This is a genomic window from Mesonia hippocampi (genome assembly GCF_014197445.1).
Classification (GTDB): Bacteria; Bacteroidota; Bacteroidia; order Flavobacteriales; family Flavobacteriaceae; genus Mesonia; species Mesonia hippocampi.
The window spans coordinates 1-57497 of sequence record NZ_JACIFO010000010.1; the positions used below are offsets into that span (position 1 = coordinate 1).

Here is a 57497-nt window from a genome sequence, read left to right on the forward strand (position 1 = left end):
TATTGTTTCTTGCCTTGCATACAACAAGTTACGAAAATTAATCACAGAAAAATACCTTAGCTATGGATTTTTTGCTAAATTGTGCAACAGGCACAAGGTATATAACAAATAGCTAAGTCTGTTCTAAACCGAAAATTTTGGTATATTTGGTAAACCGCCAAATCTTTTGATTTGGCATTTTGAAAAGAAAAGATAAAAGCAAAATACAAAAGATTTGGCTTGTTGCGAGATTGAAAAGTAACTCATAATTGCACGCTACTTGTCATATACAAACACGTTATGCACAATATAAAAATAAATTCATCAATGAAAAATAATTTCCCAATAGAATTTGAAAATGAGGATTATATATATGATTATATGGACATAATTCAGTATGATTTGAATACTATGCAAGAAAATTTTTCTGCCGTTATTGAAAGTAATCAACTTGAATGGTTACCTCAAACAATTCATATTACTAGAAAGAAATCAAAATTCATAATAACGGTTTCTGAATTTCTCTACCCAGAAGATTTTTGGGAACAAAAATATTCATTATTAGAGTTTATAGAATCTATGAATAAAAGCTTTAATTCCAACAATGAAAACGATATTAAAGATTTCAATTATGTTGATGAAGGTTCTGACAACGGAATATACATTGATTGGAAAATAGTTTTAACGAAACCTATTGAAATAGACAAATTATGTGAAATAATTAAAGAATATAAAAAAAATCTATATAACCGAGCATTATATAACCTAGAAGTTCCAGTTTCAGTTCTTATTCTAGGAAAAGATACAGGAGAACATATGCAAAAACTTGAAAAAATAGCTAAAATACTAGAAGAAAATAATTTAAGTCCTATTATCATAAAGAAAAAAGAAGATTTTAAAGAAGAGAAACCTAATCAAAAAATATTGAGACACGCTCTTCAGTCTAAATTTATAATAATTGAAAATACAGAACCTTCAGGACATCTAATAGAATTTGAAAAAATTAAAATAACAGAAAAAATTACAGCTGTTATTCAGAAAGAAAATAACGGTGCTACTTGGTTAACAGAAGATTCTTTCATTGGCAGGACAGACATAAAAAAGTTTACTTACTCAAATAGTAAAAAAGATTTTGAAAAAAATGTAATATGTGCAATTAAATGGGGAAATGAGAAATTTGAAGAACAAATGGATATTTTAGTACAGACATATCCTTGGTTAAAATGAGAAAAATACTGTGCATAACAGCGGTAACCGTTGCACAAGCCTATAATTTTGGAGTGAATATGAGAGAATAATTAAAGATAATGTTTCGGTCGCCTAGTCTTTTTGTTATACTTTTAAACTAAACTCTCTTAGTGCTTTACACACTCTCTTGTTTTAACATAAAAAGTTGTATATATTTGAGGATATCACTTTAATGCAAATCGTGATATTCTTCAGGGCGTTGGCGGTAATTAAAACCGGAATTAACCTATGATTAAAATTGATTTAGATGATACTTTTGATGCTAATTCAGCAAGTGAAGATTTAACTGGGTTTACTTTTAATTCTGAATTGAGGGATGATAATGTAGTAGAGTTGCACGTTTTAATTAGTGAACATCCTGATCCATTATTACCTGGAGTATATAATTTAGCATTTGGTCCTTTAGGAGAAGATAATGAAATAGATGATAAAATTATTCTTCGTCATAAAAATGTAAATAAAGTGTTTTCTACAGTACTTTTATTTGCAATTACATTTTTAGAAAATTATAGCGATGAAAATTATTCTATTGGAATAGATGGTTCTAATGAAACTAGAGCAAATTTATATCATAGAATGTTTAGATATAATTATGACCATCTATCAGATATAATTGTAACAGTTGGAGTTGATTGGTATGTGAAACTTTTAAGAAATGGCACAGATATTGAAAGAGATAGTGATGGAATACCTTTGTTTAAACCAAGACCTGAACCTTTTGACTTAAATAGAAGTCCAAAAGATTTATATAGATATTATATATTCTCTTTAAATAATTAAAATATATTATTACCTTTGTACTATGAGACAAACTGTTCAAAATAAGATTACTAACCTTAAAGCTTTAGCTAAAGATAGTGTTTCTAATTCTGTTGCAAAAAGTTCTTCCCGAATAGTTAATGATAATTTATCTAAAGCTATTCGTAGTGAAAGAGACGCAAAAGTATTTAGAAAGGAACTTACTATTGCTTTTAAATTAGCAAAAGAATAAAGTTAAAAACGATTATATATAATACAGTAAAGCCTACTTTCTTAAAGTGGGTTTTTTTATTAAAAAAAACTGTGCACAACAAAGAACTAAGTTAAAAACCAAATATTTTCAGACTAATTTTGATACATAATTTTCATTGTAAGGAATCCCTGATTTAGCAATTGCAAAAGCTTGTTTTAATAGTTGAGTTTCTTAAAAAAAATGGAGTTATACGTTTTTCTTTGTTCATTTTATCTTTACACCAAACGAACCAAAAAGCCAATTCAAAATAGAATGATAAACTTTAAACTAAGCGATTAGCAGAGTTAATTTACGTATTTATTTAAAGTATGCTAACAAAACTATTATAATATTTAAAAACAAAGTTTATTTGTTTAATGCTTGTTTATAGGCTTTTAAACAACGATTACGTGCTATTTTATGGTCTATTATTGGAGTAGGGTAGGTTAAGCTGTCAAATTCTGGAACCCATTTTTTTACGTAGGTTAATTGCTTATCGAATTTTTGAAGTTGGGTAATGGGATTAAAAATTCTAAAGTAAGGTGCAGCATCAACCCCACATCCTGCAGCCCATTGCCAGTTGCCTACGTTAGATGCCATTTCGTAATCCAATAATTTTTTGGCAAAATAGGCTTCGCCCCAGCGCCAATCTATAAGCAAATGTTTACATAAAAAGCTGCTTACAAGCATGCGCACACGGTTGTGCATTAAACCTGTATTGTTAAGCTCTCGCATGCCAGCATCTACCAATGGATAGCCTGTTTGGCCGTTTTTCCAAGCTTCAAAATCTTGAGGGTTATTTCGCCAAACTATATTGTCATAAATGGGTTTAAAAGCTTGTGTTACCGTGTTTGGAAAGTGATATAGAATTTGCATAAAAAACTCCCTCCAAATAAGTTCGTTTAAAAAAGTTTTTGCTTGTAACTGGTAAGCTTTTTGTACTAAAAAACGGATGCCTACTGTGCCAAATCGCAAGTGGGTGCTTAGTAGAGAAGTGGCGTTTTTGGAAGGGAAATCTCGGTTAGATGCATAATTTATCAATATTTCTTCTGTAATATTATAAGGAGGAACATTTATGCCGGAAGAAATAAAACCCATATCGTTAAGTTGTATGCTTTCCCATTTTGCTGCTTGGAAGTAATTGCTATGCTTGCTTACATCGGGTTTTGGGAGGTGGTCTTTGGGGTTAAAATTTAGTTTCCACTTTTTCATGTAAGGCGTATATACCAAATACGGAGTTCCGTCTTTTTTGGTGATTTCGTCTCTTTCAAAAATTACTTGATCTTTATAACTTAACAATTGAATGTTTTTATCTTCTAAATAGTTTTTTATTGCTAAATCACGTTGTATTGCATAGGGTTCATAATCGTGATTGGTGTAAACTTGTTGTATTTGGTATTGTTGAGTGAGTTTTTTAAAAACACGTAAAGGATTTCCATAAAAAACAGAAATGTTGGTGTTGTTTTTTTCTTGAAGAATTTTTTTTAATATCCCTAGTTGTTTAAAAATAAAACTTAGCCTTGCATCATTTTTTGGTAGGTTTTCTATAATTTCAGGATCAAAAATAAAAATAGGCAGTATCGGGTTACTGCTGTTTAAGGCGTTATAAAGTCCTACATTATCTACTAATCTTAAGTCTCTTCGAAACCAAAATATATTTATTTTAGCCATGCTTTTGCGGAATGATGATTTTTAATACCTTATTTAAGGTACTAATTTATTGTTAAATTAAAAATATTTTCAGCAATAATAGTTAATAAAATAGACCTTTGTTTAATGCAAAATTTAGACCAACGAAACAAAAAAACAGAACAAATTATTTTATTGGTTCTAGGAACGCTTATTGCCTTAGGACCCTTTTCTATAGATATGTATTTACCGGCTTTTAGCAGTATAGCAGAAGATTTTTCGGTAAGTAAAGTAGAGGTAAATTACTCTTTAACCAGTTATTTTGTGGGGATTGCCTTAGGGCAGCTTTCTTATGGTCCTGTAATGGATAGGTTTGGACGTAAAAAACCACTATTGATAGGTATCTTTATTTATATTTTGGCAGCCATAGGTTGTTACTTTTCTACCAATTTATGGATGTTGGTTATTTTTAGATTTTTCTTAGCCATAGGTGCTGCAGCTGGAATGGTAGCTGCAAAGGCGGTAGTGCGTGATGTTTTTCCTGTAGACGAAGTAGCTAGAGCCATCTCTTTTTTAATGTTAATAATGGGCGGAGCACCAATTATAGCACCAACTGTAGGCGGTTTGGTGATGACTAACTTCTCGTGGAATACCATTTTCTTGTTGCTGGCTGTTTTTGCGTTATTAATGTTTATTAGCGTGGCTAAGTTTTTACCCGAGAGCGGTGTTCCTGATAAAAGTGTAGATTTAAAACTAAAAGATATTACCTACCGGTATATAGATATTTTTAAAAATAAGGTTTTTCTTACATTTTCTATGGCGGGCAGCCTAACCATAGGCGCTATGTTTGCTTATATTTCTAGTGCCAATATCTTGTTTACAAGCGAATTTAATATGACAGAACAGGAATTTGGTATTTTTTTCGGGGTAAATGCCGCAGGATTAATATTGGGTTCTCAGCTTAATAGGTTGGCTTTAAAAAGACTTTCTACCTTTAGGGTGAGCATAAAAATTAGCGTATTTCTTGTTGGGCTAGCAGGAATATTATTGTTTAATATTTTTACTTGGAATAATTTTTATATTACCGTAGGCATATTGTTTTTTATCTTATTTTTATTAGGTTTTCAAAACCCAAACACAACAGCTTTATCGCTTTATCCTTTTGAAAAAGAAGCAGGAAGAGCATCAGCGTTAGTTGGTTCTTTAAAAATGATGCTTGGGGCAGTAGCCTCGTTTGTAATTAGTAAGTTTGAAGGAAAAACAATTTACGTCATGGCAATTACCATTTTTGTATGCTTGGTTTTTAGTGCTTTTTTATTGTTTAGGTTTCAGGCAAAAGAAAAACGAAGCCTAATACAAATAGGACGATGAAAATTACTAGTTGTAAAAAAAACCATTACTTATTAAAGAGTTAGGGCGTTGCTTTATCTACAATAATTCGCTCTTTTCGGTTAGCCAGTTCCCAAGCGGTGTAAAAAATAAGCTGTGTGCGTTTACTTAGTAAATTGTAATTTATTTTATCAGGAGTATCCGATGGTTGGTGGTAATCATCATGCACTCCATTAAAGTAAAAAATAACAGGAATATTATGTTTTGCAAAATTATAATGGTCGCTTCTGTAATAAAAGCGGTTAGGGTCATCGTCTGCATTATAGCGGTAGTCAAGTTCTAAAGCAGTAAAGCTATCGTTTATATTTTCTGAGATGTTGTGTAATTCAGAACTTAATTTATCACTTCCTATTAGGTAGATATAATTAGGATTATTTTGGTGCGCATCATCTACACGTCCAATCATATCCGAATTTAAATTAGCAACAGTATTCTCTAATGGAAATATTGGGTTTTCACTATAATATTTAGATCCTAAAAGTCCTTTTTCTTCAGCAGTTACATGTAGAAATAAAATAGAGCGCTTAGGTCCATTGCCGCTGTTGGTAGCCATTTTAAAAGCTTCTGCAATTTCTAAAATAGCAACAGTTCCAGAGCCATTATCATCGGCGCCGTTATTAATATCACCATTAGCAGTTACACCAATATGATCGTAATGAGCCGAGATAACAATAACTTCTTCGGGTTTTTCACTTCCTTTAATATAGGCTAAAACATTTTCTGAAGGTTTATATTTATTTTGAAAATAACTACTAGGTATCTCTTGGTAGTAATCACCTTCGTTAATAGGAGAGGGGATTGCTAAATTCTTATAAAAATCTCTAAGGTAATGAGCCGCTAATTTTTGACCAAATTCTCCGGTATCTCGTCCAGCAAATTCGTCTGAAGAAAACAAGTATAAATGTGTTTTGAGATCATCAGGGGTAATGGTTTCTGCATAAATCTTAGCATTTGTTTTTTGTGCAACATTATGCTCATGAACAGAGCAAGCGGTAATGCTTATAAGAAGTATTGTGAGGAAGAGAAACTTTTTCATTTAACGGATTGATTTATAGACATCAGGCAATATAAGGCTTTTCCTTGTTTTTTGAGAAATAAAAAATATTATTTTTTTTACAAGAAAAATTTTCAGGTAAGATAAAAATAATATATATTTGCATCCGCATTCGGGGCATACCGAATGTTGTCCTGGAGAAATGGCAGAGTGGTCGAATGCACCGGTCTTGAAAACCGGCGAGGGTCACACCTCCGGGGGTTCGAATCCCTCTTTCTCCGCAACAATAAACCGTAATTACTTATAAATTAAGTTATTACGGTTTTTTATTTATCTTTTTAGTCAGTAATTAGTCAACATTTGGAAAAATAATAAAATTTCTATCTCATTCTAATCTTACTAAACACAAACCAAAAGACAATTCAAATTACCAACGTTTATCTCTTTATTTAACTGGATTTAGAGCAGTTTTCTTTTTAGGTTATTGCATAATAAACAACATTTTACTATACAAACAAAAAGCTGTTAAGGTTGTACCCCAACAGCTCTAATACTCTTCTTTATTACAAAGTTCAAAAATTCTAGCCCGAATTATAAATCAGCTACCCTACCCCCTAAAAGTAAATTCAATTCCCTTTTGAGATAAGGGTGGGTTATTTTTTATATAGACCGTAATCCCTCGTCTTTTCTAAAATTTTCTGATAGCTCTTACAGCAGAGTTATTCATTTTAGGTCTGTTATCTTCAAAAATACCAGTACTTGAAATTACATAGCCTTTTGAGTGAGTGCTACTATGTTCTGTTGAACTTGTATAGCCGCCAATAACGAATCCTCCAATAGTGTTTCTTTCATTGATTATCATTAATTGCAATTCGTCTATACTTGGTAAATACCAATCGTTAAATCCATTCTGAGTATAATTATTACAAAGTTTAGCTGCTGATGTCTCATCATCACAATTATTAACGATTAAAGTTGTATTGCTATCTCCCTCTCCCAAACCTGTATAGTTAGCATTCATCAGTGCATTATTACACCCCCAAACAGGAGAGCCTAAGTTTTCTGTAGTAGACTCTAAATACCGCCAACCATCACTATAGCTTCCTTTGTCATAAAAAACTATTCCTCCTGCTTCTCCTATATCTCCAATTTGATAATCAGATAAGGTTGTGATAGTAATTTGATTACTATACCCAACTCCAAACTCATTTTCTGCATAGGCTCTGACAAAATAACTTATTCCTCGTTCCATTCCTGTAACGGTAATAACACTTATACCCGTACCATTATTAACTATACTAATAGGGGTTACATTATCTTGTTTTGTCGGACTAGAGCTTGTACTACTCCATACAATACCTCTTTCAGTTACGGAACTGCTTCCCTCATCAGTAATATTGCTTGAAAATGTTGCACTGGTACTGCTTACTCCTGTAGCTTCTAGTCCTTGAATGGTAGGTATTTGGTTTTCTGAAAACACTTCATCATCACTGCTAGAGCAATTTGTAAATAATGATAGGAATAAGGCTATTAGAGTTAATTTTAAGATTTTCATATTGTATTATTTTGAAATTGGAATCAAATATATTTAAAAATAATGACCGTACGGTAATTGTAGTAAATAAAATTCTCAATGACCTTACGGTTATGAAATTTGATGATAAAAAAGAGCTTTTAAAACTAGCTCATAGAGTAAAAAAACTAAGGACTGAAAAAGGGGTTACTCAAGAGGAAGCCTATAATGATACTGGCATTCATTTTGGTAGAATTGAACAAGGCAAAAGAGACGCTTCTTATACTACTCTTTTAAAAATAAGTAGCTATTTTGGTTTAAGTTTAAATAATTTTTTTGATAAAGGTTTTTAATTACTCTTCCCATACCATACTTAATACTGTATTGCAAGAAGATGTAATAATACAGTATTCAAAAAAATTATAATCTCTATCATCTTCCCAATCATTTAATTTAAACCAAGTAGATTTCCATATTGGTTGTTTAGAATGCTCTTTGTGGTAGATTTTACCTTTTTCAAAATACTCCAAAGCAACTGAATCATCAGGTAATTTTGATTTTGTTCTATCAATTATAAAATGAGGGTAGTCATCAGGTCTTTTCCAATAAGACACTTTAGAATTATGACTATGAATAAGGCATAATGGACAATCTCCTAATTCAAAATACTTAAACGCTACAGAAGTAATACTAACATTAAAAAAAGATGATAGATTTCTAATAAGTTCTGGAGAGAATTTTTTGCCTTTTTGTTTTTTATAAAATAAATCTGAAGGCATTAATAATTCAGAAGCAAAGTCATTAGCTTCCCATTCTTGAACCCCTCTTTTCATTTGCTCTATTGAAGATTTAAACCAATTTAGTGTCAAATCATTATCGCTATGCTCTTCTAATTCCAATTTATTATGGAGTAGTAAATGACCTAGCTCGTGAGCAATTGTAAATCTTTTTTTTCCTTTATATGGAATTTCAGAATTAATTTTAATAATGTTCTTTTTATTTCCTCTGATAATTTTGCCATCTGAATTGCTAAGTGGTTCTTCTACAAGAAATGCTCCTAAACCTGATACAAGAATATCCATAGGAATATCAACAATGCTATCACAACCTATTTCTTTTAAAAGTGCTTTTGCTCTTATAGCTCCTCTTTTATTCTTCTTCATCTAAATTTTCAATAATTTCAAGTAGGTTTTGGTCTTTTATTATATCTACAATTTCTTCAACACTTAAATTCTCTAAATTTCTAAACTGTACCTGAAATTTATTATTCTTAAGAATTTCTAATAAATAATTTACAGGCTTATCAATGTTATTATTTATTGCATCTTTAAACATTTTAGCTTTTTCATATAACCTTTCATCTCTTAACTTCTTTATTTTTCCTTTTAGTAAAAAGGTTTCTTTTTTATAGTTATTTGAAGCAATAGTATTAATTTCTGAAACATTATACTCAAAACCTTCTAAATAACAGTCAAGAGTGGAATCATCTTCATTTAGAATTGAAGAAATAATTTTCTTATCTATAAATTTATCTAGGTTGTTCATTTTCTTTGTTCTTTTAGATGTTTTTGAATAATAGGTATTTTTCTATCCAAGCGTTTTTTGATATTTGTCAATTCTTTGGCTGATATACCAAAATGCTGTTCTAAATCACTTCTCTTCATTCCATTAATTATATAAGGTTCAAAAAGTAATAATTCTTCATCCGATGCATTTAATGATTCCAAAATATGCTCACATTCTTTTAGTAAATCTTCATACTCCGAATCTTTTTCTTCATATTTATCATTATCTAAAATTTGCCAAGTAAGATTGGATTTTTGTAATTCTTTTTTAATAATCTTATGAATTATACTATCTAAGGCACTTATAAATTGTTTTCTAAAATCTGGAAAATCATCTTTATACCACTTTCTTCCATCACTTTTCAAGAATGAAGCAATTGTTTCAGAAATGAAATCTTCAACCTTAAATCCTCTCAATCCATTTTGGACATCAAATTTAATATTGAATTTTGATGAAAGGCGAAATATTGTGTATTTAAACATTCGTTGATAAAAAGCCTCAGTTAAAATCTTCTGAAGCTCATCAACAGTTTCTTTATATGAGGCTATATCTCTTTCTTGACTTGTCATCTATATAGTAATGCTATATTTTTTTAAAAAAATTCCTTTCGATGGAAATTTATTGAATTTTTTTAGCATAACCATATATAAATCAATTAAAAACCTTATGGCAACAAATCCACCAAAAGATAACAGCAGAAAAGGAGCAGTAAAAAAACGTTCCCAAGTTTTTAACCCCAAAACAAAAAGATGGGTTAAGCGAAATAAAGATAACGGGCAGTTTATGGATGTAAAACAGTCAGATAACAAACCATTTAAAGGTGTCCGTAAAGAAAAATAAATTTTAATTAAAACTCTTAGTATGAAACAAAATTACACATTTAATGACCATTTTGGTATTGACCAATCAACTGAGTATTTAAACATTCCTCTTGACCAAGATTTAAAGGCTTTTATATGCCCTTTTAATATTGTTAATACAAGGCACGATTCTATATCTGGCAGTGTTTATTATAGGAACAAGTCTTTTTTAGAAAAGCTTAATAGAGAATATATTAAACCGAATAAAGTTAAGGATGGGCTTGTTCTATTGTCTAACTTACACGAATCAAATGAATATCATCTTGGTTATTCAGGAGTTAATAAAGGTAAAGGTATTGGAAGTGATAAAGCTACGCACATATTCGCTTCTTTAAGAAATAATAAGTTTGTAAGTCAAGGAATATCTGTAACTAATGAATCTCAAAATGTTCTGCTTTTGGTAAAAGGAATTGGTCAAGATAATATGTCAGACATAATTTCTAATGTTTGTAGAGATATTTTTGCTGATTTCACATACAGCCAATGTTTAAAACATAATATTCCAACCTCAGAATTTGAAATTAATTATTACAATTCAGATGTAGGATATTGGGATTCTAAAAAGAAGAACTTACCTACTTACAACAGTAAACCAATAATCCTTATTCCAAAAAATATTGCTACAGGAGAACGAGAATTTACAAGTAGGTATAATTGGTTTATAGCTAAAAACAATATATCATTTGATATAATAAACGGCACTCTAAAGGTTTCTGATTTTGGTAAATATGTTAAAACCTTATCGAATGGAGATAGAAAAGCTATGGTAAAATATGTTTTTGAAGATTTCAAAAAACCAAAAGAGGAATTAATTGAGTTTGTTATTCAATACGGAGATATGACGTTAGTTGATTTCCAAGATTACATTAAAGAAAATTTCCCTGATTCATTTGAATAAAAAGTAGAGTATTATGGAGTTTTTTAAGCTATTATTTTTACTGTTTGCTCTTGCCGTTTTTTTAGGTGTTTTTTTAAATATTTTGTTAAAGTTCATTTCTGCAATTGCATATTTCACGTATGCAAGTATTCATTATATGGAATCTTTTTCTCCGTTTGAAAATCATTTCTTAAAACTAATTGTACCTGAAAAAGGTATGAAGAGAATTTGGATGGATTTTTTAGCATCCTTATTTATGCTGTTTTCAGTGTCATCTCTGTTCGAAATAATAAAGTATATGAATCAAAAGGTTCATTCTAGGGCTATAAGAAGCCAAGAACAAGATGTTCATGAAATGTTAGAATTGATACCTGACGCAATAGTATTTCCTTCTTTATTCTGTATTGGAGTTGTTTATATAATATCTTATTTTCATAAAAGGAAGATGGATAAAGAAGAATTGGACGAACAATTAAAAATGGATGGAATTGAAAAAATACGAGAGTTGAAATTACCAAAGTTTTTTAAGTTGCCTTTCTAAAAGGAGTACTAAGAGCCATTTTAAATTTCTGACCAAGAAAACCAACGTAGAACAGCTAAAACCTCCTACAAGAAGCCCTAAGACACTCAAAATAGAGTGTCATAGTAGCTTTACCAATCCTCTTTCCCAACCTCCACATTTACCCCAAAATAATCAGTCAATAACACCTGATATTTGGAGTGCAAAACATCAAAATTATCAACGGTTGTAGAAAGGCTATCGTGTCTGCTGATTAGAGGTAGTTTAGGGTACTTCTCTGCTATCTTCTTTGAGCAATGAAGCAATACCGCTTTTGATTCTATTTGTTGCATTAGAACTGCTAAATCAGAATAATTATGCTTTTTCAAAGCATCTAACCATTTGGTAACAATAGGGAATAGTTTTCTAAACTCATTAACTGCTCTTACCGCCTTGGTTTTAGGACTGCAATAAATAGCATTCAAAGTAATGGTTTTTGCACATTTCCGTAATGTTTCAAAATCTTTGATTTCTTGACTATCGGAATCCTTTTTTAGCAGTTTAGTATAGTACACACCATCTTCAAACCAAATAGCTCCAGACCGAAACAATTCTTTACCAACTTGCTCATAAATATCTCCACTTCTAATTAAAAAAACGAATTGTTTAATTTGTTTAATATCAGTGGTTTGAATATCAATTAACACATTAGAAGTAATATAATAACACATAATATAAACATCTATAACATTATCTATTGTATCATCTAAATATTTATACAACATCCTAGTAATTCTTTTAGTAAAATGTGTTACTGTTATATAACCTTTCTTATTGATTTGTTTACAATACTCTTTAATAATCAACTCTAAAACTATGGTTAATATAAATGGTTGAGAACTCTTTATATCTGCTTCTTTTAATGGGCTGTCATCAAATGTTACAAACTGTTTTAAATCTGATGGTAAAGCAGTAAAACAAGAATGTAATCTATTGTCTCGACCCTCCATTGAATAAATTTGTAATGTTGACTCAAAATTTTTGATATGGAACATTCTTTTCTCATTTCTTCTTTTAATCTTTTCACTTTGATGTTTTGGGTACTTTGAATCAACAAACTCAATGGCTGCTACTTTATCAAAATTAAATTTATCACTGGTAAGCCATTTTGTTAAATGACCAACTTTTAGATTGGCTGTTTGCTTTCTTTGTTGAATGCGTTTTAAACATTTCTTTTTGATTCCTGATTCAGTAATTGGAATAATGACAAATGCCATATCAAATAAAGTTATTTCTGATTCTTTGATGTTAAAATAACTTTGATTGATTCTATAAGCCCTGCTTCGACTGTTTTTTCCACTTGGGTCATGATAATGGGATTGCATTTCTATAATATCATTCTCAACTAAAATTTCTAAATGTTTACTACTTTTATATAGTGTGGTATCGTAATTCTCTCTTAGTATTTTAGCACTTAAACGAATCCATTTTTTACCTTCCTTATAGTCTTTATCAGCATATTTATTGGTTAAAATAAGATGAACCAACAAAGCTGATAAATCAAAACTGATACTGTCGTCTTTCTTGCATACTGCTTTCAAATCTGAATACAGTAAGCTAGGGAGATTAATAAAATAATCTCCCTGCTTGGTAGATGTTTTCATAACAATGACTATTTAAGTTGAACCATTGCTTTGTCAATATCTGACCGTCTGTAATAAACTCTATTTCCTACACCATAAGGAATTAATATTCCCTTCTTTTTCCAGTGCCATAAAGTACTGAGGTCAATATTTAATAATTTGGCTGTTTGCTCTCTTGTTAAATACTCATCAGACTGTTGCGGAATGAAGTTTCTTTTTAGCTCTTCTAATTGAGCTTTAAGACCATTAATAAGGTCTTCTTGAAATTGCTGTGGGCTTACCCCTAAGATTTGTAATGCTTCCATTATCTAAAATTTTAAATTAATAATGGTTGCAAAAAGGTGTAGGTTAGTTAGTTAACTCAATAATAGAGTTAAAAACAGGGTGTGTTTAATTTCTTTGTTTTCAGTGTATTACAATGCTATTCAATACTATCTGTAGGATAGTCGTAGGATGAAGTTAAAATTTCTACTATTTTATGGGTTGAAGTCCTTTTTTCTGGAAATCTAGTGCCTTTTTTGATGAACGAAATAGCATTAGAAATACTCTTTGGAGGCTTTTCTTTTGAGTTAAATGTAAATCGTTCAGACCACCACATAGCGTAATATTTTCCTACACCTATCTTATCTATAAAAAAGGGTCTAATTTTTAGCATCAAATAACCAAAATCATTCAAGTTGCCATTGCATAAATCAATCTTATTATTAGGAGGGGTTGATTTTATAACAAAGTGTTCTTTAAATTCGTCTATTGATACATATGGATTTAAAAAATCTGAAAATTCAGTATAGATTTTGTTTAGTACTTCAAAATTATCATCTCCAAAAACAGTTACTTCATTGATAGACAATAATTTTTCTGATTTAGTAAACTTGTATTCTTCAATTAGGTAATCAAAGAGGTTTAAAAGTTCTTTTTGATGATATTTGAGGTTGGAATGGTTGATTATACAAGATTGGTAGCATTCGGTATAATGTTGTTTCAAACTTGTTTCAATCGAAACGTCATTACTGTAAGACTGTTCAAAAGAAGTATCTTCATTGGTCTGATTTACTTTTTTCTCATAGTAACTAATTTGTTTTGAAACTGCTAAAATATCTAATTCCCTGTTACTTATCTTGATTCTTAAATCACTTAAAAGGTTTATCAGCTTATGTTTGCCAAACTCAAATTTTTCAGGCACAATAAATAATTCAGCATAAAACGTTTTTAACTCTTCAATAGCATTGCTTAATCTAGTTTTATTAATGTATTCAGGAAAAGGAACAGGTTCATCAGAATAAAACCCATCTATAATACTATGAGCAAGTGTTTTGTCTTTTTTTAACTCTTGATTCCTGATTTTTTTCAGTTCTGTAGATTCTTTTAAAGAGGTAGCGTAGTTTTCAATCAAATAGTTTGAAAAATGGTTAAACTCGTTTATAAGAGCTTGTAATTTCTTTCTTTTGGGGTAGGTACTTCTACTTTTTCCTGTTTTACCTAACTCGTCTTTTAAATGGCTTATTTTAGAAATTACACTTGGTAAAACATCTTTTGTTAGATAGGTAGAAAATTTGATACCATCAATATTGTAAAACAAGTCGTCTAATTGTTCTAATAGTTCATTTAAGTTATTGACTTCATAAATGCTTTTAGTAATGTAGGTAGTAAATACTTTTCTGAATGTTTGAATATCCATATCTAACTATTTGATACAGGTTTTAAATAGGTTAGTTTTAATGAACCCTCTTGAATACTCTCTTTTTTGGCTTTTTTTGCCCAAATTCTAGCTAATTGCATTGCGTAATCTATTGGTTTTTTACCAATATAGTTTAAAAACATTGTTTCAGTTTTATGTCCTGTGACACTCATTAATAGAGGTGTTGGATATTCTCTTTGTGCATAAAAATTGGTGGCAAAACTTCTTCTGCAATCGTGTGAAGATGCTAACATCCATTTAGGGTACATTCCTGTTTCGTATCTATTTGTTTCAGGGTTGTTTAAATTACCTTCTACAACCTCATCAATTTCAGCAATCTTGCATACTTGTTTGATGTATCTGTTGTACATTGTGGTACAACTATCAATATTTATAGCAAACTTGGGAGGAAATTCTCCATCTCTTTTATCTAAAATCTGCTGAACCTCTTCATGTATAGGTATTTGTACTAATTCTCCTGTTTTGACTTGGGTTAAAACAATGAAATTAAGGTCATCAATATTTTCAATCATTTTTTGGTTCATTCTAAACAAGTCAGATGCTCGTTGCCCTACAAAACAGCCAATAACAAACCAATCTCTCGCTATATTATAATTGTCATTTTCAAATTCAGTATTTTTTATTTTTTCTATTTCTTCAAAAGAAAAAGTTACTTTCGGTGGTTCTACTGTAAATCCTGTAAAATCGTTTATTTGCACACTCACTTCTATGCCATTTTTACGAGCATCAAGAATAATTGTTTTAACAAAGCTGATGTATCGCCCTGCGGTGTTATCATTAATCTTTTCTATTTGTATTAGATATTCTAAAAACTCGCTTCTGAAATTTAAGTCCACCTCTTTAATAAGAAATCGTTTCTCTTTATGAGCTTGAAACCCTTTGAGCTTTTTAACAATGGTTGTGTATTTAGTAATGGTGTCTTTGCTTACTCCCTTTTTTCCAGACTTTGTAATTCGGAACGGTAATCGTTGTACAAAATGTTCTCCATATTCTATTAAGTATTCTAATTCGTTGGGTTCTTCTCTGCCGTGAAATTTATCAATCATTAATTGCAACCAATTACCATCAATAAGCACACCTTTAGAATTATCTTTATTGAACTGGTCAATAACAAATGATTCCAATTTCATAAGGTTAGATTTAAGTTCTTTGTGAGAAGTGTCTTTGGTTTTTGGAAAGCCTGTCGCATCACTCCAAACTCTAGCATCACATACAGCACCTGTTTTACGTTTAATGGATTTATTTCTATTTAAAGATAACCTTAAATATATAGGGGCGGTAGAACTCTTGCTTTGCAATAAATACTTAATTGTTGCCATTTGAATACGATTTAGTGTATTCAAAGGTAAGCATTAAAAATAATTTAGTCAGCATTTAGTCAGCATATTTTCAATTTGATTCAATATTAGCATTTTTGCTAAGTCAATAAAAAAATCTTTATTAATAATACTTTGCAGCGTTTTAAAGGGGTTGGGGTGTGATTTGAATTGTATCAAAATGAATGAAATTTTATTGTTTAAGTCCCTCTTTCTCCGCTTTGAGATTAGCAAATCTCACCAAAACCCTTTGAAACGTATGTTTTAAAGGGTTTTTTAGTTTCTATAAAATAGCAAAAAGTGTTGTATTATAGGGGATCATTCCCAAAAGTTGTGTTTAAGCAAAAATTGTAGTTAATCTATAAAGGAAGAATTCTACATTTTTCACTCCTCTAAATTGTGCTCTGAACGCTTTTATTTTAGCATTGAAAGATTCAGTTCTACTTCCTTTACAAGGTATTTTGAAGATGCTTTTAACTTGTTCCAATGTTTTTGTAAAAAATATTGGAGGTACATTGGACTCACCTTGTACTTGCCTAAGCTTTTGTAAAGACACTAAGACCTAGAAAATATTCTTGAGCTTGTTTTATTTTAGAGAATAAAAAAAGGCAAATTTTAATATTAAAATTTGCCTTAAAAAGTGATCTGGCTGGGGCTCGAACCCAGGACCCTCTCCTTAAAAGGGAGATGCTCTACCAACTGAGCTACCAGATCTAATTTTTTATATAAAAGAACAATTTTTTTAAGTGATCTGGCTGGGGCTCGAACCCAGGACCCTCTCCTTAAAAGGGAGATGCTCTACCAACTGAGCTACCAGATCATCGCTAACGTTTTTATTAATTGCGCCAACGCGGGTGCAAATATATAACCTATATTTAATTTTACAAGGCAAAAAACAGATATTTTTTAAATTATCTTTCATAAATTCGTTTGTTAGAAAAAAGAAAGTATATGAAAACAATATTGTGTGGATATATGGGTGCAGGTAAATCTACTCTAGGCGAGCAACTTGCAAAATTTTCTGGGGTTAAGTTTTACGATTTAGATCATGAAATAGAAAAGCAAGAGGGCAAAAAAATTTCTGAAATTTTTTCAAAAAAAGGCGAAATTTATTTTAGAAAAGTAGAAAACGAGGTGCTAAAAGTTTTTTTAAACAGAAAAGAAAACTATGTTTTGGCGCTAGGAGGAGGAACTCCTTGCTATGCAAATAACCTTTCTTTGATAAAAGAAAACCCAAACACACAACTAATTTATTTAAAACTAAGCATAGCAGAACTTACCGAAAGGTTGTTTTTAGACAGTTATAGGCGTCCGTTGATACAACACCTTACTAATAGAGAGAATTTAGAAGATTTTATAAGAAAACACCTGTTTGAAAGGCAACAATATTACATGCAAAGCCACAAGATTATTGCGGTTGCACAGAAAACAATTCCAGATTTAATCGAAGAGATCTTAGAATAATAAAACCTTACTGTCTGTATCGGTAAAATTTACTTGCACTGTTTCATTTAATGAGGTAGAGAGCGAAATTCCTTTAAAATCGGCATTGATGGGGAATTTTTTATGACTTCGGTCTACCAAAACTGCGGTTTGAAGTTTTTTTACAGGAACTTCTAGAAAATGCTTGCAACCATACATAAGCGTAGCACCAGAGTTCAAAACATCATCGATAATAACAATACTTTTATCTTGGTATTGCGTAGGGGTGAGCGATGTTTTTATTTGGTCGGAAAGAGGAGCGGTTTTGTTTATTTCTACCTTACATAATAAGGTTTGTAAAGACGATATTTCTTGCAGCATAGCGTTTAGTTTTTGTGCTAGTTTATAACCACTTTTGGTAATGCCAGCCAAAATTATTTCCTTTTCCGCTATATTGTTTTCGTAGATTTGGTAGGCTATACGACGTGTTTTTTGCTCTATTTGTTTGTGATTTAATATAAGTATACCTGTGGTTGCAGCCATGTTTTAATCAAATTTAGTAAAGGGTAAATATATATAAATTGTTCTGCTTAATCTTTATCTTCTTCAGGATTATTTATCCAATCATCAATATCTCTTCGGTCTTTTTTAGTAGGGCGTCCCGTCCCTTTTTTACGGTAATAGTCTTGAGAATATTTGAGTAAATCGAGTTTCTCTAGGTTTTCTTTTGGGGTAATATCGTGCATATAGATACTTACTAGCTTTGCCCCAACCCGAGAAGGAGGTAAATCTAGAATTTCTATTTTATAATTAATTTGGTTTTTTCTTACCTCAAGCACATCGCTTGGGTATACTTCTCGTGAAGGCTTTACAGCTTCTTTATTAATTTTTACTTGTCCGTTTTTACATGCTTTAGTGGCAATGCTTCGGGTTTTGAAGTAACGGACGCACCATAAGTATTTATCTACACGCATAATCTTTATAAAACTTTAAGAAGAATAAACAAAAATAGAAGAAAATTGTATCTTGCACCACAAAAACAAGGCAAATGAAAGTATTAAAATTTTTATTACCCATTCTATGTATAGGAATTTTATCATGTAATAACGATGATGATGATAAAGGGAGTTCACCAAAACCAAGAGATGTACAAGAAGTTTATGAAGAAGATTTAGCTACAATCGAAGCTTATTTGGCAACACATTCTTTTCGTATAGAAAACAGTAATGACACAGGGAATTACAACCAAATTGTATTTGATACCATTGCAGGCGATAATGCCAACGGAACTCCAATTAAAGAATCTGATTTCTTGAAAAGCAAAATGGTAGAATCTGGGAAATATAGCTTTAAATTATATTACTTATCTTTTCGTGAAGGGGCAGAAAGTGAATATAAGCCTACTATCGGAGACGATGCGGTAATAAGCTATAAAGGACAATTGACTAACGGTACGGCTTTTGACCAATTACAAAGTCCTAGCCGAGTAGACTTACCTGGCTTTATTGTAGGTTTTAGACAAGCTTTGATTGAATTTAGTGGGGCAACGGGATATCAAATAGAAAATGATGGTAGAATTAGCTTTAATGACGATTATGGTGTTGGAGCGGTATTTGTTCCTTCTGTTTTGGGGTACTTTAATTCAACATCGGCAACTATTCCTGCGTATGCGCCTTTAATTTTTAGCTTTCAGATGTATAAAGCATACCAAATGGATCACGATAATGACGGCATACCTTCTTACCTAGAAGATATTAACGGAAACGGTATTTTACTTAAAGACTATGAAGATGATACCGATAAAAACGGTTACTTAAATTATCAAGATGCAGATGATGATGGAGATGGAACACCTACCAAAGATGAGATTGTTGTTGAAGATACCAACGGAAACGGAATTATAGAACCAGAAGAAATAAGTATGCCAGATACAAACGGGAATGGAACTCCAGATTATTTAGACCCTACTGTTTTTTAAATCATCAAAATAAAACAATGAAAAAAGCCTTGTTTTAGGACAAGGCTTTTTTAGTAAAATAAAATGAAATAAATTACGTTTTTACTTCGTAAGAACACGAGAATAAGAATGCCGAAAGTAAGTATATTAAGTATTTTTTTATATTTCTTTACCTGTTACGCCTTTGCTCAAATAGGAGGGAAGCACACTTACCAGTTTTTAAATTTGGTAACCTCACCTAGACAGGCAGCTTTGGGCGGAAAAAACATAACCATTTACGATTATGATCCTACGGCAGGGATGTTTAACCCTGCAAACATCAATTACCAGATGGATAATCAGCTATCGGTAAATTATGCAGATTATTTAGGAGATGTAAATTACGGAACAGCTTCTTATGCCTATTTATTAGATCGGCGTACACAAGTATTACACACTGGCGTAACCTACCTAAATTACGGGAGTTTTGATGGTTATGATGAATTTGGAAATGCCACAGGAAGTTTTAGTGGAGGAGAAGCAGCAATATCTTTTGGATATGCCTACAATATTCCGTGGTCTAATTTTTATATTGGGGCTAATCTAAAGTTTATTTCTTCAAAGTTAGAATCTTATTCCTCTATTGGGATAGCTACAGATTTGGGAATTACTTATTATTATGAAGATTGGGATTTGGTTATCTCGGCAGTGGTTCGTAATGCAGGAACACAGCTAACCCCTTACCATGAAACCTACGAGAAGTTACCTCTCGATGTAATGTTTGGTATTTCGCAGCAGCTACGCGATGTACCTTTACGTTGGCACCTTACGTTAGATAATCTTCAGCATTGGAATATAGCCTTTAGAAACACAAATCGAGATGAAACCTCGTTGGATGGAGAAGTAACCGCAGATAACCCTGGGTTTTTTAATAACATTCTAAGACATGCCATTGTTGGCGTAGAAATATTTCCCGAAAGCATTATCAACCTCAGGTTGGGTTATAATTTTAGGAGAGGAGAAGAATTGCGTATTTTAGAGCAACGCTCTTTTGCAGGATTAAGTGGTGGTTTTGCCATTAAACTTAATAAGCTACGGCTTAGTTATAGTTATGTGAAATATAACGGCGCTGCAAGTGCAAATTATTTCGGGCTTAATATAGCTTTATAATTTCTCCGAAATTTCTTCTAAAAGCCTTCTATTTACTACGTGTTTTCCTTCAAAAGGAATTATTTCTAAACGCTTCCCAAATAAATTTTCAGCTTGTTTTTGTTGTCCTTTTATACGTTCTGGGGTTAGGTACTCATCTTGTAAGCCGTACAGTAGCTTTACCTTTGTATCTTGAGCTAAGTAGGCAAAGTCTTCGGCGGTTAACTCTGTAGGAATTCCACCAGAATGAATAATTAATGCATTACAGCTTATTTTTCTAGAGGCCATCCAGCGGGTAATTACCGATACGCCTTGAGAATAGCCCATAAAAATTACTTTTTTGGGATTGGCGTGATTAACTTCTGTTTTATAGACTTCATCCAAGTACGCCAATACATTTTGTATTTCGGTTTTAGTATTTTCTTTTGTAAGCCAAGAAGCTCCTACGTGTTTAAAGTCGGTTTTTTGATAATATTTTGCGGGAGCTTGCGGAGCAATAATGTAGTTTTTTTCTTTGTTTAATCCTACAAAATACCTTAAAAAATAACGACTTAAGTATCCGAGTCCGTGGCATACAAACCAAATGTTTTCTTGTGGAGAGTGTAAATTATTTAAGGTAGAATAGCTATTGGTAGTTGTGTAAGAAACCTGTTTCTCGGTAGAATTCATTCTGTGCAATTTTGTATCTTTACAAAGATAAATTAAAAATTCTACAAGCGGTTTATCACGTTAAAGAATAACCATAAATATAAAATGTAATGAAATATACACCAGCGGAAATTCTAACGCGTTTTGCTAAAATGCGTAAAAACACTTTAATGGAAACTTTAGATATAGAATATGTAGAAGTGGGAGAGAATTACCTAATAGGAAAAATGCCCGTAACCCCAAAAGTTCATCAACCCGATGGTGTTTTACATGGAGGAGCGATGGTTGCTTTAGCAGAAAGTGTAGGAAGCGCCGCAAGTTATGTTTTTTTAGATGCAGAAAATCATTTTATTAGGGGGTTAGAAATTTCGGCAAACCATGTAAGAAGTGTCAAAGAAGGTTATGTGTATGCACGTGCCGAATTTTTGCATAAAGGCAGAACTACTCAAGTTTGGGATATAAAACTTACCGATGAAGACCAAAAACTTATTTCTGCCGTAAAATTAACCACCATTACACTACCTAAAAAATAAGTTTATGGAGTTTACCAACTTATTACAAAGCTTAAAATCACAATATCAACAAAAGTTACCTTTTGTAGTTTTTAGATTACCCGATAAGCATACGCATAGCGCTTATTTACAAAAAGATGATACTTTACATAAACTAACAGATTTTAAGTCAAAAGGCTTTGTTTTTTCACCCTTTGACGCCCATGAAGACACTTTAATCTTCCCTATAACCGAGTCTGTTTGTTTAGAAGCAGAAGCCGAAAAAAATGTGGCTGCAGAAAAATTAATAAAAACAACGCAGCCTATAGTTTTTGATGGAGAAGAAAAAAAGTTTCATAACGAGCTCGTAAAAAAAGCTATTGCGTATATGAAAGAAGGAACTAGCGAAAAAATTGTATTAGCACGTGTACAGGAGGTTACAAGTAAAAAATCTGTGTTTGAAATATACCAAAACTTAACCGAACGCTACCCAACAGCATTTGTTTATTGTTGGTATCACCCTCAGGTAGGTTTATGGATGGGAGCAACCCCAGAAACACTAATACATACACAACGAACCAGCTTTAAAACAATGGCATTGGCAGGAACACAAGTTTATAAACCTACCAATCATTACTATTGGGGCGATAAAGAAAAAGAAGAACAAGCCATTGTAACCAGAAGCATTTTAAATGATTTAAAACAAACCGAAAATGTAACCTCTGTGATGACTTCGGCAACTTATACCCACAGGGCAGGAAACGTAGTACACTTAAAAACAGATATAGAAGGTTTTTACAATGGGAAAGCAGAAACTTTACAAAATATAGTAGATAAATTACATCCTACACCAGCCGTATGTGGGCTTCCTAAAACAGTTGCAAAACAGTTTATATTGAAGAATGAAAAAAAGTCAAGAAAATTCTATTCAGGCTATTTAGGCGAATTAAATAAAGAGAGAGAAATTTCTAGAAACATAAAAAGTGTAGAACAACAAGCCTATAGAGCAAATCGTTTTAGTACCGATTTTTATGTGAATTTACGTTGTATGGAATGTTTTCCTTCCGAACAAAAATATAACCTATATGTAGGAGGAGGCATAACAACCGCTTCTAATCCAGAAGCAGAATGGACAGAGACCTTAAATAAAGCAAAAACATTAGCTAGTGTTATGTAGTTCTGCTACGTATAAAAATAACCATAAACAGGGGTTTTTTAATAAGTGTTTAATTATAATTTTGTAATTATACTGAAAATTTATACCAAACTATTTTATGAATACCACAGTAAAAGAATACCTAGACGGACTTAAAGATGCTTATTTAAAACACAACGGAAAAGAAGAATGGGAATATTTCGAAAAAAATAGGCAAGGAGCTAAAAAAGAATATATCGATGAGTTAACGCAAATTTTTCCCGATATACCAAAATCCTTAATAAGCCTTTTACAACATGTAGACGGAACCTATGGTCGAGAATATGCTGGAGAAACCATTTTGTTTTACATTTTTGGATCCGATGTTTTTCAGTACCCTTATTACCTCTTATCTTCTGAAGAAATAATACAAGGCAAAAATGCAGCTGATGATTATTCAGAATATATAGAAAGAGTGTATGAAGGTGTTGAAATTGATGATAAAATAACAAATAAAGTAAATGCCAATACTAAATGGCTTCACTTTTCCGACTGTATGAATAGTGGAGGAACCTCTCAGTTATTTATAGATTTTAGCCCTTCTTCAACAGGGAAAAAAGGACAAGTAGTACGCTTTTTACACGATCCAGATGAATTGAAAGTAATTGCTAATAGTTTTGATGATTACCTAAAAATGTTAATGAATAACGAGTATAATTTTATTAACGAGCATAGCGTAGAGTACTAATTAATTTATACTATTCATCTTTAAAAAAATGAACAAAAATATATACTGGGGTAGTCTTGCGTTTTTATTTTTTATGCTACTGGTTTCCTGTAAAAAAGATAAAAAAGAAGAAAATGGAGTGACTGTTACAGCGATAAAAACTTTAAAAGATTCATTACATACATCTGCTCCTAACTCTGAAAACAAAAAGCCAGAAAGGTCGTCTAAAGCGTTTGTAACCACCTGGTCTGTTGACTATGATGGTTCTGTTACCATACCACATGGTCTGCACAATGGGAGTTATAACATAGATTGGGGTGATGGTACTAAAAATGAAAACGTTAAAGAAGATATAATTCATTCTTATGAAGAAACAGGGAGCTATACGATAACCATTACAGGGGAATTTATTGATTTTCATGTAGTTGATGCGGATAAAGACAAGCTTCAATCGGTTGATCAGTGGGGTGTGCAAAAGTGGAAGGATATGAAAAGTGCTTTTTCCGGTTGCAGGTATTTGCGTATTGAGGCAACAGATTCACCAGATTTGTCCGATGTAACCAGTATTTCATCTATGTTTTTGGGCTGTGAAAACCTGTATGGAAATTTTAGTAATTGGGATACATCTACTATTACAGATATGAGTTATATGTTTGGCGGAGCTTATCATTTTGATGAAGATATCAGTAATTGGGACACCTCTAAGGTTACTAATATGGAGTATATGTTTGATGGGGCAGAATCGTTTAATCAGCCTATCGGAAATTGGAACACTTCAAACGTAACGAGTATGGAAAAAATGTTCAGGGGGGCAATTTTATTTAATCAGAACTTAGATAATTGGGATACTTCTAAAGTTAGCAGTATAGCAGGAATGTTTACAGGTGCGACATCATTTAATAAACCTATTGGTAATTGGGATACTGCTAATGTGATTAAGATGAATCGTGTTTTTGATGGGGCCAAATCATTTAATCAGCCTATTGGTGACTGGAATACTTCAAATGTAATAAGTATGGCGGGAATGTTTGCAGATGCAGGGTCATTCAATCAAGATCTTCATAATTGGAATACCTCTAATGTTACAGAAATGGGAGCAATGTTTTCGAAGGCAAAATCATTTAACAAGAATATCGGTAGTTGGGATACCTCAAAAGTTACAGATATGCAAGAAATGTTTTATAGAGCCAGGTTATTTAATCAGCCTATAGGTAATTGGGACACCTCTAATGTTACTGATATGGGAAGTATGTTTCATTATGCAAATTCTTTTAACCAGCCTATTGGAGATTGGAATACCTCAAAAGTAATCAGCATGAAGGAGATGTTTTATGAAGCTTCTGATTTTAATCAGCTTATCGGCCATTGGGATACCTCGAATGTTACTGATATGGAGGGTGTTTTTTATCATGCAAAATCATTTAACCAACCTATAGGGAATTGGGATATATCGAAAGTGACTACTTTAAAAGAGGCATTTTCAGGAGCCAGATTATTTAATCAGGATTTAGACAATTGGAATACTTCTAATGTTACAGATATGGAGCGTATATTTTCGGGAGCAACTTCGTTTAACGGGGCTATAGGAAATTGGGATGTATCGAAACTGACTAGTTTTAAAGAGATGTTTTTTGAAGCAGAATCATTTAATCGACCTATCGGGAACTGGAATACTTCAAATGTAATTATAATGGATAGCATGTTTGAGGGAGCAAGAGCATTTAATCGGGATATAAATGGCTGGGATGTTTCGAAAGTGACTTCTATGGAGGATTTATTCGTTTATGCAGCGTCATTTGATCAACCACTAAACAAATGGGATATTTCTCGTGTAAGAAGTTTTTTCAGAATGTTTGCGGGGGCTACATTATTTAATCAAGATATCAGTAATTGGGATATGTCAAAGGCAATCAATATAGCTGCTATGTTTGAAGGATCAGAATCGTTTAATCAGCCTATAGGAAAATGGGATATATCCAATGTAAATTGGATGGTTTCTATTTTCGAGGGTGCAAAGTCATTTAACCAGTCTTTAACCAATTGGAATGTTTCAAGGGTAGCATCTATGTCCGGGTTGTTTCGTAATGCCGAATCATTTAATCAGGATATAAGCAATTGGGATGTATCTAATGTTACAGAGATGAAAGCGATGTTCAATGGGGCCAAATCATATAACCGACCTATCGGGAACTGGAATACCTCAAGGGTAAAAGGAATGTCAGAAATGTTTAAAGGGGCCTTTTCATTTAATCAGAATATCGGTAATTGGGATGTTTCGAATGTTACGGATATGAGAGGGATGTTCAGTGAAGCCAGATCATTTAACCAGGCTATAGGTAAATGGAATACATCAAGGGTCAGGTATATGTCAGCAATGTTTAAGGGGGCAGCTTCGTTTAATCAAGCTATCGGGAATTGGGATACTTCAAGGGTACGGAACATGGATCAAATGTTTTATAAAGCAAAAAGATTCAATCAAGACTTAAGTAAATGGAATATTTCTAATTTGAATTCTGCTATAGGGATGTTTAGGGAATCAAATCTTTCAACGGAAAATTATGATGCTTTATTAATTGGCTGGGGAGATAAAGAACACAATAATAATGTTACTTTGGGAGTAGGAAATACGATATATACAGTAAAGGATGCCAGAGAAAAGTTAATGAGTGCTGGTTGGGAAATACATGATGGAGGATTTAAGAAATAAAAAAATGAAAACACCAGCAGCAGTATCACAAAAAAAAAAATCAATTTCAAATTATAAGCAATTTGGTATTGATATAGAAACACTAGAAGATAATAAGGTTAAAATAACTCAATCACGTTTGATAAATGGATTTATTTTCAACCAATAAATTAAATAATAACTTTAGGGAGCATTTAAATTCTTAATTATTTTACTTTCCCCTGTTGTTTCCCTAGTTTTATATTACATTGTATTTACTAGGATTTTAATCGTTTTTAGTGCCCAGAGCGGGAGTCGAACCCGCACGCCCTAATGGACACATGGCCCTCAACCATGCCTGTCTACCAATTCCAGCACCTGGGCTTTAAAGTTACTCTTAATAAAAAAGAAGTAATTTTTAAAGAGGTGCAAATATATTCTATTTTTACTTAGCTTAAAAGCTTATTGCTCATTTTTTATTGGCTACTAATAGTGAGTTTATTTTATTAATTTTTACTACTTGTGTATCTTTAAACTTTAAAGAATCATTAAAAAAACTGAAAACTTCATCTACTTGTATGCTTTTATCGATATCAATACCTAAATTAAATAGCAAAAAAGCATTGTTATTTAATGCTTTAGATAGGTTTTTACAGAAAGTTTTTGAGTAGAACTTAGGAGGAACTTCGGTATCGATAAATAAATCAACAATGACTAAATCATATTGGGTAGTATTTTTTTCTATAAAGGTAAAAGCGTCGGTGTTTTCAATAGTTAAAAGTTCAGAATTGTCAATATTAAACTCGTTTTTAGCTATCGTAATTACATCATTATCTATTTCAATAGCGTGTATATGCTTTTTATAATTAAACTTCTCTCGTAGGGATTTTATAACCGAGCCTCCTCCTAAACCTAATAGCAGTATAGTGTTTACGTTTGTTAACGAAGTTAATTTGATTCCTTTTTCTAATACACGTTGTAAGGAACCATAGGAGTAATTTGCGTTTTCGCTATCTAAAATCTTTTTCCCGTTAATCCATGAAATTTCTAACATGCCATTGTGGCTAGAGGCTGTTTTTTTAGTTACAGGGTAGATATAACTAAGTAGTTTTTTCATAAATTATAAGGGTTTAATAGGAATTTTAATTTCTTCTAGCTTAAGGTATTTATTTCTGCCAAAAGTAAAATAGTAAATAAAATAAGATACAATAATTATCATTATAAGTAGAAAAAAGCCTTTGGCAAATACATTTATACGGTCATTAAAAAAAGCGAAAAGTATACTTAAAATAAGAGCTGTAGAAATTAGCATTTTTCCTTGTTTAAGCCCCGAGAGTTTAAAGGCATAGTTATCGTTTTCTTTTAAAGTAATTGTTGTTGTATTACTTCCAAGCCATTTAGTTTTCAATTTTAATGTATAAGTGCCAGCTTTAACCTCAAAAACCTTTGTTTCTCCATCGGTAATAACGCCTATAAGCTTTTGGTTAGCATAGACTTTTACTTTTCCTAAACGGTTTTGAAATTCTGAAACTCTTTTAATGATAATTTTTGCCATAATTTAGGAAGAATATGTTTTTGATAGCTTTACTTTTTAACGAATATACTAAACATTTTCGCTACATAAATTATTATATAAATATAAACAGGCTCTAAGTTTTAAATTGTAATTTTGTGGTTTAAATCAACTTTATATGCAGTATTCTAGCATTCCCTTAGCACAATCTATTGTTAAATTGTGTATCTCTAAAGGAATTACCGATGTAGTCATATCGCCAGGTTCGAGAAACGCTCCGTTAACCATTACTTTTTCTAATCATCCAACCATAAATGCGTACAGCATTGTAGATGAAAGAAGTGCGGCATTTTTTGCCTTAGGAATGGCACAACAACAAGCAAAACCTGTAGCTTTGGTATGTACCTCGGGAAGTGCATTGCTAAATTATTATCCCGCCATTGCAGAGGCATATTATAGCGATATTCCTTTGGTTGTTATTTCTGCCGATAGGCCTGCAGAACGTATTGATATTGGCGACGGACAAACCATTAGGCAAAAAAATGTTTACCAAAATCATATTCTGTATTCGGCAAATTTGTATTCTGAATTAGCAGATTCCTTAGGTTTAGATGAGAAAATAAAACAAAAATCTTTCGAGGTAAGTAAACTTAATGAACGTGAGATAAACCTAGCATTAAACACCGCTATCGAGAAAAACGGGCCTGTGCATATCAATGTTCCTTTTTACGAGCCTTTATATAATTTAACCGATGGGCTAGAGGTTTCTCCTATAGAAATAAAACCTATTACAGAAGAAAAAGAAATTAATGATGCCAGCTTAAAAGCTTATTCCGAAATATGGTCTAAGGCCAAACGCAAATTGGTATTAGTAGGGGTAAATCAGCCCGATAGCATAACCCAAGAGTATTTAGATTGGTTGGCAGAAGACCCTTCGGTATTAGTGTTTACAGAAACTACTTCCAATTTACATCACTCAGATTTTATCACAAGAATAGATAAGCTAATTGCTCCGCTAGAACAAAAAGAAAACAGCGATGAGTGGTTTAAAAAGTTACAGCCAGATATCTTATTAACCATTGGCGGACACGTAATTTCGAAAAAAATAAAAGCCTTTTTACGAAAGTATCAACCTAAACATCATTGGCATATTGATGCTAAAAAAGCTTTAAACACTTATTTTTGCCTAGATAGGCATTTTGAGGTAAGCCCAAATGTATTTTTAAATAAATTAAAACAACAGGCTTCTTATCCTAAAAATGCTGTTTATAAGGATTTTTGGTGTTCTCAAGCACAAGAACGAGATAAACACCATGATAAGTTTATGGAGAGTTTAGCCTATTCTGACTTAAAAGTATTTTATTACCTCAATAAGCACTTTCCTGCTCAGCAAGTACTACAACTTTCTAACAGCAGTATAATTCGCTATGCACAATTGTTTAAATTCTCGCCAGAAGTAGCTATTTATTGCAACAGAGGAACTAGCGGAATAGACGGAAGTACCTCAACGGCAGTAGGATCAGCACATAAAGCAAGTTTACCCACAACTTTTATTACAGGCGATTTAAGCTTTTTTTACGACAGTAATGCGCTTTGGAATGCTTATATTCCTAATAATTTTAAAATGATTGTAATTAATAATCAAGGAGGTGGAATATTTAGAATTTTACCAGGAGCCAAGGAGGTAACTAATTTTGATACTTACTTAGAAACAACACACCAATTAACCGCCGAGCATATAGCCAAAATGCATCGTATAGCTTATTTTAGGCAAGAAGGAGAACAAGGTTTAGAAGATACCATACAACGTTTTTTAAACGAAGAAACAGGCCAGCCTAAACTGTTAGAAATATTTACACCAAGAACAGAAAACGACCAATATTTACGTAATTATTTCAAGACAATTTTCCCATAAAAAATAGTTTACTAAAAGTTAATCTTAAAAAACTAGTAATAAATACATTGATTTTTTATATTTACAAGAAGTATTATTTAACAAAAAAAACCATTTTATTATGAGTAAATTAGATGAGTTGATAGTGTCTTACGAAAAACATCTTCAAGAAATTGAAACTACACCAGATGTGGCATTTTTGCGTAAAGTAGCAAAGGGGCTAGGGCCTGCAATCTATAATAAAGATGCATCTATGGTATCGGGTACCGATGAGAAAGAATTAGAAACTGTAAAAAACAATTTTTTAATAAAAAAACTAGGTCTTGAGGATTCTCCTGCATTAGATAAAGCTATTGCAGATGTAATTGAAAAATACGGAAAATCTAAGCCTAATAAATATAGAGCTGTAGTATATTATTTACTGGCAAAACACTTTGGTAAAGAAGCTGTTTATAACTAATAAACAATACATTTTCTTATAAAAAACGCCTGTGAAAAACAGGCGTTTTTTGTACAATAAACAAATAAAGTAAATAATTACTGCTTCAATAACCCTGGCACAATAATTCCGTCGGTATCAGTAACATTTATGTTTAATAATTTTAAGGCGGTTGGCATGATATCTTCTAGGTTTATTAACGGTAACTGCTTTCTTGCTTTAAAACCAGCACCATAACCTATAAATCCGGTGTATATTTTATGGTTGTCTGGAAAATAACCATGTTTTCCTCCTATTTTTTGTGTATAAACAGCTCCTTTTTCGGTATTTGTAAAGCTATATCCATCAGCAGCAGAGATGGCTAAGTTTACATTAGGGTCAGCTTTAAATGCTCTTAGCTGTTTCTCTGTAATAATTTTAAAGCGTTGCTTTTCAGCAATAGGAAGTTCAGCTAATACCTGTTTTACTTTTTTTAGTGTTTTTTTATCGTTTTTATTACGGATGTGTAAAAAAGCTGAGCCTCCTGTAGAAAAGAAAAAAGCTTTATTATACAAGCCTGCATTTTTAAGCCATACATTTGGAGCAATGGCAGTATGTGTGCTTATAAAGCCATGATCTCCGGTAATAATAATACTCGTGTTTTCTAGTATTTTTGCACGTTTTAAGGCATCGTAAATTTTTCCAACTACATTATCGGCATTAGCAATTGCCCTGTTTACCAAATCACCATTTCGACCTACTTTATGTTGAGCCCCATCGGTATTGGGCAGGTGTATAGTAAGCAGGTTGGGTTTGTAGGTTTCTAATAGGTAAGCTGCCATTCTACCAAGGTTCTGATCCATTTGAAACGAACTGAGGTTATACTCATTAATGGCTAGAGTTCCTGTAGCGTTTTTTTCTACTTCTTCAAATAAGCCCTTAGGTGTTGCATAAGTTGCTGTAGCTCCTCGTCGATCCATAGGGTTTTCAAAAGACCAAATTTCAGGTAAATTATAATCTATAAACGGATTATTGATGGTTATAGGCCAAGAAACAGAGGCTGTGGTAAGCCCCTTTTCTTTAGCATATTCCCAAATACTTTTTGCTTTTACCTGCTCATGCTTATAATACCAATTTCCAGGTTTGCCTGCAGGACTAATCTCTGTATTGTACAATATTCCGTGGTTTTCGGGTAACATCCCTGTAGAAATTGTTGTATGAGAAGGGTAGGTTACCGAAGGGAAAATGGTTCTTACATCGTCTGCAATGGTTCCGTTTTTAGCCAAAAACTTTAAATTGGCAGTAGCCCATTTTTCATTTTTATAAAAATCAGACCTAAACCCATCTATACTGATGATAACAAGATGTTTGGTTTCTTGTGCAGATAGGCTTGCAATGGCTATAAACAATAAACTTAAACTGATTATTTTTTTCATAATTCTATTTTAGAAGAAAGGAACAATCGTGTTATCCGTTTTGTTTTCTACAATTATTTTATTCATATCTACGCTAATGCTGATGTTTCCATTTTCATCGGTAGAGAAATCGTCTAAGGCTTTATCGGCAACAAAAGCAGGAATTTGTGCTATGGTGTACTCATCAGCTACATTAGGGTTATTATCTTGTTCTACTTGAGAGATTGGGTATTTTATACCTAAATCGGTTAACCTTCTTCCTTCACTAATAAAAATTTCTTGGCGTAATAGGTATACATAATACAATAAGTCATCGGTAGACGTTAAGTTCTCGATATCGGTAATTTTAACATGTGTTCCCGAAATTGTTTTAACCTCAATGTTTCCTTCTTGTCTGTTTAGGACTAAGTTACTTTTAAAGGTACTTGCGTTATCAAATTTTACCTTAACTGCAGTTAAAGGATAATCGGTTCTATTTCCTCCATTTCTTGTTTCACCACTATCATCTACCATAGCAACAGGTCTTTGTTCTACTAAGTTTAATAAAGCGGTTAGGTTTTCTTTGGCTGTGAGAATGTTGTTTTGAGCAAGAGCGGCTTCGGCTAGGATTAAATAAGCTTCTTCTGCTTTTACAAGTGTTACGGGTTTTTGGTCTGTAGTGGGTGTTCCTACAGAGTAATATTTAGGGTCTAAAAAATCTAATCGCGGTAATGGAGCTAGCCTATTAGGAAGCGCATCGTAGGTGGCATTTTGCATTTCGTTAGCTAACTGACTTGTACCATCAAATTGGATTTGATATAATAATGAAGGACTGTTTAATGCTTTTGTGGCTTCGGTAATTGCTTTTTCTTGATTACCAAGATGGTAGTGAGTACGGGCTTTTAATAAATGATAAGCAGCTATTAATTCGGTATCCGTTTCATAGTCTATTGCATAATCTAAAGCTTCTAAAGCGTTTTCTAGATTTTCTTTAGGCGTTATCACGTTGCCAAGAGTGGTTTCTGGCAATCCTGTAAACAATTCACCTCCAAGTATATTGGCATAACCTAAACATAAGTACATAAAAGCTAAATCTTGCTCTGTAGCCGCTTGGTCTGAAGGGTGTACTTTTTCGATACCAAAAATAGCCATTTCTCTAAGGGCTTGTACATCGGCTTGTAAAGCGTTTACATCTGGGTCAAAATAGTTGAGTTGTAAAATATCAAATACCTTACTGTATTGAGAATAGTTGTTAAAGTAATTATCGGAAGTTATAGCAACATTTACATTAACGGTATTACTGGTTTTTGCCATTTGTCTTTTTAGTCCGTTAACCCAGCTACTTACGGCATGTGGGGTGTTTAAGTAGGTGTTTTCGGTTACGTTAGGATTATCTACGCAGGCAGATAATAAAAGTATGCTAAACAGTGAATATATAATTGTTTTTTTCATGATTATCTAAAATTAGAAGTTTACTTTAAAGCTGAATAAAAATTGTCTTGGGGCAGAATAAGTAGCGTACGATATACCTCCTGTACTAGCGCCTCCTTGTCCTTGTGCAGCTCCACTAATGGTTGCTTCGGGGTCGAAAGATGAAGAAACAAAATTGAGAGGGTTTACTGCTGTTAACCCAAGTACCATATATTTAAAAATGCTTTTATTTTTAGGTTTAATGGTATAGGTAGCGCCAATGGTTCTTATTTTTAAGAAATCGGTTTTTTCGATAAATCTATTGGTAAATTTTAACCAGTTTTTGCGTTCATTTGCTTCAATTTCTCCTGCTGGAATATTGCCTTCTGCAGCTCCGTAAAGGTACCTGAATTGTGCATCCCAATTTGCTCCATAAGCTCCTGTTTGGTATGATGCGCTAGCAAATAAATTAAAGTTTTTATAGGTGAAATTTGTACCTAAGTTTCCAAATACTTTAGGGATGGTAGAGCCTAAATACGATTGTGGAGTAGATTCTTCTAAAACCCCATTCTCGTCGAAAGTTCCATGATTCCCTCTAATAAAACCAATAGGATGCCCTTCCTGAACAACCGTTTGTAAGGTTCTAGAGCTAAAACCATTTATGCTAAAGGCTGGAGCTCCGTTAGAATTTATTACTTCGTTATGAAGGGTGTTGAAGGATGCATTAAAACTAAGCGATAAATCTTCGGTTTGGATAGGGGTTACTTGTGTGCTTATTTCTAATCCGTAGTTTTCAATTTCTCCTACATTTTGTATTTGGCTAGCAGAGTTGTATCCGATAGAAGGAGCAGAGGTAACATAAAAAAGAGCATCTTTTGTAAGCGATTTATAATAACCTACAGAAAAGTTTACGCGGTTATTAGCTAAGGCTATATCTATTCCTCCTTCAAAAGTTTGTGTTTTTTCTGGCTTAAGGTTATCGTTGCCAATTTGTCCAAACATGGCCGCTTGGTTTCCTAAGTAGCCATCAAATGCAATTGTTTTTTCATGTACATAAGCGGGAGGTAAGTTTCCTGCTATCCCGTAACTACCTCTAAAACGTAGCGAAGAAATAAGGTTTGAAGTAAACCAAGATTCTGAAGACATCATATAGGATAATCCGGCTTTTGGGTAAAATTGTGTCCCTATGTTACTTCCAAAAGAAGGGTTTCTATCACCTCGGATACCTAAATCTAAAAAGAGCTTATCATCATAACCAATATTTTCTTGTGCATAAATACCGTAATTTAGCACCTCGCTTAAGTATTCATCACTATCTTTTACCGCAGCACCACTAATGGTTAGGGCGCCGTCTCTAATGTTTGTTCCTGAATAAAGAATTTGATGATCTTTATTTCTAAAAAATTGTCCGCCAACTGTAGAAATAAACGAGAAATCTTCGGTTTCATAAGTGTGTTGTGCGGTTAACTCTAAGGTTAGCCCTAAGTAATTACGTTGGATGTTTTGGATGCTTCCTTGGTCTGTAATTTCTTGTCCTTTGGTAGCCGATAAGTATTCGTTTGTTTCAATAACATTTTGTTCTTGTGCTCTATAATCTATACCGCCTGTAAATTTAAGAAATAGGTTTTCTATAGGTTTGTATTTAAAGCTTTGTGAGGTGGTAAATCTATTAACGATAATTTGGTTGTCTTGTAGTCTTTCTGCATTATCCACAAAGGCTTTAATTTCGTTAAACTCTTCGGGGGTAAGCTCATCTAACCTATTATTAAAACCTGGACCTGTTATTTTAGAAGCGCCATCTTCTGCAAACCAAAGTCCTGTATAACCACCTTGGTTACCGTTACGGTTTCTCTTGTATTGGTTATGTACGTATAGAAAAGAGCTTTCGTAATCAAAATTTTCAGCAATTTTAGCTTTAAATCCTGTGCTAAAATCTACTTTCATGTTTTTGTTTTGGTCGTGGATTTGTACACCAGAACTATTCATAAAACTCGTTGAGAAATTATAGCCAAAATCTTTGTCGCTACTACCGTTAAGGTTTAGATTGTATTTTTGATAAGCACCGTTGCGTAGTAATAGATCTTTTGTTTTATCAAAATGAAGAAAATCTGCTGTAGGCGTTTCTACTCCAGTTTCTCCAGAAACCGTTAAATGGGTGCCTTTTTCGCCTCCTTTTTTGGTAAATATTTGGATAACACCATTGGCAGCATCAGAACCGTATAAAGTAGTTGCCGCACCACCATTAATGTATTCTATTTTTTCTATATTATCCATAGGGATATCGGCAATGGCACTCATGGCCGCTCCTTGAGAAGTTCCTCCAAGTGCGGCTTGTGTATTAAGGTTGTCTAACCGAACTCCATCTAAATAAATTATAGGAGTAGAATTTAAAAAGGCAGAATTTACACCTCTAGCTCTAATTATACTTGTGGCACCTGCTTGCCCTCCCGTAAAGTTTATTTGTGCATTAGGCAATTGGGCTGCTAATTGCTGATCTATTCGTTGGGCTGCAATTTTTTCTAAATCCTCGCTTTTTATCGTGGTTACTTTTGTAGGTAAACGTTTTTTTCTAACATCGGCACCTTGCCCAGTAATAACTATCTCATTAAGGCTTTCTGTACTGGTTTTCATAGTAAAATGAAGTGGGGTAGCGGAGCTTTCTATTGTTTTTATGATGCTTTGATACCCGATGTATGAAATTTGAAGGGTAACAGGGAAGCTAGCTACTTTGATGCTAAAGTTACCATCCATATTGGTAGTAGTCCCAAGGCTAGTGTCTTTTATAAGGATGGTTACCCCAGGAATAGGAATTTGTTGTTCATCTACAACAGTACCTGTAATGGTATATTGCTGAGCGCTTTGTGTTTTATCTTCTCGTCTTAGGGCTACGGTTTTTCCGTTTACTTTATACGAGATTGGAGCAACTTTTTCTAAGTTATGTAGGTTTATCTGTAAGCTCTCAGAGGCTTTAATTTCATAATTGTTAACTAAAAGCCCTTCGAAGCTATTTGGGTTGTAAATAAATTCTATTTCATTAAATTGATATTGAAGTTCTTCAATTAAATTTTTTAACTCTTTTTGTTCTGCCAAAACCGATTTTTTATTCGCATATAGCAGTTGTGTTGTTGTTAATAGGATAGCAAACAACAGGTGTAATCCTAATGTTTTTTTCATTATTATACGTTTTAAGAATTTTTGAATTAATAATCCTTTGCCAATGGCCAGTTGATAAAGAATTAGGTGATTGTTTTTATGGATTTATTTTTAATAAATAGGTATGCTCATTTAGCTTTTTATAGCTAATGTTGTGAGAGAATTTTATCATCTCCAGAAAATCTTCTACATCTTTATCTACACGAAAACTTCCTGAAACCAGTTTTTTATTAATTTCAGAATCTTCTACCTGAAAAGTAATCGCGTAATAATTGGCTATTTTCTTTAAAAGTTTGTTCATGCTTATTTCATGACATATTATTTTTGAATGGGTCCAATCTATTTGTTTTTGGATGTTATGGTCTTTTATAGTTTCTTGGTGAGTGGTATGATTATAACTATACGTTTGTCCTGGAATTATTTTGGTTAGCTTACCTGCTGTGTTTTCTAACTGAACCTTACCGCTGTATAAACTTACTTGGGTGGTTTGATCTTTTGGGAACGAATAGACGTTAAAACTGGTACCATACACTTTTACCGTTACTGCAGAGGTGTGTACTTTAAAAGGGTTTAAGCTGTCTTTTTTGATATCGAAATACGCCTCTCCTGTAATGGATACGGTTCTTGATATTTCTGGATGATAACTAAGGCTAGAGTTTCTATTTAAAATCACCGATGAGCCATCATCAAGGTTAAGGTGTTTTGGGGTGGTACCATTGTTGGTAATTTGTATAGGCTGGCTGTTGTCTGTTTGCATCAACAAGCCAACAATTCCTATAAGCCCTACAAAAACCGCAGCAATTTTAGCATATAGGTATCGCTGATGCTTTTTAGTAGATTTTTTTATACGTAGCCAAGTTTCTTTTTCTAATGGCGTATTAATCTCTTTGTTTTTGCTTTCTAGCCAAAGTTCTTCAACTTTTTTTTCTATTTGTTCTTTTAGGCTTTTAGCGTTTTTTAAGCTCGTTTTTTTCATTTTTATTTTCTATCTACTATAAATTCGATTTAGAAAACAAAAACCCCTACGTGTTTACGATAAGCTGATGTTTTGTTAATACAGGTATAGGCTGTAATTATAAAAACAAGAAAGAAAAAAGTCCTTTTTTAAGTTCTTTAAAGGCTTTATTCATTTGATTTTCAACTGTTTTTTTAGAGATATTTTTGTAGGAAGAAATTTCTGCATAGCTAAGTCCTTCAAATTTATGCAGCTTAAAGATTTCTTTACATTCTTTTGGAAGCTCTTCTACTTGTTTGTAAAAAAGGTTTTTCTTTTTTAGCCTAAGTTCATAATCTATTTCCTCTTCTGTTGTAGGGAGGTAGAAATCAGTAAGAGGCAGGGTATTGTTATTCTTTTTAACAACATCTATGCAATAGGATTTTGCAATACGTATAATTTGTGCTTCGAGCGTTACTGTGGTAGCTAATTTTTTTCTGTTTAAGTATATTTTTAGGAATATATCATGAACCAAATCGGCAGCAGAGTCTTCATCCTTAGTAAAATACATGGCTATATAAAACAACCTTTTTTGGTATTTAATATAGAGTATTTCTAAAGCTTTTTTGTCTCCGTTTTTTAATTTGTCAATTAACGACATTAGAAAAATAAAATTTTATTTCCGTAGCTAAATTAAACTTAGAAAACAGGAAAATCGCTATTGAAAACTTTACTAAAAAATAAAATTTATGTTAGCAACAATCCTCGTAAAAAATACCATTAACCATAGGATAAAATCTTTATTTGAGGTATTTTCTATGTATCTTTGTAAAAATTATAAAGTATATGTTGCAAATAGGTGAATACCATACATTGATTATCGATAGGGATACAGCTCCAGGTTTATACCTTGTAGACCCTGATAATCCTGATAACGAAGTTTTATTGCCTAATAAGTATAAACCAGAAAATTTTGTTTTAGGCGATAGGATAAGGGTATTTGTTTATTTAGACCATGAAGAACGCCCAGTAGCAACCACTTTAACGCCTTATGTAAAATTAGACGAATTTGCGTTTTTACAATGTGTAGAAACTACAAAAATTGGGGCTTTTTTAGATTGGGGCTTACAAAAACACCTATTTGTGCCTTTTAGAGAACAAGCATATCCTATGCGAGAAGGCGACTGGTACCTTATTTTTTGTTACTTAGACGAAGAAACTGGCAGGATAGTAGCCTCTAGTAAAGTGAATGCGTTTTTAGATAATTCTGAAATTACCGTAGAACCATTTGAAGAGGTAGATATAATAGTTACCAATAAAACCGATATAGGTTTTAATGTAATTGTAAATGAGTTGCATCAGGGGTTACTTTATCATGATGAAATTTTTCAACCCTTATATACCGGTAACAAATTAAAGGCATGGGTAAAGAAAATACGTCCAGATAATAAAATTGACCTTAGTTTACAACGTCCAGGATATAGAAGTATAGAACCTAACGCCGACTATATTCTAGAAACACTAAAAACAAAAGGAGGTTTTATGCCCTTACACGATAAATCTACTCCAGAAGAAATTAAGGGAACATTAGAAATGAGTAAAAAAAGCTTTAAACGGGCAATAGGTAAACTCTATAAAATTAAAAAAATAGATATAAAGCCAGAAGGTATTTACCTCATAAAATAAAACCCGCTAGAACGATTACTAGGGCGTCCATAATAATAAGGCGAATAGTGATAATAAGGATTTATAACGGGTTGGCTAACGTCCTCAAAAACTTCATTTCTTATACCACCATCGGGTGTGCGCTTGTCATATTTAGAGGTTCCTTCGGTACGGTATGAGAAATTTCTGTTTTCCTGAAAAACCTTTACACTGCTTTCAATATCGCGCATTTGCTTAATAGGTTCGTTTAGCTGTATTATATTAGCTTGCCTTTCGCGTCTGCGTTCTTGTGCGATAGACATAATATCAATAGTCTCTTTTGCAGGAAGCAAGTTTACTTCATACGGATTACTCATTACAAAACTACCGTAATTATGCCAAGCATAAATGGCAGATAAACTAGGGGCATTAAAATAAGTGTATGTAGTTTCTAAAGGTTTTTGATATGGCATAAAAGGCTTTTCTGTCTCTTCTTGGGCAAAAAGACATGTAGAAAAAATAAGAAAACAAAAACTAAACACTAAACGCATTGAAGTAACAACTTTTTCGGGTTAAAGATAATAGATATTATAAAGCATTTCAATAAAGATTACAAAAGAAGCTTCAAAATCTTTGCCATTTTTAAATGAGTATATAAAATTCTTCGTTTAAAGAAGAGTTAATTCCTTTTCTTAAGCTTTTTTAGATGTAAAATAGATAATAAATATTACTGAATTTAAAGAAAAAGTAGAGGTTAAAGTAGACAGGTTGCATAAGGGAAATCTAACTCAAATTGTCACTAAGCCTTTACATATTGTCAAAATTCCAAAACTAAATAAACCTGTTGTTTTTGTAGCGGCAAATTAGTGTTATCAATTATAAAATTTCTATACCAAAAAAGGGCAATCAATAAATTTTGATTGCCTTTTTTTATTAAGCCTGCTGATATAATTTGTAAAAACACATTAAAAATTGGTTTTTTAGTTATTGTTTTCTAGTTATAAAATAAACCGTAAATATTATGAGAGTTTAATATAATAATAGTTGATGCTTTTCAATTGTATAACAGGTTTATGTTTAACAATTTAAACCCGGTCATTTAACGATAAAAATAGTTTTCAACAAAGAAATCCTTTCATAAATTATAAAATGTAACTTAAGTGACAGATTTGTATGACTTAATTATAGACTTTTGTATAAAAATATAAAAGATTTATTATGAATTGGATTTTACAACCTTGGCCGTGGTATGTTTCTGGGCCACTTATCGCTTTGGTGATGTTTTTATTACTCTATTTAGGAAAAAACTTTGGGATGTCTGCAAACCTACGCACACTATGCTCGCTTTCTGGAGCAGGAAAATCTTGTAGTTTTTTTAATTTCGATTGGAAAGCCCAACGATGGAATTTAATAGTTATGATAGGTGCCATAATAGGAGGATTTATCGCTTCTAATTTCTTATCAGAAAATCAAGTACCAGCCATTAATCCTAAAACAACAGCACAATTACACGAAATAGGAATTGATAGCGCAGGGGAAGCTTACGTACCAACCGAGTTTTTTGGAGAAGAAGCTTTTTCTAATCCCAAAACATTATTGTTATTACTTGTAGGAGGACTTTTTGTTGGTTTTGGAGCACGTTATGCAGGGGGTTGCACTTCAGGACACTCTATCTCAGGAATTAGTAATTTACAGCTTCCATCGTTAATTGCAACCATAGGTTTCTTTATAGGAGGTTTAATTATGGTGCATTTAATATTTCCAATATTATTTTAAAAAGTAAACAATCATGAAAAGTTTAATATACCTTATTGTAGGAATTTTCTTCGGAATAGTAATGTTTAAATCAGAAGCCGCTTCTTGGTTTAGAATATATGAAATGTTTAATTTCCAATCTTTCCATATGTACGGACTTATGGGGTCTGCACTCGCCGTTGGTGTAATTGTAGTGCAAAGCATAAAACGTAAAAAAATGAAGGATACAAGCGGAAATGAAATTAAAATTCAAGACAAAAATAAAAGTATCCCTCGTTACTTAATAGGAGGAATTTTATTTGGATTAGGTTGGGCCTTAGCAGGAGCTTGCCCAGGGCCAATGTTTGTTTTATTAGGTGCAGGATACCTCCCTATATTGGTGGTAATACTAGGAGCTGTTATAGGCACTTGGTTATACGGTATGCTGAGAGGTAAACTCCCACACTAATAAAAAACGTAATATTAATTAAAAAAGAATTACTATGCCTACAGATATTATAGGATACATTGCAGCAGTTTTAGTAGGAGCATCACTAGGATTAATAGGTAGTGGCGGTTCTATATTAACGGTACCCATATTAGTATATTTAATGGCTGTAGAGCCTGTGTTAGCAACAGCATATTCTTTATTTATTGTAGGAGCAACTTCGCTTGTGGGAGGTATCCAAAATGCTTTTCAGAAAAAAGTTGATTTTAAAACAGTAGTAATTTTTGGTATCCCATCTATTATTGCAGTTTATTTAACCAGGGCTTATATTGTTCCTATTATACCAGATACCATAGCGACTATAGGAAGTTTTACCCTAACCAAGCCTATTGCTCTAATGGTACTGTTTGCAATAGTTATGATTGCTGCTTCTATTTCTATGATAAAACCTAAAAAGAAAGGAGCAGAAGAGGACGAAACAACCACAACAATAAAATACAACTACGGGATGATTCTTGTAGAAGGTTTATTGGTAGGCACCTTAACAGGTCTAGTAGGAGCAGGAGGTGGTTTTTTAATTATTCCAGCATTAGTAATTTTTGCTAGAATGCCAATGAAACTGGCGGTAGGAACATCGTTATTTATTATAGCTGCCAAATCTTTGTTAGGCTTTTTGGGCGATTTGCAAGCTAATGAACTTATAGACTGGACGTTATTATTAAGTTTTACAGGTTTGTCAATTATTGGTATATTTATAGGAATTTTCTTATCTAAAAAAATAGCAGGAAACAAACTGAAAAAAGCTTTTGGTTGGTTTGTATTTTTAATGGGAATTTATATTCTTATAAAAGAGTTAATATAACTTATATTTGTAACTAAGGTTACTGTACATAGATTAGAAACAACGTAAATTTACAGTAAATAATAAAAAAAGAACAATTATGATAGTAGAACAAATTTACACCGGATGTTTAGCGCAAGGAGCGTATTATATAGAAAGTAACGGAGAAGCAGTAGTAATTGACCCGTTAAGAGAAGTACAACCTTATATTGATAAAGCAGAAAAAAACAACGCTAAAATAAAATATGTTTTAGAAACACATTTTCATGCAGATTTTGTTAGTGGGCACTTAGACTTAGCCAAAAAAACAGGTGCTAAAATTGTTTTTGGTCCTAATGCAAAACCAGATTTTGATGCCCATTTGGCAAAAGATAATGAACAACTGAAAGTTGGAAACCTAACCATTACCGTTATTCATACCCCAGGACATACTATGGAGAGTACTTGCTACCTTCTAAGTGACGAGAATGGTAAAAACATAGGCATATTTACAGGAGATACCTTATTTATAGGAGATGTAGGGAGACCCGATTTAGCTCAAAAAGTAGCTTCAGATTTAACACAAGAAAAATTAGCAGGTTACCTGTATGATTCCTTACACAATAAAATTCTTCCGTTAGAAGACGATATTATCGTTTACCCAGCACATGGAGCAGGTTCGGCATGCGGAAAAAACATGAGTAAAGAAACTACAGATACCTTAGGAAACCAAAGGAAAACAAATTACGCTTTACAAGATATCTCTAAAGAAGAGTTTGTAAAACAAGTAACCGATGGTTTAGCACCACCACCAAGCTATTTTCCTGAAAATGTGATGATGAATATAAAAGGTTACGAAAGTATAGATAACGTTTTAAACCAAGGTTTACAAGCATTAAGTCCTGCAGGTTTTGAAGCCGCAGCAAACGAGACCAACGCTCTTATTTTAGATACCCGAGCACCACAAACATTTGCAAAAGGATTTATTCCTAATGCTATTAATATAGGAATAGATGGCGGATTTGCTCCATGGGTAGGAACCTTAATTTTAGACATCAAGCAACCCATATTAATTGTTGCAGATCCTGGTAGAGAAGAAGAAGTAGTAACACGTTTAGCAAGAGTAGGCTACGATAATTCTATAGGTTACTTAAAAGGAGGTTTTGATGCATGGAAAGCTGATAATAGAGAAACCGATAGTATAACTTCTGTTACCGTAGATGAGGTTGCTGCTAAATTAGAAAATAATCCAGACACATTAATTTTAGATGTTCGAAAAAAATCAGAATATCTTTCTGAACGCATAAAAGTAGCCGAAAACCTACCACTAGATTTTATTAACGAGAATTTTACAGCAATCGATAAAAATAAAACATACTACGTGCATTGTGCAGGAGGCTATCGTTCAATGATTTTTACAAGTATATTAAAAGCTAGGGGGTATGATAACCTTATCGATGTACAAGGAGGATTTAAAGCAATAAAAGAAAGTAATAAATTTGACTTAACCGATTATGTTTGCCCAACTACCTTATTATAATTTATAAAAAATGAAATTTTTAGCACATATAGGCATTTTTCTATTAGCACTTGTTGGTTGCCAGAAATCTGGCGATAAAACAATTAGCAACATTGGTGTAGATGAATTGCGTGAAAAATTAAATAAAGATATACAACTAGTAGATGTACGTACTACTGCCGAATATAAAGACGGCTATATAGGAAAAGCTGTAAATATCGATGTTTTGAAAAAGTCATTTGAAGGCGAAATTCAAAAGTTTGATAAAAATAAACCTATATATATTTACTGCCGTAGCGGGAAGCGTAGTGCAAATGCAGCCCGAAAAATGAAGGCTTTAGGTTTTACAAAAATTTATGACCTCTCAGGCGGTTATATTGCTTGGGAAAAGAAAAAATAAATTTTTAAAATTTATTACAAATAAAAAAATTGCCGTGAGATATCACGGCAATTTTTTGTAAAAGACATTTTAAAGCTTTTTGTCGTCTAACATAAGTTTTGTGGTTTCCCAAACATATTCATAAGGAAACTCACCAAAATAACTTCTAAAATGTCCATTCTTATCAACAACAACAAAACTCATACATGGGTAATGCTCTTTAAAAAATAGTCTTTCTATCATGCCATCAGGATCTTTATAGAAGGATATACTCTCGTAATCCTCCAAGCCATCGTTATCCTTATATATATAAATGGGTTTTATTTGTGCGATTTCTTCCAAACCTTTTTCTAACTTATTATACGAGCGTTCTTTGCTTTTTCGAGTTGCAGTTCCACTCATATTACAAGGGTCTTTTCCAGGATAATAAATTATTACTATAGGCTTAGTATCATCCAATTTTTGGTTTGTTCTTGTTTCGATTAAATTTTTAAATAGAGGTAGGTTAGTAATGTCCCCTTCTTCTTGTCTACCCAAAATAAGTTTTTTATGAAAGCGTAAACCTTCTTTGATATAGGCAGAACTTAACAAGTGATTTGCAGAAAGCTCTTCATAGAATTTAGTTTTGCTTATCTCTATGTTATTTTCATTAAAATACTTTATATCATCTGTAATAAATGCTTTTTGGGGAGTAGAACAAGAAAATATAAAAAAAACCAAAAGAACTAAAGTAAATATCTTTTTCATAAAAAATGTTTTAGTTAACTGGTTAAAGATATATAATTTACAGTAGAAAATAAAGATATACCGTTGTGCATTAGTAATATTGATTTTTAGATTATTGATATTCCTATTGAAATCAAACCTGTTTTATATAAAAATGCCCATCAGAACAGTAATTTTAGATAAGATTCGGTTTTTGAATCCATCAAAATATTTAGCATAATTCCTTCAAATCATAAATTACTCACAAAGTTGATAAAACAATGTTTCAATACGTTTTCTGGATTTCTTGAAAGTATAGGGTTTTTCCTTATAGTTAGGCTTATTTTTTCTTATAGGAGCTTTTAGTCTAATGTTATGATTTTCAAATAGATTTAATTGATATTTGTGCATGTAAATTATGGTGTAAGAAAACTATAATCCGCTGTTTTTTTTAGTGGCTTGTATTGTTTTATTTATAAATACACAAGGAGTAATAATATGCTTGCTAGACTAGTTTAATATTATATTTCTGAGTTTATTTTATGCCAAGAAATTTTAAAATGTATATTTGAATATGGAAAAAATTAACCCCGCTATATTTTCATTCCTAAACCAATTACACGCAAATAATCAACGCGAATGGTTTGAGGACAATAAACCACATTTTAAGAAATTACAAGCTGAATTTAAAGGTTTTATATCTGCGTTAGAAACTCTTTTACAAGCACATGATAAAATAGAAAAAAGTAACGTTTTTAGAATATATCGAGATGTGCGTTTTTCTAAAGATAAAACACCTTACAAAACCAATTTCGGAGCAAGTTTTACAAGGCAAAAACCAGCATTAAGAGGTGGTTATTATTTGCATATAGAGCCAAACCACAAATCTTTCTTGGGTGTAGGCTTCTGGCAACCCAATAAAGAAGATTTATTAAGGTTTAGAAAAGAAATTGCCATAGATGCCGAAGAGTTTAAAGCCATTATGCATCAAGAAAATATACAGAAACATTGGGGAATCCTGCAAGGCGAACAATTAAAAACAGCACCTAAAGGATTCGATAAAAATCATCCAGCTATTAAGATTTTAAATTATAAGCAGTGGATTTTTATAAAACAGTTTACCGATAAAGAAGTCGTAGCGCCTAATTTTATGTCATTAGTCAATGAACATTTTATGGCAATTAGACCTTTTTTTGATTATATGAGTACAGTTTTAACTACCGATTTAAACGGAGTTTCTCTATTAGACGAATAAAATATGTTTAGGAAACGATATTACTACCTTATAGCGCTTCAATACCTAGGTTTTAGGTTCCACGGATGGCAAAAACAACCCGATGTAATTACCGTAGAGCGTATGCTAGAACGTACCATTGCATTTGTATTGCAGCATAAAAATTTTAAGCTTTTGGCCAGTGGGCGTACCGATGCTAAGGTCTCTGTAAATCAAACTTACGTAGAACTTTTTATAGATAATGAGCCTTTAGATTTACCTGCTTTTTTGGAGCTCCTCAATGAAAATTTACCTGCCGATATTAGAGCACTTTCTATAAAAAAAACCACAAAAGAGTTTAATATTATTAACAATGCTAAACAAAAAGAATACTGTTATTTTTTTGCTTACGGAGAGAAATTTCATCCCTTTTGTGCGCCATTTATGGTGTTTGTAAAAGAAATGTTAGACATAAACGCCATGAAAGAAGGCGCCAAGCTTTTTGAAGGCGAACACGATTTTTGGTCCTATACCTTTAGGCCCAACCCAGAAACCCAAACCAAAGGCTGCATAACACTTTGTGAAATTACCGAAAATACACGCTATACGGCTAATTTTTTCCCAGAAAAAAGCTACATGCTAACCGTAAAAGGAAAAGGCTTTAAACGACATCAAATAAGGTTAATGATGGGAACATTGTTTGACTTAGGAAAAGGGAAAATAGATTTAGAATTTATCAAAAAAACACTTAACCCAGAAAACCGTATTACCTTAGCGCATATTGCACAGCCTTCAGGATTGTTGTTAAATAGCGTAACGATGGAAGAATAATACGCATTTACGATTTCTCGAATACTTGGATATGTTGTTGTATTTGTCCCTTAACCAAATGCATCATCCGCTTATTTATAGCAGAAGAATCTTCGGTATAGGTTAAGTATTCTTCAAGACTAAACATCCCTATAATCATTCCTTTTAAGCTATTTCTAAGCTTCATGTCCCGTTGTATTGCATTTTCTATATACACAAGGCGTTTTTCGGCAGTGAGTTCAAAAAACATGTTTTTATGCTTCTTAAAATAATTTTTAAAAACGGCTATAAGTAATTCTCGCTGTAAAACAATAATAGGACGTAAGCAAGAGTTCTGAAAAATTTCTTGTTTAGAAGTGTTTTTATAGGTTACTTTATCGATTTCAGGCCTTAATTTAACCAGCAACTCATCCCGATTTTTCATAAGATTACTTTTATAAGAAATGTTAGTTAATAATAAGTATTTTTTTAGGATTAGACTAGGAGTTTACACATTATTTAAATGTAGTTAATATGTTAAATCTAGCTTAATTAAAAGTAATATTAGAAATTAATAGTGTATATTTATTGGTTAAACCTATAAAATATGCTAAAATCTATAAACCCATATACGCAAGAAACTATCCTTACATTTGAAGAAGAAACAACTAACGATGTAGAAAAAAAAATAAAAAAAGCTCATAAAGCTTATTTAGATTGGCGTTTTATGAGTTTTGAACGCAGAAAAAACCTTATTTTAGAATGTGCCGAAGTTTTAAAGAAAAATAAAAATCTATACGCAAAAGCAATAACTTTAGAAATGGGGAAACCAATTTCTCAAGCAATAGCAGAAATAGACAAATGTATTTTGTTATGTAACTTTTATGCAGAACAAGCAGCAGATTTTTTAGCTCCTAAAGAAATAGAAACCGAAGCTTACAGCTCATTTATACGCTATGAGCCGTTAGGAGTTGTTTTAGGCGTAATGCCTTGGAATTATCCATTTTGGCAAGTATTTAGGTTGGCCATTCCTGCAATTTTAGCGGGCAATACAGTACTCTTAAAACATGCGAGTAGCGTAATGCAATCGGCAGAAAATATAGCAGACTCTTTTACAGAAGCAGGCTTTCCAGAAGGCGTATTTCAAAACCTAATTATAAATAATGATAAGGTAGAAGCTATTATTCGTAACCCTAATGTAAAAGCGGTAAGTTTAACCGGAAGTAAGCCCGCAGGAAGCGCAGTGGCCTCGGTAGCAGCTCAAGAAATTAAAAAATCAGTTTTAGAGTTGGGAGGAAGCAATGCTTTAGTTGTATTTGAAGATGCCGAAATAGATAAAGCAGTAGATATTTGTATCCAAGCTCGATTTCAAAATACAGGACAAAGTTGTATTGCAGGAAAACGACTCTTGTTGCACGAACGTATTTATGATATTTTTTTAGAGAAATTACTTACGAAGGTTTATGAACTTAAAGTAGGTGACCCTTTAGATGAAGAAACCTATATTAGTGTTATGGCAAAAGAAGAGCTGGCAGAAGAACTAGAAAATCAGTTAAAAAAAGGAGTAGAAGAGGGAGCAAAAGTAATTTTAGGAGGAAAACGAAAAGCAGCTTTTTTTGAGCCTACCATTGTTATTAACGTAACTCCAGAAAACACCTTGTTTACAGAAGAAACTTTTGGTCCGCTATTAGCCGTAACTTCCTTTAAAACCGATATGGAAGCTATAGATTTAGTGAATTCCTCAGAATATGGTTTAGGGGTTTCTATTTTTACACAAGATGCCGAACGCGCAAAAGCAATGATTCCTCAATTTGAAGATGCTGCTGTTTTTATTAATGCAATGGTAAAAAGTGATCCGCGATTACCTTTTGGAGGGACAAAAGCGTCTGGTTACGGACGTGAGCTTTCTGCCCAAGGTATACGGGAATTTGTTAACATTAAAACAGTCTATGTAAATCAGTATGAGTAAATTAAATATTTAGGCGAAAAAAAGTACTTAAATCTTTATGAAAAAAGAAAAGTATTAATATATTTGCACCGCTTAAATGTGGAATGGTCGCGTAGCTCAGTTGGATAGAGCATCTGCCTTCTAAGCAGACGGTCACAGGTTCGAATCCTGTCGCGATCACTAAAAGCCTTCTTAATCTTTTGATTTTGAAGGCTTTTTTGTGTTTTAGGGGGAAGAATAGGGGGTAATAAATGTTTTGTACTACCAAACTTCATTATTATAAAATAAAAAAATTAAAGGGGCAGTTTGTTTTAAATAAATACAATTTCCCGATGTCTAATTAAATAATCGTCTTTTACTTTTTCAAAGTTTTTGTTTTGATAAGAAGTATTGATAAGTAATGGTTTTTCAGTAAATACAGAGTTTAAGAGTGTAAAGGTTACGTTGTCTATATCAAAACCACTAGAATCAAATTTATAAGTGCCGATGCATCCAGTAACTAGCTCTTTTAGGTAAATTCCTTTATCAAAAAAACTAATAGGAGTATTTAAATTTTCAACATTATATAAAGGGAAAAGAGTAGTAGAGTTTAGGAGTTCGTTAAACGGAATTTTCGCTATTTTTTTTCTTTCAAACCAAATTTCAATTTTCCAAGGCGAGAGAGGAAGTAGCCCTCCAAATGAATCTACTATAAGATCATCTATCGATTGTACATCCGAATGTAATTTATAAAAAAAGTATGCGTCTAATAAAGCTTCTTTTAGAGGAAGCTTCATTTTAGCAGCAATTAATTTATAGATCTCTATTGAAGCTTTACTAGATTCTAAATAATGTACAAAACACCCTTCTCCAAATAATTTTAAAGTAATCATCTATTGAATTACATATATTTTTAACTGGGTAAATTATAATGAAGCTATGTCGAAGTGTGTCGTAGTAAAAAAAGAAATAAATATTTTAATGTTTGCATAAAATAGGAAAACCGTTTTTGGCTCTCCAAGCATTTTCTATGGCGGTTCTACCAATGTTATCAAGAATTAAATTTCTAATAACGCTTTTATCTATTTCAGGGATATTTAGATTGTCAATCATTTCTGTAGTGAAATAACGAACTGTTATAGTGTGATTTTGTAGAATAGGGTAGGCGTTAATTCCTAAAGCACCAGTACCATCATTTTGTAAGTAAAAATGATTTCGTAACCTACTTACTATTTTTTTGGCGTGCCCGTTATAAAAGTATGTTTTATTGATTAACTCTTCATGGAAAATCTTTTTATTATTACCTGCTGTTTTATAGAATAAAGATCCTTTATTTTTCTGGTTTTCAGGATGTAGTTTTGATAAGTTAACAAGGTCTAAGTCAGTTTTTATCCAATACCAGCCTTCTACATTTTTTAAATTCCTTTTAGCCTTATTTATCAACCAATTTCGAGTGAATATTTCATCGGTGTAAATGTCTTTTTCAATAATAATTTCATTTACGTTATCATATATTGTTTTTGCAATTTTTGAAAGATTCATATTAGTTATAATTGTTAAGGGTTTTGGTTAAAACTTGTTTCATTTCATCTCTTAATGCTATAGGTTTTAAAACTTCTACTTGGTCAATAAGCATTAAAAGGCGTTGTTTAAGTTCGTAGTTTATTTTTATCCAAAGTCTAATGGTTAACTCTTTATCATTATCAATGAGGATTTCTTGTGAGTGATGTAACGGTAGAGTTTTAATGTATTTACCTTGAAAAGGAGTAAATTTTAACACAACTTCTTGAATGTTTTCTTCAGGATAGATAACTCCAATTATTGAAGAAAATAAACTTTGAGGATGAAGTTCTTGATTTCTAACAAACACTTCAGTTGTTAGTGTTAGGTTAGATATTCTATCAATACCAAATGTTCTAAAGTTAGTGTTGTCTTTTTCTTGTAAACCAATAACATACCAACGATTGAGGTATTCTTTGAGTAGGTACGGATAGAGCTTTCTTTCCTTGTAGTTACCTTGATCGAAGTTATAGTGAGTAAACGTAACTACTTTTTGTTCTTTTATTGCTTGAAGTAATATTTTTAGATTGCTAATTCCTTTTAGGATACCATCATTATCAAAAGAGATGTATTCAAGTGTTTTTTTACTGTCTTTAATACTTTCAGTAATTAATTCAGCAGTATTGGCAATTTCTAAGAAACGTAAAAAAGAATTGAACTGAATACTATTTTCTTTGTCAATAAAATATCCTTTTTTTTCTTGGTCATAAATTATTTCAATACCAAACTCATCTCTAATTTGTTCTATATTACGTTGCAACGTTCTTTTAGATATTTCAAATCCATGATCAAACAAATAGGTTTCAATTTCTTTAAGAGTAGGGTATAAGCCTCTATTAATTCTTTCAATAATTAACGTATAACGTTTTATCGTTCCTTGTCTAGACATTTTAATTGTAGATTTTTAAAAATTCTTCAGCTTTATTTTTTATAATATTTATAGTGTTAGAGGATTTATCTGTGTTTTTAAGTATCCAGTATTTGTTTTCATTCCATTTATGTTCACGTTTAAGACCAGTTCCTTTTTGAGTAATAAATCCCCAAAACCATAAATCATCCCATATCTCTATTTCTAAGTTACTATAGTTGTATTCTTTTAATAACTTGTTGATTTTTGAGAAATTCCATTTTATTGTTGAATCTAGTTTATTAAAAATAGAAATTATAACAGCATCAACAGGTAAATAAAATTCATCATTTTTACCTATAATTTCTGGAACATCATTCCATATTTTTAGTGAATGATGATAGTTACCATTATGAAAATGAAAAATTGTTTTTACAAATAGAGCAGCTGTTTTTTCTCCCCAGCCATTTTGTGATTTTAGCCCAGTAAAAAGGTTTTTGAAGTTAGCTTCATCTTTCCCTGAAATAAACTTAACAAAATTTTCAAAGGACTTTAGTGAGTCAGAATTATTATACATTCTAATATAGAATTCAGATAAGTAGTTAATTTTTGGTTGACTTTGAGTATTCGCGATTTCATATAAAAGCGATATTATTTTTTCTTCAACATTAGAACTATTGGATATGATAGGTAAATAGCCTAATTCTTGAAATTTTTTGTTATATTCTCTATTGCTATCTAAGAATTTATGAAGCTTTATTAATTTATCTATCATTGCTTTTTGTTTAAATGTTTTACTACTAAAGATATATCTTGAAATCGGTGATCTTGTTGTTCTTTGAAAATATTTAGCGGTTTTTGTAAAGATAATAAGTCGTTTGTAAATTCTTTATAATCTAAAACTTCGTCATTAGTTCCGATATAGAAATTAATTACAGCTAAGGGTACATTTTTAATCTCAGGTTGAACCTCTTTTAACCCTTCTATAAATTCTTTATTTACTTTAAATTTTTCAGATGTTTTAAAGTTTTCTAAAGTTTCACCTAGATGTTTTTTTAACGTGATATATGGCTTATACGATGGATTTATTAAATAGTAATCTTTCTGTTTGAAGAATTGCGAAAGTATTAGTCCGTAATATCCACCAAGAGAAGTTCCAATAATCGATTGTATGTTTTCTTTTTTAATTAAGTTTTCAAGCGTTAAAAGATCTTCTTTGACGTTGTTTTTTAACTGCGGACAAAATACTGTGTATCCTTCATTTTGAAGAGTTGTTACTTTTTTGCCTTTACCACTGTTAAATCCATGTATGTATAAAACATTATTCAAAGCCATCTTGAATGTTTTCTTTATTACATAAATAAGCAATTACATCTATCCAGTTTTTATGCTTGCTCTGTCCAAAATGGATATGCTCTCCTTTAAATTTATCAGCACCATTTGCAAGTCTATCATCTATTAAATAGTCTCCTGAATTTAAGTGTTTATTATGTGATAGAATAAGTCGTTTATATCCAACTTCAGGAAAATATTTTTGAATCCATAACAACTTATCACTCCAAGCAGAAGGATTTTCCCATGGGGCTGTTGAAAGAAAAAAGACGTCAAAATGTAGTGCTAAAAAGTTCACCGATTTAACAGCATCCAATTTTGGATTCATTAATGAAAAAATTCCAGGGATTTCATCTTCATTTCCTTGGTATTGTTCTAAAACTCCTTCCTCTATTTTAGGAAAAGCAGAAGGAAAGTCTACTACGACATTATCCATGTCTATAAAAATTATTTTTTTACTCATTCTTAAATGTTTTAGTAAAATATATTATGATGTAACGACAAAGCATGTCGTAGAGAAATGTTAATTTATAACTTCTATAAAATACTCGTAAATCATTACCATAGCCAAGGTGTCAAGTTCACAATATTTTAAAAGTCCTTTTTTAATTTCGTTACGTTCTTTAATGCTCATTTCTTGATACTGTAACTTAGCGTAGGCTACTAAAGCAGCACCACCGTTAGCAATTTCATCAAGTTCTGAAATAGTTTGCTCTAATTGCTCGTCTGTCCAATTATTAAAGAGAGGAGGAAGTATTTTATATGGATTGATTATTTGATTTTCTTCCATTTTTAAGAAGGTAAAATCATCTGGAAAATTTTTACTGGTTAGGTTAATGTCTTTAATAGGTTTACTGTACTTATTTTGTAAAAATGCACTAGAGTTTAAAGCAGCTGGTAAAACGCTTTTAATGGAGTTTGATCCTTTAGTATAAGGATCGTAGTAATAGTCTTTTACCACTTTCCATAAATCAATCATATCTCTTTCACCAGACCATGTAGATGAACTGTTTCCTGTGTTATGAGATATTGATTTAATAAATTCAAGTAATTCTTCTGTATCAGGTTCATTGCTATTTAAAAGTTGTTTGTAAATAGCATTAACTATAGTGTTTTCATGATTGTGGTATCTGAAAATACTTCCGTTATTACTTTCTAGAGATTTTTTTAAGGCTCTTATAAAATCAAAATTAGGAAACTCTCCAGGTGAGGTGTTTAGGTATTCTGAATAATGTTCTATACGACCATCTTCATACACTATGTGATGTGAAAATTGAAAGGCAGTTTGCTCGTAAGGAGTTCTTCCTTTTGTGAAAGGAATTGCCACAGCAGAAGTTTCGAAATCAATGAAGTTTAAAGGGTACACCCAAGAATTTATTTCATCTCTTAACCCTTCAATTTCTATGTATGGAGTAGTGTCATTATTGTTTTCTTTTTCTATTTGAATAAGTTGTCTTTCTGAAGTAGATATTTTTCCTGCTTCTAGCTTTAGACTCAAGTCATTTTCGGTAAGTTGATGCATAAAGAATTTTTCTTCTTCATTCATTAATTTTTTGCTACCTCTAAAATTATTTATTTCATAAGTCTTTGGACTATCTATTTTAGTTTCAGAAAGATTTAATTGATGTGTCCAGCACTCATGAAAGCCACTTTTTTGAGATGGAGTAGGAGTAGTATGAAATTCACACCCTTTACAATGATGTCCAATGGGAGTGAAAATTTTTATATCCATTTTATAATGATGTAAATAAAAATTTACTAGCTCTTCAAAAGACTTATCTAGATTTAGTGGATTATTTGTATGAATGTGTTCAATCTCTTGATTAATATCTATATAAGCTAGTATAGGCTCACCTAAATCATCAATTGTTAAACTATCAGGTTTAATAATTCCTGTTCTTAAATCTGAGTTTTGAGTAATTCTAAAAAGTTGGTTTAATCCATTAACGGAAGCTACTGCATCTTTATTTGCTAGGTTTAGTTCACATGATATTTTCCAGTCAGGATAGCAAAGTTGCATAACATATTTTTGAAATGCTACGTCGTATAAATAAGATGTCCAACCTCCCATTCCTCCATTTTTATTAAGAAAAGAGTTGTGACTAGTAGCGTTTATAGATTTAGCTTTTACTTCGATTAATCGAATGTTGTTTCCTTGTTTGTGTAAAATATCTACCCTAATAAATAGATCGTTTATTAAAAATGCAGCTTCAAAAATGGTAATATTTTCTTGTAGAAGTAACTCTTGAGTTTTATCTGCTAAACTTTGATAGTTCCAATCTTCACCTAAAATAGCAATTCCATCAGGAAAATACATTCTAGCTAGCTCTTCTACTTGAAATCCACCTTGCGCCAAACTTTCTAAGAAAGGATCACTGTCTTGAGTGTTTTCATATTCACTTTTTTTTGTGTAATAAAGTTTGGTTGGACAATCTAAAGCCTGTTTAAATCTAGATTTTGTTAGTAGTCTTTGTTTTTTCATAGCAAGTAAAAATTTATGAGTACTAATTAAATTATTACTAATGACAATCTATGTCGTAGTTTCTTTATATTTTCATATAAATATGGAATTATATAATTCTATTTAAAAGAAAGTCTTTTCATAGTATCAAAAAATGCTTTATATAAAGCTCTCTACTTCATTTACCTAATTAATAGAAATTTTTAGATTTTTTAATTTTCTAAATAAGTACTAGTTAGGTTTTCTATAGTTTATTTGTTAGTTAGATTTTTCATAATTGAAGTTTACAAGTTTCGATTTCATCTCAAGTGTATGAGCTTTTATTTCTTTTTCTCCCCAATTATCAATATCGTCCATCATTAATTGTTGTTTCAAACTATCTGGTCCAACTTTTATGTAATAATCTTTTTTAGCAGAAGGTAAATGATTACTCAATCTAGAGTTTTTACTACTGCTTATTAAGCATAAGTTTCCAAACAAATCGTATATAGATTTATCAATTGCATGCTCTTTTGAAATAGGGTTTTGAGGATAGTAATGCTCTACAGAACTCCTAAAAGTAAACTCAAAAGATGAAGAGCCGTTTACGTTTTCTTTCCATAAAATATAATCTAAATAATTGAAAACGAAGTTTTCAACAGCTGTTCCTCTATCTAATAAAGCTAATTCATAATTGTTATTTACTGTGATAGCATTATTTTTATATATTATGTCATAATAATCTACAGGCTCTCCCTTTATTATATATCTATCAAACAAATAAGCTTTGGATAAATTTTGTAAATACTCTATATAATCTTTTTCTACTATTTTATCCTTATTAAATAAATAATTCAAACAAGCATTTAACCAATGTTTATAGACTAGAGTAGGTGTAGAAACATGAAACATTGAAACCAACATTATAAGTTCTTTATTTAAGGCTTCATCATCAAAGCTATTTACATAACTTACTTTATTACCTGCATACCATTTTAGTTTTTTTAAACTCCATTGGTCTTTTTCTTTTATAAATTCTCTTTTAATTACAAATTGATCAAATAAGTGTTTAATCTTTAATAGACTAAAGCCAAAATCCTTAACGAATTCAATTTGTTTTTGTTTATCAGGATTTCTTAAATAAACATCAAATACATCTATTAGTCTTTTATCATCTAATGGTACATTTGTTTTTGTTTGAATTCGTAAAACGTGAAGTAAAAAGTTTGAGAAGTTAATCACCGAGTTAAAACGCTCTGGAGCATCTTCTTTTTCTTCCGTATTATGTTCAAACTTTCCTCTGTATGTAATTATTTCATCTATAGTAATTTTTTTCCTATCGTTTTCTTCTATTTTATTTATTTGTAGCTCTGCTAATTCTTCTAATGAGGAAACCTTTAATTTATTCCAATTATTATATGTAAAGATTTTATCTCGTTGTGATGTGGTAAAGCCATATTGAACATAACGTTCCATATCTGAGCAAGCTTCCCATACTTGGTTAAAAGTTTTATTAAGTTTTTCATCATCTTTTAAAATCTCAAGCATATTAGCTTTTAATATTTCGTGTTTTTCTAATTGTTCGCCACGATTATTCATTATTTCAAAATAATGGTTTAAATCGGTTTCTTCTGGCACAGAAACCCTTACTAAACGAACATTTTTAGTAAGATAATTATAAAAAAGTGTTACCTTTTCTTCTGTATCTAAAAACCTATAAAGCACTTTTTCAGCATCAAAATAACGCTGCTTTATATTTGTGTTGTAATCTTTATTAGCGATAAATGAAACTCTTGTACTTTGATGGTTGTTTATCACGTTTAAAGTATCTGTAGATTTTTTTCGGCTGTCAAAACTTAAATTTAACTGATATTTAATTTTATTTTCTATTTGGACATTAAATATTCGATGGATAGCATTAATTATAATATTTAAGGTTGTTAAACGTTGTTGTCCGTCTATGGTTTCGTAAATAACCTCACCCTCTGAATGACGTTCGTAAACAACCAAAGTACCTATATAATAATTTGTTTTAGCTTTTTCTTTATCAAATGCATAATCAGAAATATCTTGAATTAATTGTGTTATTTCACCTAATCCCCAAGTATAATTTCTTTGATAAATAGGAATTACATAGACATCATTATTTTCAAATAATGATTGTACAGAAAAAGAAGGTATCTTGTTACTCATAGATATAGTTCATTTTAGAAAATAAGTTTTTAATAGCTTCTGTTTTATTTGAAGCTATTAAATCATTTTGATTTAATATTTCCATTTTAATATTTAAAAAGTCAGATGGTTTTAAAGCTTCTTTTATTGTTTTAAAAACGAATGGATAATTTAGAGCATAATTATCGATTGAAGCTAACTGTACACTATGATAGGTTAGACGAATACTATAAGCCCAAATAAAAATACGTTCAATAGCTCGTTCTATTTCGGCAACACCAAACTTATCTATATAGAAAATTAAAGCGCAATCAAATAAATTACGGACATATTTATCGCCAGTTCTATTTCTACCTTCATATTTATCTAAAGTACTCAAAACCTCATAAGCAATACTATCTTCTTTTGCACTTATTTTTAAGTTTTCAATCACTTTAACATAATGATTAATCATTTCAAAAAAGCGCTTTCCATTTATAGTTACTTGATCTAATTGAAACGGATAGGTCATATTGTTTTTATCTATTCTTCTATTGAAGTCTTGATTGTAAGCTTCTACATAAAAATGACTTATTCGGTAAATACTTGCAAATGGAAAAGGTTCGTTTACACTTGGGCTAATACCTTTAAATACCTCTATATCGCCTTTTGTAAATTTCCTAGCAGATTTAGAATTTGCCCAATTTTTAATGCGATATAAATAATTGGCAAAGGTTCGTTTTAGCTGCTCTAATTCCATTTCTTCCCATTTATCTACTGTTTTTATACGTTCATCTTCTGAAGTGTTATCCATCATTTCACGTAAATGAAATGCTTTTAATAAATCGTGCGGAGCTAAATCTACCCCACGTGTGTTTTGAGAGTCGAAAAATTGAA

Annotated in this window: 59 protein-coding genes, 5 tRNA genes and 1 pseudogene (1 of these 65 running past the window's edge); 29 read left to right on the top strand and 36 right to left on the bottom strand. The window is 31.8% G+C overall.

Going from position 1 to position 57497, the window contains the following annotated elements; all coding sequences use genetic code 11:
- Positions 1 to 306: 306 nt before the first annotated feature.
- From GGR32_RS10215 to GGR32_RS10225, 3 genes are all read left to right on the top strand, one after another.
- Positions 307 to 1206, top strand: a complete 900-nt coding sequence (locus tag GGR32_RS10215; RefSeq protein WP_183478108.1) for a hypothetical protein — start codon at positions 307 to 309, stop codon at positions 1204 to 1206.
- Between the two features lie 249 nt (positions 1207 to 1455).
- Positions 1456 to 2007 (top strand): DUF6934 family protein, encoded by a 552-nt coding sequence (locus GGR32_RS10220; RefSeq protein WP_183478109.1) that lies wholly within the window; start codon positions 1456 to 1458, stop codon positions 2005 to 2007.
- Between the two features lie 22 nt (positions 2008 to 2029).
- Positions 2030 to 2218 carry a hypothetical protein gene (locus GGR32_RS10225; RefSeq protein WP_183478110.1) on the top strand — a complete coding sequence of 63 codons (189 nt, stop codon included), beginning with the start codon at positions 2030 to 2032 and terminating at the stop codon, positions 2216 to 2218.
- 366 nt (positions 2219 to 2584) lie between these two features.
- Here GGR32_RS10225 and GGR32_RS10230 read toward each other — a convergent pair whose 3' ends face one another.
- Positions 2585 to 3889, bottom strand: coding sequence for a cryptochrome/photolyase family protein (locus GGR32_RS10230; RefSeq protein ID WP_183478111.1), 1305 nt, complete (start codon positions 3887 to 3889; stop codon positions 2585 to 2587).
- A 105-nt stretch (positions 3890 to 3994) separates the two neighbouring features.
- On the opposite strand from GGR32_RS10230, the gene GGR32_RS10235 reads away from it, so the two are divergent.
- Positions 3995 to 5218 (top strand): multidrug effflux MFS transporter, encoded by a 1224-nt coding sequence (locus GGR32_RS10235; protein ID WP_183478112.1) that lies wholly within the window; start codon positions 3995 to 3997, stop codon positions 5216 to 5218.
- A gap of 40 nt (positions 5219 to 5258) precedes the next feature.
- On the opposite strand, the gene GGR32_RS10240 is transcribed toward GGR32_RS10235, so the two are convergent.
- A complete protein-coding gene (locus GGR32_RS10240) occupies positions 5259 to 6272 on the bottom strand; it encodes a M28 family metallopeptidase (RefSeq protein WP_183478113.1) in 1014 nt (337 codons plus the stop codon).
- 154 nt (positions 6273 to 6426) lie between these two features.
- Between GGR32_RS10240 and GGR32_RS10245 the strand changes: the two genes are divergently transcribed.
- Positions 6427 to 6511, top strand: a tRNA-Ser gene (locus tag GGR32_RS10245).
- Positions 6512 to 6918: 407 nt separating this feature from the next.
- Here the strand turns inward: GGR32_RS10245 and GGR32_RS10250 are convergent.
- Positions 6919 to 7785, bottom strand: a complete 867-nt coding sequence (locus GGR32_RS10250) for a hypothetical protein (protein WP_183478114.1) — start codon at positions 7783 to 7785, stop codon at positions 6919 to 6921.
- An 11-nt stretch (positions 7786 to 7796) separates the two neighbouring features.
- On the opposite strand from GGR32_RS10250, the gene GGR32_RS10255 reads away from it, so the two are divergent.
- A complete protein-coding gene (locus GGR32_RS10255; protein ID WP_246415195.1) occupies positions 7797 to 8096 on the top strand; it encodes a helix-turn-helix domain-containing protein in 300 nt (99 codons plus the stop codon).
- Here the strand turns inward: GGR32_RS10255 and GGR32_RS10260 are convergent, their stop codons facing one another.
- The 3 genes from GGR32_RS10260 to GGR32_RS10270 are packed head-to-tail and all read right to left on the bottom strand — an operon-like array spanning position 8097 to position 9878.
- Positions 8097 to 8906 (bottom strand): ImmA/IrrE family metallo-endopeptidase, encoded by an 810-nt coding sequence (locus GGR32_RS10260; RefSeq protein ID WP_183478115.1) that lies wholly within the window; start codon positions 8904 to 8906, stop codon positions 8097 to 8099.
- Positions 8893 to 9288: a hypothetical protein gene (locus GGR32_RS10265; RefSeq protein WP_183478116.1), complete on the bottom strand. Its 396-nt coding sequence runs from the start codon at positions 9286 to 9288 to the stop codon at positions 8893 to 8895. Before GGR32_RS10265 ends, GGR32_RS10260 begins: the two co-directional genes overlap by 14 nt.
- Positions 9285 to 9878, bottom strand: a complete 594-nt coding sequence (locus GGR32_RS10270) for a hypothetical protein (RefSeq protein ID WP_183478117.1) — start codon at positions 9876 to 9878, stop codon at positions 9285 to 9287. Before GGR32_RS10270 ends, GGR32_RS10265 begins: the two co-directional genes overlap by 4 nt.
- A 97-nt stretch (positions 9879 to 9975) precedes the next feature.
- Between GGR32_RS10270 and GGR32_RS10275 the strand changes: the two genes are divergently transcribed.
- The 3 genes from GGR32_RS10275 to GGR32_RS10285 are packed head-to-tail and all read left to right on the top strand — an operon-like array spanning position 9976 to position 11587.
- Entirely contained in the window at positions 9976 to 10149 is a 174-nt protein-coding gene (locus GGR32_RS10275) for a hypothetical protein (RefSeq protein ID WP_183478118.1), read from the top strand.
- Between the two features lie 21 nt (positions 10150 to 10170).
- The gene (locus GGR32_RS10280; RefSeq protein ID WP_183478119.1) at positions 10171 to 11067 is read left to right on the top strand and encodes a hypothetical protein; all 897 of its coding nucleotides are present in this window, start codon (positions 10171 to 10173) and stop codon (positions 11065 to 11067) included.
- A 13-nt stretch (positions 11068 to 11080) separates the two neighbouring features.
- Positions 11081 to 11587, top strand: coding sequence for a hypothetical protein (locus GGR32_RS10285; RefSeq protein ID WP_183478120.1), 507 nt, complete (start codon positions 11081 to 11083; stop codon positions 11585 to 11587).
- Between the two features lie 110 nt (positions 11588 to 11697).
- Here the strand turns inward: GGR32_RS10285 and GGR32_RS10290 are convergent, their stop codons facing one another.
- From GGR32_RS10290 to GGR32_RS10320, 6 genes are all read right to left on the bottom strand, one after another.
- Complete coding sequence (locus GGR32_RS10290; RefSeq protein ID WP_183478121.1) at positions 11698 to 13209, bottom strand: hypothetical protein; 1512 nt, start codon at positions 13207 to 13209, stop codon at positions 11698 to 11700.
- 8 nt (positions 13210 to 13217) lie between these two features.
- The gene (locus GGR32_RS10295) at positions 13218 to 13493 is read right to left on the bottom strand and encodes a helix-turn-helix domain-containing protein (RefSeq protein WP_183478122.1); all 276 of its coding nucleotides are present in this window, start codon (positions 13491 to 13493) and stop codon (positions 13218 to 13220) included.
- Between the two features lie 116 nt (positions 13494 to 13609).
- On the bottom strand, positions 13610 to 14866 hold the full coding sequence (locus GGR32_RS10300; RefSeq protein WP_183478123.1) for a hypothetical protein: 1257 nt from the start codon (positions 14864 to 14866) through the stop codon (positions 13610 to 13612).
- Positions 14867 to 14868: 2 nt separating this feature from the next.
- A complete protein-coding gene (locus GGR32_RS10305) occupies positions 14869 to 16206 on the bottom strand; it encodes a phage integrase SAM-like domain-containing protein (RefSeq protein WP_183478124.1) in 1338 nt (445 codons plus the stop codon).
- A 638-nt stretch (positions 16207 to 16844) separates the two neighbouring features.
- A tRNA-Lys gene (locus GGR32_RS10315) sits at positions 16845 to 16917 on the bottom strand.
- A gap of 33 nt (positions 16918 to 16950) precedes the next feature.
- Positions 16951 to 17023, bottom strand: a tRNA-Lys gene (locus GGR32_RS10320).
- 131 nt (positions 17024 to 17154) lie between these two features.
- Between GGR32_RS10320 and GGR32_RS10325 the strand changes: the two genes are divergently transcribed.
- Entirely contained in the window at positions 17155 to 17667 is a 513-nt protein-coding gene (locus GGR32_RS10325) for a shikimate kinase (RefSeq protein WP_183478125.1), read from the top strand.
- Here GGR32_RS10325 and GGR32_RS10330 read toward each other — a convergent pair.
- Positions 17659 to 18168 carry a phosphoribosyltransferase family protein gene (locus GGR32_RS10330; protein ID WP_183478126.1) on the bottom strand — a complete coding sequence of 170 codons (510 nt, stop codon included), beginning with the start codon at positions 18166 to 18168 and terminating at the stop codon, positions 17659 to 17661. The two genes, GGR32_RS10325 and GGR32_RS10330, sit on opposite strands and share 9 nt — an antisense overlap.
- Before the next feature lie 47 nt (positions 18169 to 18215).
- On the bottom strand, positions 18216 to 18599 hold the full coding sequence (locus GGR32_RS10335) for an RNA-binding S4 domain-containing protein (RefSeq protein ID WP_183478127.1): 384 nt from the start codon (positions 18597 to 18599) through the stop codon (positions 18216 to 18218).
- Between the two features lie 74 nt (positions 18600 to 18673).
- Here GGR32_RS10335 and GGR32_RS10340 point away from each other — a divergent pair, with 74 nt between their 5' ends.
- Together GGR32_RS10340 and porQ are read left to right on the top strand one after the other, a co-directional pair.
- Entirely contained in the window at positions 18674 to 19603 is a 930-nt protein-coding gene (locus GGR32_RS10340; RefSeq protein ID WP_183478128.1) for an FKBP-type peptidyl-prolyl cis-trans isomerase, read from the top strand.
- 108 nt (positions 19604 to 19711) lie between these two features.
- Positions 19712 to 20731 carry a type IX secretion system protein PorQ gene (porQ, locus tag GGR32_RS10345; RefSeq protein ID WP_183478129.1) on the top strand — a complete coding sequence of 340 codons (1020 nt, stop codon included), beginning with the start codon at positions 19712 to 19714 and terminating at the stop codon, positions 20729 to 20731.
- On the opposite strand, the gene GGR32_RS10350 is transcribed toward porQ, so the two are convergent.
- Positions 20726 to 21379, bottom strand: coding sequence for an alpha/beta hydrolase (locus tag GGR32_RS10350; protein WP_183478130.1), 654 nt, complete (start codon positions 21377 to 21379; stop codon positions 20726 to 20728). The genes porQ and GGR32_RS10350 overlap by 6 nt on opposite strands.
- Before the next feature lie 89 nt (positions 21380 to 21468).
- Here GGR32_RS10350 and GGR32_RS10355 point away from each other — a divergent pair, with 89 nt between their 5' ends.
- The 5 genes from GGR32_RS10355 (at position 21469) to GGR32_RS10375 (ending at position 26566) form a co-directional block, all read left to right on the top strand.
- Positions 21469 to 21891, top strand: coding sequence for a PaaI family thioesterase (locus GGR32_RS10355; RefSeq protein WP_183478131.1), 423 nt, complete (start codon positions 21469 to 21471; stop codon positions 21889 to 21891).
- A gap of 4 nt (positions 21892 to 21895) precedes the next feature.
- Entirely contained in the window at positions 21896 to 23026 is a 1131-nt protein-coding gene (locus GGR32_RS10360) for a chorismate-binding protein (RefSeq protein WP_183478132.1), read from the top strand.
- Positions 23027 to 23123: 97 nt separating this feature from the next.
- A complete protein-coding gene (locus GGR32_RS10365) occupies positions 23124 to 23732 on the top strand; it encodes an SMI1/KNR4 family protein (RefSeq protein WP_183478133.1) in 609 nt (202 codons plus the stop codon).
- A 28-nt stretch (positions 23733 to 23760) separates the two neighbouring features.
- Entirely contained in the window at positions 23761 to 26418 is a 2658-nt protein-coding gene (locus GGR32_RS10370; protein WP_183478134.1) for a BspA family leucine-rich repeat surface protein, read from the top strand.
- 4 nt (positions 26419 to 26422) lie between these two features.
- Positions 26423 to 26566, top strand: a complete 144-nt coding sequence (locus tag GGR32_RS10375; RefSeq protein ID WP_183478135.1) for a hypothetical protein — start codon at positions 26423 to 26425, stop codon at positions 26564 to 26566.
- 110 nt (positions 26567 to 26676) lie between these two features.
- On the opposite strand, the gene GGR32_RS10380 is transcribed toward GGR32_RS10375, so the two are convergent.
- The 3 genes from GGR32_RS10380 to GGR32_RS10390 all read right to left on the bottom strand — a co-directional run bounded on the left by GGR32_RS10380 (position 26677) and on the right by GGR32_RS10390 (position 27931).
- Positions 26677 to 26760 (bottom strand) — tRNA-Leu (locus tag GGR32_RS10380).
- An 85-nt stretch (positions 26761 to 26845) separates the two neighbouring features.
- Positions 26846 to 27493, bottom strand: coding sequence for a spermidine synthase (locus GGR32_RS10385; protein ID WP_183478136.1), 648 nt, complete (start codon positions 27491 to 27493; stop codon positions 26846 to 26848).
- A gap of 3 nt (positions 27494 to 27496) precedes the next feature.
- Entirely contained in the window at positions 27497 to 27931 is a 435-nt protein-coding gene (locus tag GGR32_RS10390; RefSeq protein WP_183478137.1) for a hypothetical protein, read from the bottom strand.
- Between the two features lie 136 nt (positions 27932 to 28067).
- Between GGR32_RS10390 and menD the strand changes: the two genes are divergently transcribed.
- Together menD and GGR32_RS10400 are read left to right on the top strand one after the other, a co-directional pair.
- On the top strand, positions 28068 to 29804 hold the full coding sequence (gene menD, locus GGR32_RS10395) for a 2-succinyl-5-enolpyruvyl-6-hydroxy-3-cyclohexene-1-carboxylic-acid synthase (protein WP_183478138.1): 1737 nt from the start codon (positions 28068 to 28070) through the stop codon (positions 29802 to 29804).
- A gap of 100 nt (positions 29805 to 29904) precedes the next feature.
- Positions 29905 to 30243 carry a DUF2853 family protein gene (locus GGR32_RS10400; RefSeq protein WP_183478139.1) on the top strand — a complete coding sequence of 113 codons (339 nt, stop codon included), beginning with the start codon at positions 29905 to 29907 and terminating at the stop codon, positions 30241 to 30243.
- A gap of 77 nt (positions 30244 to 30320) precedes the next feature.
- On the opposite strand, the gene GGR32_RS10405 is transcribed toward GGR32_RS10400, so the two are convergent.
- The 5 genes from GGR32_RS10405 to GGR32_RS10425 all read right to left on the bottom strand — a co-directional run bounded on the left by GGR32_RS10405 (position 30321) and on the right by GGR32_RS10425 (position 37753).
- Positions 30321 to 31637: an alkaline phosphatase family protein gene (locus tag GGR32_RS10405; RefSeq protein WP_183478140.1), complete on the bottom strand. Its 1317-nt coding sequence runs from the start codon at positions 31635 to 31637 to the stop codon at positions 30321 to 30323.
- Between the two features lie 9 nt (positions 31638 to 31646).
- On the bottom strand, positions 31647 to 33047 hold the full coding sequence (locus tag GGR32_RS10410; RefSeq protein WP_183478141.1) for an apurinic/apyrimidinic endonuclease family protein: 1401 nt from the start codon (positions 33045 to 33047) through the stop codon (positions 31647 to 31649).
- 12 nt (positions 33048 to 33059) lie between these two features.
- A complete protein-coding gene (locus GGR32_RS10415) occupies positions 33060 to 36179 on the bottom strand; it encodes a TonB-dependent receptor domain-containing protein (RefSeq protein ID WP_183478142.1) in 3120 nt (1039 codons plus the stop codon).
- 76 nt (positions 36180 to 36255) lie between these two features.
- Entirely contained in the window at positions 36256 to 37134 is an 879-nt protein-coding gene (locus GGR32_RS10420) for a FecR family protein (protein WP_183478143.1), read from the bottom strand.
- Positions 37135 to 37231: 97 nt separating this feature from the next.
- Positions 37232 to 37753, bottom strand: a complete 522-nt coding sequence (locus GGR32_RS10425) for an RNA polymerase sigma factor (protein WP_183478144.1) — start codon at positions 37751 to 37753, stop codon at positions 37232 to 37234.
- Between the two features lie 185 nt (positions 37754 to 37938).
- On the opposite strand from GGR32_RS10425, the gene GGR32_RS10430 reads away from it, so the two are divergent.
- Positions 37939 to 38778: a CvfB family protein gene (locus GGR32_RS10430; protein ID WP_183478145.1), complete on the top strand. Its 840-nt coding sequence runs from the start codon at positions 37939 to 37941 to the stop codon at positions 38776 to 38778.
- On the opposite strand, the gene GGR32_RS10435 is transcribed toward GGR32_RS10430, so the two are convergent.
- A complete protein-coding gene (locus GGR32_RS10435; protein ID WP_183478146.1) occupies positions 38763 to 39209 on the bottom strand; it encodes a hypothetical protein in 447 nt (148 codons plus the stop codon). The two genes, GGR32_RS10430 and GGR32_RS10435, sit on opposite strands and share 16 nt — an antisense overlap.
- A 745-nt stretch (positions 39210 to 39954) precedes the next feature.
- On the opposite strand from GGR32_RS10435, the gene GGR32_RS10440 reads away from it, so the two are divergent.
- From GGR32_RS10440 to GGR32_RS10460, 5 genes are all read left to right on the top strand, one after another.
- On the top strand, positions 39955 to 40512 hold the full coding sequence (locus GGR32_RS10440) for a YeeE/YedE family protein (RefSeq protein WP_183478147.1): 558 nt from the start codon (positions 39955 to 39957) through the stop codon (positions 40510 to 40512).
- A gap of 13 nt (positions 40513 to 40525) precedes the next feature.
- Complete coding sequence (locus GGR32_RS10445; RefSeq protein ID WP_183478148.1) at positions 40526 to 40939, top strand: YeeE/YedE family protein; 414 nt, start codon at positions 40526 to 40528, stop codon at positions 40937 to 40939.
- Between the two features lie 34 nt (positions 40940 to 40973).
- Positions 40974 to 41780, top strand: a complete 807-nt coding sequence (locus tag GGR32_RS10450) for a sulfite exporter TauE/SafE family protein (protein ID WP_183478149.1) — start codon at positions 40974 to 40976, stop codon at positions 41778 to 41780.
- A 79-nt stretch (positions 41781 to 41859) separates the two neighbouring features.
- The gene (locus GGR32_RS10455; RefSeq protein WP_183478150.1) at positions 41860 to 43278 is read left to right on the top strand and encodes an MBL fold metallo-hydrolase; all 1419 of its coding nucleotides are present in this window, start codon (positions 41860 to 41862) and stop codon (positions 43276 to 43278) included.
- 10 nt (positions 43279 to 43288) lie between these two features.
- Entirely contained in the window at positions 43289 to 43657 is a 369-nt protein-coding gene (locus GGR32_RS10460; protein ID WP_183478151.1) for a rhodanese-like domain-containing protein, read from the top strand.
- 69 nt (positions 43658 to 43726) lie between these two features.
- On the opposite strand, the gene GGR32_RS10465 is transcribed toward GGR32_RS10460, so the two are convergent.
- Together GGR32_RS10465 and GGR32_RS12140 are read right to left on the bottom strand one after the other, a co-directional pair.
- Entirely contained in the window at positions 43727 to 44383 is a 657-nt protein-coding gene (locus GGR32_RS10465; protein ID WP_183478152.1) for a hypothetical protein, read from the bottom strand.
- 123 nt (positions 44384 to 44506) lie between these two features.
- Positions 44507 to 44746, bottom strand: a pseudogene (locus GGR32_RS12140) (IS982 family transposase); the annotation flags it as partial.
- 169 nt (positions 44747 to 44915) lie between these two features.
- Here GGR32_RS12140 and GGR32_RS10470 point away from each other — a divergent pair.
- Both GGR32_RS10470 and GGR32_RS10475 read left to right on the top strand, forming a co-directional pair.
- Positions 44916 to 45596 (top strand): DUF2461 domain-containing protein, encoded by a 681-nt coding sequence (locus tag GGR32_RS10470; RefSeq protein ID WP_183478153.1) that lies wholly within the window; start codon positions 44916 to 44918, stop codon positions 45594 to 45596.
- A gap of 3 nt (positions 45597 to 45599) precedes the next feature.
- Positions 45600 to 46385: a tRNA pseudouridine synthase A gene (locus GGR32_RS10475; protein WP_183478154.1), complete on the top strand. Its 786-nt coding sequence runs from the start codon at positions 45600 to 45602 to the stop codon at positions 46383 to 46385.
- A gap of 7 nt (positions 46386 to 46392) precedes the next feature.
- Here the strand turns inward: GGR32_RS10475 and GGR32_RS10480 are convergent, their stop codons facing one another.
- Positions 46393 to 46788, bottom strand: coding sequence for a glyoxalase (locus tag GGR32_RS10480; protein WP_183478155.1), 396 nt, complete (start codon positions 46786 to 46788; stop codon positions 46393 to 46395).
- Between the two features lie 162 nt (positions 46789 to 46950).
- Between GGR32_RS10480 and GGR32_RS10485 the strand changes: the two genes are divergently transcribed.
- Both GGR32_RS10485 and GGR32_RS10490 read left to right on the top strand, forming a co-directional pair.
- Positions 46951 to 48312, top strand: coding sequence for an NAD-dependent succinate-semialdehyde dehydrogenase (locus GGR32_RS10485; protein ID WP_183478156.1), 1362 nt, complete (start codon positions 46951 to 46953; stop codon positions 48310 to 48312).
- A gap of 85 nt (positions 48313 to 48397) precedes the next feature.
- Positions 48398 to 48471, top strand: a tRNA-Arg gene (locus GGR32_RS10490).
- 131 nt (positions 48472 to 48602) lie between these two features.
- Here GGR32_RS10490 and GGR32_RS10495 read toward each other — a convergent pair.
- From GGR32_RS10495 to GGR32_RS10535, 9 genes are all read right to left on the bottom strand, one after another.
- A complete protein-coding gene (locus GGR32_RS10495; protein WP_183478157.1) occupies positions 48603 to 49163 on the bottom strand; it encodes a hypothetical protein in 561 nt (186 codons plus the stop codon).
- 85 nt (positions 49164 to 49248) lie between these two features.
- Positions 49249 to 49812 carry a hypothetical protein gene (locus tag GGR32_RS10500; protein WP_183478158.1) on the bottom strand — a complete coding sequence of 188 codons (564 nt, stop codon included), beginning with the start codon at positions 49810 to 49812 and terminating at the stop codon, positions 49249 to 49251.
- A gap of 1 nt (position 49813) precedes the next feature.
- Entirely contained in the window at positions 49814 to 50719 is a 906-nt protein-coding gene (locus GGR32_RS10505; protein ID WP_183478159.1) for a helix-turn-helix transcriptional regulator, read from the bottom strand.
- A 1-nt stretch (position 50720) separates the two neighbouring features.
- Positions 50721 to 51452 carry a hypothetical protein gene (locus GGR32_RS10510; RefSeq protein ID WP_183478160.1) on the bottom strand — a complete coding sequence of 244 codons (732 nt, stop codon included), beginning with the start codon at positions 51450 to 51452 and terminating at the stop codon, positions 50721 to 50723.
- Positions 51449 to 52012, bottom strand: coding sequence for a YqiA/YcfP family alpha/beta fold hydrolase (locus GGR32_RS10515; protein ID WP_183478161.1), 564 nt, complete (start codon positions 52010 to 52012; stop codon positions 51449 to 51451). The genes GGR32_RS10510 and GGR32_RS10515 overlap by 4 nt, the downstream gene beginning before the upstream one ends.
- Positions 51999 to 52472 (bottom strand): 5' nucleotidase, NT5C type, encoded by a 474-nt coding sequence (locus GGR32_RS10520; protein ID WP_183478162.1) that lies wholly within the window; start codon positions 52470 to 52472, stop codon positions 51999 to 52001. The genes GGR32_RS10515 and GGR32_RS10520 overlap by 14 nt, the downstream gene beginning before the upstream one ends.
- A 60-nt stretch (positions 52473 to 52532) precedes the next feature.
- The gene (locus tag GGR32_RS10525; RefSeq protein WP_246415196.1) at positions 52533 to 54326 is read right to left on the bottom strand and encodes a DUF2779 domain-containing protein; all 1794 of its coding nucleotides are present in this window, start codon (positions 54324 to 54326) and stop codon (positions 52533 to 52535) included.
- 402 nt (positions 54327 to 54728) lie between these two features.
- A complete protein-coding gene (locus tag GGR32_RS10530; protein WP_183478164.1) occupies positions 54729 to 56642 on the bottom strand; it encodes a DUF262 domain-containing protein in 1914 nt (637 codons plus the stop codon).
- Positions 56635 to 57497, bottom strand: partial view of a DUF262 domain-containing protein gene (locus tag GGR32_RS10535; protein ID WP_183478165.1) — the 3' portion only. 511 nt of this gene lie beyond the right edge of the window; the window shows 863 of its 1374 coding nt (coding positions 512-1374); the start codon falls outside the window, past its right edge; it ends in the stop codon at positions 56635 to 56637. Before GGR32_RS10535 ends, GGR32_RS10530 begins: the two co-directional genes overlap by 8 nt.

Coding starts and splice junctions, on each gene's coding strand:
- GGR32_RS10400 (WP_183478139.1), top strand. CDS start 29,905: ATGAGTAAATTAGATGAGTTGATAGTGTCTTACGAAAAACATCTTCAA.
- GGR32_RS10485 (WP_183478156.1), top strand. CDS start 46,951: ATGCTAAAATCTATAAACCCATATACGCAAGAAACTATCCTTACATTT.
- GGR32_RS10515 (WP_183478161.1), bottom strand. CDS start 52,012: ATGGCTTTGAATAATGTTTTATACATACATGGATTTAACAGTGGTAAA.
- GGR32_RS10220 (WP_183478109.1), top strand. CDS start 1,456: ATGATTAAAATTGATTTAGATGATACTTTTGATGCTAATTCAGCAAGT.
- GGR32_RS10510 (WP_183478160.1), bottom strand. CDS start 51,452: ATGATAGATAAATTAATAAAGCTTCATAAATTCTTAGATAGCAATAGA.
- GGR32_RS10295 (WP_183478122.1), bottom strand. CDS start 13,493: ATGGAAGCATTACAAATCTTAGGGGTAAGCCCACAGCAATTTCAAGAA.
- GGR32_RS10435 (WP_183478146.1), bottom strand. CDS start 39,209: ATGCCATATCAAAAACCTTTAGAAACTACATACACTTATTTTAATGCC.
- GGR32_RS10340 (WP_183478128.1), top strand. CDS start 18,674: ATGAAAGTATTAAAATTTTTATTACCCATTCTATGTATAGGAATTTTA.
- GGR32_RS10360 (WP_183478132.1), top strand. CDS start 21,896: ATGGAGTTTACCAACTTATTACAAAGCTTAAAATCACAATATCAACAA.
- GGR32_RS10445 (WP_183478148.1), top strand. CDS start 40,526: ATGAAAAGTTTAATATACCTTATTGTAGGAATTTTCTTCGGAATAGTA.
- GGR32_RS10240 (WP_183478113.1), bottom strand. CDS start 6,272: ATGAAAAAGTTTCTCTTCCTCACAATACTTCTTATAAGCATTACCGCT.
- GGR32_RS10520 (WP_183478162.1), bottom strand. CDS start 52,472: ATGAGTAAAAAAATAATTTTTATAGACATGGATAATGTCGTAGTAGAC.
- GGR32_RS10355 (WP_183478131.1), top strand. CDS start 21,469: ATGAAATATACACCAGCGGAAATTCTAACGCGTTTTGCTAAAATGCGT.
- GGR32_RS10480 (WP_183478155.1), bottom strand. CDS start 46,788: ATGAAAAATCGGGATGAGTTGCTGGTTAAATTAAGGCCTGAAATCGAT.
- GGR32_RS10440 (WP_183478147.1), top strand. CDS start 39,955: ATGAATTGGATTTTACAACCTTGGCCGTGGTATGTTTCTGGGCCACTT.
- GGR32_RS10495 (WP_183478157.1), bottom strand. CDS start 49,163: ATGATTACTTTAAAATTATTTGGAGAAGGGTGTTTTGTACATTATTTA.
- GGR32_RS10450 (WP_183478149.1), top strand. CDS start 40,974: ATGCCTACAGATATTATAGGATACATTGCAGCAGTTTTAGTAGGAGCA.
- GGR32_RS10470 (WP_183478153.1), top strand. CDS start 44,916: ATGGAAAAAATTAACCCCGCTATATTTTCATTCCTAAACCAATTACAC.
- GGR32_RS10280 (WP_183478119.1), top strand. CDS start 10,171: ATGAAACAAAATTACACATTTAATGACCATTTTGGTATTGACCAATCA.
- GGR32_RS10420 (WP_183478143.1), bottom strand. CDS start 37,134: ATGAAAAAAACGAGCTTAAAAAACGCTAAAAGCCTAAAAGAACAAATA.
- GGR32_RS10460 (WP_183478151.1), top strand. CDS start 43,289: ATGAAATTTTTAGCACATATAGGCATTTTTCTATTAGCACTTGTTGGT.
- GGR32_RS10225 (WP_183478110.1), top strand. CDS start 2,030: ATGAGACAAACTGTTCAAAATAAGATTACTAACCTTAAAGCTTTAGCT.
- GGR32_RS10390 (WP_183478137.1), bottom strand. CDS start 27,931: ATGGCAAAAATTATCATTAAAAGAGTTTCAGAATTTCAAAACCGTTTA.
- GGR32_RS10455 (WP_183478150.1), top strand. CDS start 41,860: ATGATAGTAGAACAAATTTACACCGGATGTTTAGCGCAAGGAGCGTAT.
- GGR32_RS10410 (WP_183478141.1), bottom strand. CDS start 33,047: ATGAAAAAAACAATTATATATTCACTGTTTAGCATACTTTTATTATCT.
- GGR32_RS10290 (WP_183478121.1), bottom strand. CDS start 13,209: ATGAAAACATCTACCAAGCAGGGAGATTATTTTATTAATCTCCCTAGC.
- GGR32_RS10500 (WP_183478158.1), bottom strand. CDS start 49,812: ATGAATCTTTCAAAAATTGCAAAAACAATATATGATAACGTAAATGAA.
- GGR32_RS10415 (WP_183478142.1), bottom strand. CDS start 36,179: ATGAAAAAAACATTAGGATTACACCTGTTGTTTGCTATCCTATTAACA.
- GGR32_RS10260 (WP_183478115.1), bottom strand. CDS start 8,906: ATGAAGAAGAATAAAAGAGGAGCTATAAGAGCAAAAGCACTTTTAAAA.
- GGR32_RS10330 (WP_183478126.1), bottom strand. CDS start 18,168: ATGGCTGCAACCACAGGTATACTTATATTAAATCACAAACAAATAGAG.
- porQ (WP_183478129.1), top strand. CDS start 19,712: ATGCCGAAAGTAAGTATATTAAGTATTTTTTTATATTTCTTTACCTGT.
- GGR32_RS10250 (WP_183478114.1), bottom strand. CDS start 7,785: ATGAAAATCTTAAAATTAACTCTAATAGCCTTATTCCTATCATTATTT.
- GGR32_RS10475 (WP_183478154.1), top strand. CDS start 45,600: ATGTTTAGGAAACGATATTACTACCTTATAGCGCTTCAATACCTAGGT.
- GGR32_RS10525 (WP_246415196.1), bottom strand. CDS start 54,326: ATGTATTTTCCTGATGGAATTGCTATTTTAGGTGAAGATTGGAACTAT.
- GGR32_RS10285 (WP_183478120.1), top strand. CDS start 11,081: ATGGAGTTTTTTAAGCTATTATTTTTACTGTTTGCTCTTGCCGTTTTT.
- GGR32_RS10275 (WP_183478118.1), top strand. CDS start 9,976: ATGGCAACAAATCCACCAAAAGATAACAGCAGAAAAGGAGCAGTAAAA.
- GGR32_RS10265 (WP_183478116.1), bottom strand. CDS start 9,288: ATGAACAACCTAGATAAATTTATAGATAAGAAAATTATTTCTTCAATT.
- menD (WP_183478138.1), top strand. CDS start 28,068: ATGCAGTATTCTAGCATTCCCTTAGCACAATCTATTGTTAAATTGTGT.
- GGR32_RS10305 (WP_183478124.1), bottom strand. CDS start 16,206: ATGGCAACAATTAAGTATTTATTGCAAAGCAAGAGTTCTACCGCCCCT.
- GGR32_RS10365 (WP_183478133.1), top strand. CDS start 23,124: ATGAATACCACAGTAAAAGAATACCTAGACGGACTTAAAGATGCTTAT.
- GGR32_RS10335 (WP_183478127.1), bottom strand. CDS start 18,599: ATGCGTGTAGATAAATACTTATGGTGCGTCCGTTACTTCAAAACCCGA.
- GGR32_RS10505 (WP_183478159.1), bottom strand. CDS start 50,719: ATGTCTAGACAAGGAACGATAAAACGTTATACGTTAATTATTGAAAGA.
- GGR32_RS10370 (WP_183478134.1), top strand. CDS start 23,761: ATGAACAAAAATATATACTGGGGTAGTCTTGCGTTTTTATTTTTTATG.
- GGR32_RS10235 (WP_183478112.1), top strand. CDS start 3,995: ATGCAAAATTTAGACCAACGAAACAAAAAAACAGAACAAATTATTTTA.
- GGR32_RS10385 (WP_183478136.1), bottom strand. CDS start 27,493: ATGAAAAAACTACTTAGTTATATCTACCCTGTAACTAAAAAAACAGCC.
- GGR32_RS10425 (WP_183478144.1), bottom strand. CDS start 37,753: ATGTCGTTAATTGACAAATTAAAAAACGGAGACAAAAAAGCTTTAGAA.
- GGR32_RS10325 (WP_183478125.1), top strand. CDS start 17,155: ATGAAAACAATATTGTGTGGATATATGGGTGCAGGTAAATCTACTCTA.
- GGR32_RS10300 (WP_183478123.1), bottom strand. CDS start 14,866: ATGGATATTCAAACATTCAGAAAAGTATTTACTACCTACATTACTAAA.
- GGR32_RS10405 (WP_183478140.1), bottom strand. CDS start 31,637: ATGAAAAAAATAATCAGTTTAAGTTTATTGTTTATAGCCATTGCAAGC.
- GGR32_RS10375 (WP_183478135.1), top strand. CDS start 26,423: ATGAAAACACCAGCAGCAGTATCACAAAAAAAAAAATCAATTTCAAAT.
- GGR32_RS10215 (WP_183478108.1), top strand. CDS start 307: ATGAAAAATAATTTCCCAATAGAATTTGAAAATGAGGATTATATATAT.
- GGR32_RS10230 (WP_183478111.1), bottom strand. CDS start 3,889: ATGGCTAAAATAAATATATTTTGGTTTCGAAGAGACTTAAGATTAGTA.
- GGR32_RS10270 (WP_183478117.1), bottom strand. CDS start 9,878: ATGACAAGTCAAGAAAGAGATATAGCCTCATATAAAGAAACTGTTGAT.
- GGR32_RS10465 (WP_183478152.1), bottom strand. CDS start 44,383: ATGAAAAAGATATTTACTTTAGTTCTTTTGGTTTTTTTTATATTTTCT.
- GGR32_RS10350 (WP_183478130.1), bottom strand. CDS start 21,379: ATGAATTCTACCGAGAAACAGGTTTCTTACACAACTACCAATAGCTAT.
- GGR32_RS10430 (WP_183478145.1), top strand. CDS start 37,939: ATGTTGCAAATAGGTGAATACCATACATTGATTATCGATAGGGATACA.
- GGR32_RS10530 (WP_183478164.1), bottom strand. CDS start 56,642: ATGAGTAACAAGATACCTTCTTTTTCTGTACAATCATTATTTGAAAAT.